The sequence below is a fragment of the Microtetraspora fusca genome, from assembly GCF_001570365.1.
Taxonomy (GTDB): domain Bacteria; phylum Actinomycetota; class Actinomycetes; order Streptosporangiales; family Streptosporangiaceae; genus Microtetraspora; species Microtetraspora fusca.
The window spans coordinates 397162-448590 of sequence record NZ_BBYK01000040.1 but is presented as its reverse complement, the minus strand read 5'-3'; the positions used below and the strand labels follow the sequence as shown (position 1 = coordinate 448590).

At 67.9% G+C, this 51429-nt stretch carries 43 protein-coding genes, 1 tRNA gene and 1 pseudogene (1 of these 45 only partly in view); 30 read left to right on the top strand and 15 right to left on the bottom strand.

What is annotated here, in order from left to right; translation table 11 throughout:
- Positions 1 to 488: 488 nt before the first annotated feature.
- The gene (locus AWQ68_RS42180) at positions 489 to 653 is read right to left on the bottom strand and encodes a hypothetical protein (protein WP_157544999.1); all 165 of its coding nucleotides are present in this window, start codon (positions 651 to 653) and stop codon (positions 489 to 491) included.
- A 633-nt stretch (positions 654 to 1286) separates the two neighbouring features.
- On the opposite strand from AWQ68_RS42180, the gene AWQ68_RS07360 reads away from it, so the two are divergent.
- The 4 genes from AWQ68_RS07360 (at position 1287) to AWQ68_RS07345 (ending at position 6505) form a co-directional block, all read left to right on the top strand.
- Entirely contained in the window at positions 1287 to 1967 is a 681-nt protein-coding gene (locus AWQ68_RS07360) for a hypothetical protein (RefSeq protein WP_066936572.1), read from the top strand.
- A gap of 193 nt (positions 1968 to 2160) precedes the next feature.
- Positions 2161 to 3399, top strand: coding sequence for an FAD-binding oxidoreductase (locus tag AWQ68_RS07355; protein ID WP_157544998.1), 1239 nt, complete (start codon positions 2161 to 2163; stop codon positions 3397 to 3399).
- A 143-nt stretch (positions 3400 to 3542) separates the two neighbouring features.
- A complete protein-coding gene (locus AWQ68_RS07350) occupies positions 3543 to 4712 on the top strand; it encodes a 3-oxoacyl-ACP synthase III family protein (protein WP_157544996.1) in 1170 nt (389 codons plus the stop codon).
- A gap of 26 nt (positions 4713 to 4738) precedes the next feature.
- Positions 4739 to 6505, top strand: a complete 1767-nt coding sequence (locus AWQ68_RS07345) for a thiamine pyrophosphate-binding protein (protein WP_218006796.1) — start codon at positions 4739 to 4741, stop codon at positions 6503 to 6505.
- A 39-nt stretch (positions 6506 to 6544) separates the two neighbouring features.
- Here the strand turns inward: AWQ68_RS07345 and AWQ68_RS07340 are convergent, their stop codons facing one another.
- Entirely contained in the window at positions 6545 to 9223 is a 2679-nt protein-coding gene (locus tag AWQ68_RS07340; protein WP_084463724.1) for an AAA family ATPase, read from the bottom strand.
- A gap of 5 nt (positions 9224 to 9228) precedes the next feature.
- Positions 9229 to 10608, bottom strand: coding sequence for an amidohydrolase family protein (locus AWQ68_RS07335; protein ID WP_066936560.1), 1380 nt, complete (start codon positions 10606 to 10608; stop codon positions 9229 to 9231).
- Between the two features lie 227 nt (positions 10609 to 10835).
- On the opposite strand from AWQ68_RS07335, the gene AWQ68_RS07330 reads away from it, so the two are divergent.
- The 9 genes from AWQ68_RS07330 to AWQ68_RS07295 all read left to right on the top strand — a co-directional run bounded on the left by AWQ68_RS07330 (position 10836) and on the right by AWQ68_RS07295 (position 23490).
- Positions 10836 to 11738, top strand: a complete 903-nt coding sequence (locus tag AWQ68_RS07330; RefSeq protein ID WP_066936557.1) for a LysR family transcriptional regulator — start codon at positions 10836 to 10838, stop codon at positions 11736 to 11738.
- 318 nt (positions 11739 to 12056) lie between these two features.
- Positions 12057 to 12641 (top strand): hypothetical protein, encoded by a 585-nt coding sequence (locus AWQ68_RS07325; protein ID WP_066936554.1) that lies wholly within the window; start codon positions 12057 to 12059, stop codon positions 12639 to 12641.
- A 293-nt stretch (positions 12642 to 12934) separates the two neighbouring features.
- Complete coding sequence (locus AWQ68_RS07320) at positions 12935 to 14674, top strand: cytochrome P450 (RefSeq protein WP_169808874.1); 1740 nt, start codon at positions 12935 to 12937, stop codon at positions 14672 to 14674.
- Entirely contained in the window at positions 14650 to 17226 is a 2577-nt protein-coding gene (lanKC, locus tag AWQ68_RS07315) for a class III lanthionine synthetase LanKC (protein ID WP_084463723.1), read from the top strand. Before AWQ68_RS07320 ends, lanKC begins: the two co-directional genes overlap by 25 nt.
- A gap of 579 nt (positions 17227 to 17805) precedes the next feature.
- Positions 17806 to 19098: a trypsin-like serine peptidase gene (locus AWQ68_RS40550; protein WP_245655784.1), complete on the top strand. Its 1293-nt coding sequence runs from the start codon at positions 17806 to 17808 to the stop codon at positions 19096 to 19098.
- 382 nt (positions 19099 to 19480) lie between these two features.
- A complete protein-coding gene (locus tag AWQ68_RS07305) occupies positions 19481 to 20110 on the top strand; it encodes a hypothetical protein (protein ID WP_169808873.1) in 630 nt (209 codons plus the stop codon).
- A 398-nt stretch (positions 20111 to 20508) separates the two neighbouring features.
- Entirely contained in the window at positions 20509 to 21813 is a 1305-nt protein-coding gene (locus AWQ68_RS07300) for an MFS transporter (RefSeq protein ID WP_157544992.1), read from the top strand.
- 180 nt (positions 21814 to 21993) lie between these two features.
- The gene (locus AWQ68_RS42175; protein ID WP_157544991.1) at positions 21994 to 22146 is read left to right on the top strand and encodes a hypothetical protein; all 153 of its coding nucleotides are present in this window, start codon (positions 21994 to 21996) and stop codon (positions 22144 to 22146) included.
- Positions 22147 to 22368: 222 nt separating this feature from the next.
- Complete coding sequence (locus AWQ68_RS07295) at positions 22369 to 23490, top strand: tetratricopeptide repeat protein (RefSeq protein ID WP_169808872.1); 1122 nt, start codon at positions 22369 to 22371, stop codon at positions 23488 to 23490.
- Here the strand turns inward: AWQ68_RS07295 and AWQ68_RS07290 are convergent.
- A complete protein-coding gene (locus AWQ68_RS07290) occupies positions 23409 to 26111 on the bottom strand; it encodes an ATP-binding protein (protein ID WP_169808871.1) in 2703 nt (900 codons plus the stop codon). The two genes, AWQ68_RS07295 and AWQ68_RS07290, sit on opposite strands and share 82 nt — an antisense overlap.
- Positions 26112 to 26604: 493 nt before the next feature.
- Between AWQ68_RS07290 and AWQ68_RS46090 the strand changes: the two genes are divergently transcribed.
- From AWQ68_RS46090 to AWQ68_RS44145, 4 genes are all read left to right on the top strand, one after another.
- Complete coding sequence (locus tag AWQ68_RS46090) at positions 26605 to 26811, top strand: transposase (RefSeq protein WP_218006801.1); 207 nt, start codon at positions 26605 to 26607, stop codon at positions 26809 to 26811.
- Complete coding sequence (locus tag AWQ68_RS44150) at positions 26727 to 26984, top strand: transposase (RefSeq protein ID WP_373281505.1); 258 nt, start codon at positions 26727 to 26729, stop codon at positions 26982 to 26984. Before AWQ68_RS46090 ends, AWQ68_RS44150 begins: the two co-directional genes overlap by 85 nt.
- Positions 26985 to 27703: 719 nt before the next feature.
- Positions 27704 to 28420, top strand: coding sequence for a hypothetical protein (locus AWQ68_RS07280; protein ID WP_218006794.1), 717 nt, complete (start codon positions 27704 to 27706; stop codon positions 28418 to 28420).
- A complete protein-coding gene (locus AWQ68_RS44145) occupies positions 28417 to 28752 on the top strand; it encodes an integrase core domain-containing protein (protein WP_218006793.1) in 336 nt (111 codons plus the stop codon). Before AWQ68_RS07280 ends, AWQ68_RS44145 begins: the two co-directional genes overlap by 4 nt.
- A 433-nt stretch (positions 28753 to 29185) precedes the next feature.
- On the opposite strand, the gene AWQ68_RS07275 is transcribed toward AWQ68_RS44145, so the two are convergent.
- Positions 29186 to 30235, bottom strand: a complete 1050-nt coding sequence (locus tag AWQ68_RS07275; RefSeq protein WP_218006792.1) for a serine hydrolase domain-containing protein — start codon at positions 30233 to 30235, stop codon at positions 29186 to 29188.
- A 325-nt stretch (positions 30236 to 30560) separates the two neighbouring features.
- On the opposite strand from AWQ68_RS07275, the gene AWQ68_RS42170 reads away from it, so the two are divergent.
- Positions 30561 to 30725, top strand: coding sequence for a hypothetical protein (locus AWQ68_RS42170; RefSeq protein WP_157544989.1), 165 nt, complete (start codon positions 30561 to 30563; stop codon positions 30723 to 30725).
- A gap of 49 nt (positions 30726 to 30774) precedes the next feature.
- Here AWQ68_RS42170 and AWQ68_RS42165 read toward each other — a convergent pair whose 3' ends face one another.
- The 3 genes from AWQ68_RS42165 to AWQ68_RS07265 form a co-directional block, all read right to left on the bottom strand.
- The gene (locus AWQ68_RS42165; protein ID WP_157544987.1) at positions 30775 to 30924 is read right to left on the bottom strand and encodes a hypothetical protein; all 150 of its coding nucleotides are present in this window, start codon (positions 30922 to 30924) and stop codon (positions 30775 to 30777) included.
- A gap of 345 nt (positions 30925 to 31269) precedes the next feature.
- Positions 31270 to 32427 (bottom strand): sensor histidine kinase, encoded by a 1158-nt coding sequence (locus AWQ68_RS07270; RefSeq protein WP_281217596.1) that lies wholly within the window; start codon positions 32425 to 32427, stop codon positions 31270 to 31272.
- Complete coding sequence (locus AWQ68_RS07265) at positions 32369 to 33064, bottom strand: response regulator transcription factor (protein ID WP_066936530.1); 696 nt, start codon at positions 33062 to 33064, stop codon at positions 32369 to 32371. The genes AWQ68_RS07270 and AWQ68_RS07265 overlap by 59 nt, the downstream gene beginning before the upstream one ends.
- 355 nt (positions 33065 to 33419) lie before the next feature.
- Between AWQ68_RS07265 and AWQ68_RS43460 the strand changes: the two genes are divergently transcribed.
- Positions 33420 to 33557, top strand: coding sequence for a site-specific integrase (locus tag AWQ68_RS43460; RefSeq protein WP_169808870.1), 138 nt, complete (start codon positions 33420 to 33422; stop codon positions 33555 to 33557).
- Here the strand turns inward: AWQ68_RS43460 and AWQ68_RS07260 are convergent.
- The 3 genes from AWQ68_RS07260 to AWQ68_RS07250 all read right to left on the bottom strand — a co-directional run bounded on the left by AWQ68_RS07260 (position 33544) and on the right by AWQ68_RS07250 (position 39216).
- Positions 33544 to 34302, bottom strand: a complete 759-nt coding sequence (locus tag AWQ68_RS07260) for an SDR family NAD(P)-dependent oxidoreductase (protein ID WP_066936527.1) — start codon at positions 34300 to 34302, stop codon at positions 33544 to 33546. The genes AWQ68_RS43460 and AWQ68_RS07260 overlap by 14 nt on opposite strands.
- 1238 nt (positions 34303 to 35540) lie before the next feature.
- Entirely contained in the window at positions 35541 to 36002 is a 462-nt protein-coding gene (locus tag AWQ68_RS07255; protein ID WP_066936524.1) for a hypothetical protein, read from the bottom strand.
- Positions 35989 to 39216 carry a LamG-like jellyroll fold domain-containing protein gene (locus AWQ68_RS07250; protein ID WP_066936521.1) on the bottom strand — a complete coding sequence of 1076 codons (3228 nt, stop codon included), beginning with the start codon at positions 39214 to 39216 and terminating at the stop codon, positions 35989 to 35991. Before AWQ68_RS07250 ends, AWQ68_RS07255 begins: the two co-directional genes overlap by 14 nt.
- A 9-nt stretch (positions 39217 to 39225) precedes the next feature.
- Between AWQ68_RS07250 and AWQ68_RS43455 the strand changes: the two genes are divergently transcribed.
- Positions 39226 to 39396: a hypothetical protein gene (locus tag AWQ68_RS43455; RefSeq protein WP_169808860.1), complete on the top strand. Its 171-nt coding sequence runs from the start codon at positions 39226 to 39228 to the stop codon at positions 39394 to 39396.
- A gap of 122 nt (positions 39397 to 39518) precedes the next feature.
- Here the strand turns inward: AWQ68_RS43455 and AWQ68_RS44730 are convergent, their stop codons facing one another.
- Both AWQ68_RS44730 and AWQ68_RS44725 read right to left on the bottom strand, forming a co-directional pair.
- The gene (locus AWQ68_RS44730; RefSeq protein ID WP_245655792.1) at positions 39519 to 39674 is read right to left on the bottom strand and encodes a hypothetical protein; all 156 of its coding nucleotides are present in this window, start codon (positions 39672 to 39674) and stop codon (positions 39519 to 39521) included.
- Positions 39675 to 39900: 226 nt separating this feature from the next.
- Positions 39901 to 40558, bottom strand: a pseudogene (locus tag AWQ68_RS44725) (IS701 family transposase); the annotation flags it as partial.
- On the opposite strand from AWQ68_RS44725, the gene AWQ68_RS44720 reads away from it, so the two are divergent.
- The 8 genes from AWQ68_RS44720 (at position 40451) to AWQ68_RS07215 (ending at position 48241) form a co-directional block, all read left to right on the top strand.
- Positions 40451 to 40741 (top strand): hypothetical protein, encoded by a 291-nt coding sequence (locus AWQ68_RS44720; RefSeq protein WP_245655783.1) that lies wholly within the window; start codon positions 40451 to 40453, stop codon positions 40739 to 40741. The pseudogene AWQ68_RS44725 and the gene AWQ68_RS44720 sit on opposite strands and share 108 nt — an antisense overlap.
- A gap of 183 nt (positions 40742 to 40924) precedes the next feature.
- Positions 40925 to 41065 carry a hypothetical protein gene (locus tag AWQ68_RS42155; RefSeq protein WP_157530432.1) on the top strand — a complete coding sequence of 47 codons (141 nt, stop codon included), beginning with the start codon at positions 40925 to 40927 and terminating at the stop codon, positions 41063 to 41065.
- Positions 41066 to 41261: 196 nt separating this feature from the next.
- Positions 41262 to 43178 carry a PatA/PatG family cyanobactin maturation protease gene (locus AWQ68_RS07240; protein ID WP_218006791.1) on the top strand — a complete coding sequence of 639 codons (1917 nt, stop codon included), beginning with the start codon at positions 41262 to 41264 and terminating at the stop codon, positions 43176 to 43178.
- 43 nt (positions 43179 to 43221) lie between these two features.
- On the top strand, positions 43222 to 43416 hold the full coding sequence (locus tag AWQ68_RS42150; RefSeq protein ID WP_066936515.1) for a hypothetical protein: 195 nt from the start codon (positions 43222 to 43224) through the stop codon (positions 43414 to 43416).
- A 52-nt stretch (positions 43417 to 43468) separates the two neighbouring features.
- A complete protein-coding gene (locus AWQ68_RS45640) occupies positions 43469 to 44905 on the top strand; it encodes a S8 family serine peptidase (RefSeq protein WP_169808869.1) in 1437 nt (478 codons plus the stop codon).
- Positions 44902 to 45927: a DUF6895 family protein gene (locus AWQ68_RS07225; RefSeq protein ID WP_066936509.1), complete on the top strand. Its 1026-nt coding sequence runs from the start codon at positions 44902 to 44904 to the stop codon at positions 45925 to 45927. Before AWQ68_RS45640 ends, AWQ68_RS07225 begins: the two co-directional genes overlap by 4 nt.
- Positions 45928 to 46396: 469 nt before the next feature.
- Positions 46397 to 47689 carry an IS256 family transposase gene (locus AWQ68_RS07220; RefSeq protein ID WP_066936506.1) on the top strand — a complete coding sequence of 431 codons (1293 nt, stop codon included), beginning with the start codon at positions 46397 to 46399 and terminating at the stop codon, positions 47687 to 47689.
- Between the two features lie 147 nt (positions 47690 to 47836).
- Entirely contained in the window at positions 47837 to 48241 is a 405-nt protein-coding gene (locus AWQ68_RS07215) for a DUF6221 family protein (RefSeq protein ID WP_066936503.1), read from the top strand.
- A 575-nt stretch (positions 48242 to 48816) separates the two neighbouring features.
- Here the strand turns inward: AWQ68_RS07215 and AWQ68_RS07210 are convergent.
- Positions 48817 to 48890 (bottom strand) — tRNA-Ile (locus AWQ68_RS07210).
- Between the two features lie 252 nt (positions 48891 to 49142).
- On the opposite strand from AWQ68_RS07210, the gene AWQ68_RS07205 reads away from it, so the two are divergent.
- Positions 49143 to 50255: a sugar ABC transporter substrate-binding protein gene (locus tag AWQ68_RS07205; RefSeq protein ID WP_245655781.1), complete on the top strand. Its 1113-nt coding sequence runs from the start codon at positions 49143 to 49145 to the stop codon at positions 50253 to 50255.
- 84 nt (positions 50256 to 50339) lie between these two features.
- Positions 50340 to 50537 carry a DUF2795 domain-containing protein gene (locus AWQ68_RS07200; RefSeq protein ID WP_066936497.1) on the top strand — a complete coding sequence of 66 codons (198 nt, stop codon included), beginning with the start codon at positions 50340 to 50342 and terminating at the stop codon, positions 50535 to 50537.
- 270 nt (positions 50538 to 50807) lie between these two features.
- Here AWQ68_RS07200 and AWQ68_RS07195 read toward each other — a convergent pair whose 3' ends face one another.
- On the bottom strand, positions 50808 to 51429 hold the final stretch of the coding sequence (locus AWQ68_RS07195; protein ID WP_066936494.1) for a DEAD/DEAH box helicase. The gene runs 2441 nt beyond the window's last position; only the last 622 of its 3063 coding nucleotides appear in the window; its start codon lies beyond the right edge, outside the window; its stop codon occupies positions 50808 to 50810.

Sequence of the window (51429 nt, the reverse complement as noted above, 5' to 3'; positions counted from 1 at the left end):
GCTCTCTCTCCTCCTCGGCTGCCTGTCACGTCAACCATGATCAGACGAGAAGCCGCAGGTGGCAGGGCATATTCACTGATCAAGCTGAGTAGGGCGGGTGGGACTTGAACCCACGACCCACGGATTATGAGTCGCCTTGATCGATGTCATCTGTGCCTCGCCGTGCCGATTTCTGACTTTTCGTCCGTCGTAGTCTCTCTATATGTGCCCGGCTGTGACGGCCCATTCCGCCCCGTGCCGTGTACACACGAGCAACCGTCGAGCAACCATCCCGGCGGCGACACGAACAACCGATGAGTAAGTGCCGAGTGACTATGTGTTCTTTACTGACCATGCTGTACCGCTCAGAGAGTGAAGGATCACCGGCGGTCGTGCCGTTCGAAGGGGAATCAAGCGCCAGGAGGTACCCGGCGGCGCTATCAACGAGTACCGTCGACCCGCATAAGCCAGGCGGAGAAGCTCAGGCCGTACATGCGAGTTTTGACGCACTACACGCTGTCGGCCTTGAAGCCGTTGCCCGTGCGGAAGATGGACGCCGCGCCTTCGTCGAGGCGGCGCAGCCCGCGCAGCGCGACTCCGGAATACAGATGCGCCCAGGCGATCTGCGCCGTCGCGTACCGGCGGAAACTCTTACCCCAGTTCCATGGACGCAACCCCTGCGCCACCGATGAGTCGGCAGACGACAATGCAATTGTGGCAAAGTCCTGCTGCTAGAAAGCAGAAGAGGCCCAGTGAGCAACCCCGAAGGCGACCGCCGGGCGCTCCTAGACTCTCTCACCGAGAACGAGCGCTCTTGATTTCGAACGGCGAACCAGAAGTGGAGTAGCAGCTACTCTAGAGTCGGCACCGGCGGTCGGAAATATCCTTTGAGTGTTCCTGCTGATTATCCGAAGGAAATTCATGGGCAGAAGCGGTGTCACGGCTGTGAATGAGTGACTCCCGGGCAACCCGACCGGGTGGACGTGGAGCCGCCGGCCGGCGGGAGTGACACCGAAGGCTGACGAAATGCAATCCGAAACATACGTCTCACTGAGTGAATTGCAGATCGAGCTCGCTGAGTGGCCAAGACGACCTGGCATTCATCGCGCTTTCTGAACCAGAAACCGTGTGATGACCGGGTGTTATCCAGCCACGCGCCCGTGTCTCGACGTCGCGAGCGGGCGTTGTGGTCGGATGCGGGGAACGACTGTGCCGCTTTGCCGAGAGACGCTGACCGGCACGAAAAATCAATTCGCGCCGCGCCACCTGTAGACCCCGTGCAGCATGAGCAGATGTAAGGAGCAGGCATGGAAATGGTGCTCAGGTACATGGAGGACCAGAGCGATCGGCTCACCGGCCACCCGTTCTTCGTCCGCATGAATAACGACGACCCTCTCCCCACGGTTCTTGGCGCGCTGTATGTCACGGCGTTCTACGTCATGGCTTTCCAGGACATCCTTAGAATCAACGCGAGCGGGGTGAACGACCCGGCTCTCCGCAAGATCGCACGGCACCATCTAGGCGAGGATTCCGGACATGACAAGTGGTTCCTCCACGATCTGCGCGCCATCCGAGGATCTATCCTCGACCTGGAGGAAGTTTTCGACGAAGGCCACCGAGCGACCCGGGAGATGGCCTACGCTCTGCTGACGGAGACCATGATCGAGCGCCCGGACATCGAAAGAATCGTGCTGATCCACACGCTGGAGGCGGCGGGACAGGCATTCTTCCCGCAGATCGTGGCCTATCTCGCCCGGAACGAGGCCGGTGCCGGGTTCAAATACTTCAGTCAGAGCCATCTAGACGTGGAGAAGAGCCACGAAATCGTCGAGCAGAAAATGCAGCGGATCTTGGCATCGATAGAGCTGAGTGCGGAAGCCCGCCAGAGATGTCTCTCGTTGGTGGACCGCTGCTTCGACGCGTTCGTGGCCTTGTTCGATGCCGTAGAACTCAGTGCCGCCCGAGAGACCCCTGCGGGCGCGCTTTAGCGCGTACTCCCACGGGAGCCAGCCTCGCCTGCGGCGGGTGGGGCAGGCGACCGATGAGGCCCGCTGCGCAGAGGGCCGGCGTCGACGAGAAGGGCGACGAACAGTGCACCGATCATGGACACCGGAACTTCTCACAGAACTGTCCCTGGCCGCCGATGTGGAGATTGTCCTCACTCCGGAGGACCTCGCGCGAGTGAGCGAGGATTTCGGCCACATGGCCGCGGGCGTCGCGGCCGGCGTGGTGCGGCCTCGTACGGTGACGCACGCGGCGCGGGTCGTGTCCTGGGCCGCGGAACACCGGCTCCCGCTCACGTTTCGTGGGTCGGGGTTCAGTCAGTCGGGCCAGTCGGTTCCGGTGAACACGCTGGTGGTCGAGACGAGTGAGCTGGCCGGGGCCGGGCCATACGATCCCGCGGGCGGCAGCGTGACCTGCGAGGCCGGCTTGACCTGGCGTCGTCTCCTGGAGGTGACGGAGCCGGACGGTCTCGCACCTCCCGTGCTGCCCTTCAACCTCGACATCAGCGTCGGCGGCGCCCTTTCGGCGGGCGGAATAGGAGCCGGCTCCCATAGGCATGGCTTGATCGCCGACAACGTCATGGAGATGGAGGTCGCCACGGGCAAAGGTGTGCTGCGCTGCCGCCCCGGCGAGAACGGCGACCTCTTCCAAGCGGCTCTCGGAGGGCTCGGACGCTTCGGCCTCGTCCTGCGGGTCGCTCTGAGGCTGACTCCCACGGGCGGGATGGTGCGAAGTCTTCGTGTCGTGCGCACATCATGCCGGGAATGGCTCACGGAGCTGACGGAACTCTCCTGCGATCCCGCGATCGCATTCCTGGAGGGAACGTCCGAGATGGCCGACGAATTCAGCATATGGATCGGTACCTCGGCGGACACCTCAGCTCCGGATTCCGGTCGACAGGTCGCCGAGATCGTGACGCGAACCTGGCACGACTTCACCCGTAGGTACGAATCCAGGTTCGCCGACATGCGATCCACCGGAGCATGGGAACAGTCGGCACACCCGTGGCTGGAAATGCTCCTGCCGCTTACTTCGGCCGGATTGAACGCCGTCGAGCGCGTGCTCGGCGACAGGCCTTCGGGGAGGGAGTGGAGCGCCAGATTCATTCTGATACGCCGTTCAGCGGTCCTGCCGACATTGATATTGCCGGAAGGGCGGGATCAGGTCGGATTGTTCGCGCTCCTGCCCAAGGCTGTGCACCATCACGACGACGAGACGTTCGCCTTCCTCCGCTCCGCGGCGTCGCTTCTCCTGCTCGCCGGAGGCAAACGCTATCTGTCGGGGTGGATGGGTGAGATGGCGGACGAGGATTGGCGCCTTCACTTCGGGCCGGACTACGGCCGTCACCTGCGGGCCAGGGCCGCGTTCGACCCGGCGGGCGTGTTCACTTCAGCGCTTTTTCACCGCCCACTTTGAGTTTCGGTGCGCCGTCCGTCCGGCGAGAGTCTCATGCGTTTCAAGCCGGCAACGCGAGCAGGAACACGCTTGGAGCGGTGTGTCATGCCTCGGAGGCATGACACATAACCGATCGCTGGAATCAGAGAATTCAGGAGGGTGGAGTGATCGGCAAGAGACAGCCAGCCGTCGCCGGTGCCGAGATCACAGCTCTGTCGATAGAATTCCCGCAGCAGATACGCGACAACAATTTCTGGATACGCAACCACCCCGATCTGGTCACCTCTGAGGAAGAGGGAGCATTTGTACGACTCCTCGCATCCACCGAGCACAGAGCCGCCGATGAGCTGTTCGACGCGGAGCGAAGCCCGTATTTGCAGGACGTGTTCCGCGGTGCGAGGGAAAGGCGGGTGCTGTCCGCCGGAGAGGGAACGCTCGATCTGGAGTTGAGGGCTCTGGAGAACCTGTTCCGAGCCCGGGGCGTCGCCCCCGCCGACGTCGACGCGGTCATAGTGGCCTCCTTCCTGCCCGACACGTTCGGGCCGCAGAACGCCGCCTACCTGACCCACCGCCTCGGCATGACGGTGCCGGCCTGGAACTTCGAGTCCGCCCAGAACTCCTCGCTCGTGGGGTTGCAGAACGCGGCGGCGCTCGTCCGGGCGGGCGAGTACGAACGCATCGCCGTCGTGGTCTCGAACGCGTTGACGAGGGTGATCGATCCAGCGGACACGCTCTCCTGGTTCCTGGGCGACGGCGCGGGAGCGTTCTTGGTGGAACCCTGTTCCGAGGGTTCGGGTGTGCTCGGCGCGAAACTGATCGGCACCCAGGAAACCTGCGGGGCCTACACCTTTCCCCTGGAGGTCGAGCCCGGCACGAAAACCGCCCGGGTTCGGCTGCGGGTGGGCGAGCTGACTCCGGGCATGGTCATGCGGGACGACGCCGGTCTTCAGGTGAGAACCTGTGTCCACGGGGCTCTGGAGAAGTCCGGTTATGCGATCGAGGACGTCGACTTCTTCGTGTTCACCACTCCTGTCGCGTGGATGGCGCCGTACTTCACGAAGACTCTCGGAGTCGGTCCGGACAAGACCATCAGCACGTATCCGTCGTATGCGAATGTGGGTGCCGCCCTCGTGCCGGCCAACCTGTTTCACGCGGCGGAGTCCGGCAGGATCAAGCCAGGCGACTTGGTCGTGTTGTTCGGCGTCGGCTCGATCTCCACAGCCGGCGCGCTCGTCATGAGATGGGGCGAGGTGGCCCTGGGACCGGTCCCCGAGCACGGCGTTCCGGTTCCCGAATCCGAGCAGATCGCCGGCGGCAAGGAGACGAACCGGTGATGTCCCACGACGTGAAGAGGCCCACGGTGCCAGACGAACCCCTGTTCATAGACCACCTGATGAACGTCCTCAAATCTCATGGGGTGCGGACGGTCTTCGGGCTGCCCGGCAGCGCGATCGGGCCGCTTCTGGGGCGGCTACTGGCGGAGACCGAGATCGACCTGGTCGTCTCACGGCACGAAGCCGGAGCCGTGGCCATGGCCGACGGATACGCGCGGGCCACCGGCAACCTGGGGGTCGCCATCGTCACCAGCGGCCCGGGCGCGCTCAACGCCTTACCCCATCTGGCCGTGGCGAATGCGGACAACTCCCCGGTCCTGCTCATCACCGGCGAGGCCGATCAGGCGCGTCATGGGCGCGGCGCGTTCCAGGAGAGCAGCAGGGACGGTGTGGACACCGTCGATGTCTTCCGGCCCTGCACGGCGTACAGCCGTTCGCTGTCGAGTCCCGACTCCGCCGCCGTCCTTCTCGCCAACGCGTTGCGGCACGCGCTTTCGACGCCGCGCGGTGCCGTGCATCTGAGCGTCCCGGTGGACCTGTACGGCAAGGCATGCCCGTCGCCGCCTGTGGCACCGGGTGTAGGTGCCATGTGGGGTGCTTCGGTGCCGGGTGAAGCGGTCGATCGAGTGCTGACGGCGCTTCTGACCGCGTCTCGTCCGTTGATCCTGCTCGGCAACGGCAGCCGCCCGGCGCTCGGCGAGACCACTTCGCTGGTGACCGACTTCGCCGCCTTCTGCGGCCGGCACGCGTTGCCCGTCGCCACGACAACCAAAGCCAAGGGGTTGTTCCCCGAGGATCGGGAGGAGGCGTTGGGCGTGGTCAGCATCGGAGGCTCGGCTCGCGCGCACGCCTACATCGACCGGCCCGTGGACATCGTGCTCGTGCTGGGCAGCAGTCTCGGCGAGTGGGCCAGCCGTAACTGGACACCCGCTCTGCAGGCGAGCCACGCGTTCTTCCACGTCGACGCCGACCCTACCCGGATCGGCCGGGCCTACTGGGCCAACCATGGCATCACGGCGGACATCACCCCGTTCCTGCACGCCCTCCTGCAGGCGGACGCCCGTCACCGTGAGCGCGGAGAGGACGGCTCGGCCGCCTCGCGGCGGGCGGTGTTGCGGGGTCTGCCTCCTGTCCACCCGTCGACCCCCACCACCTACCATGAGCTCACCCCGCTCAAGCCTCAGGTCGTCATGCATCATCTGAGGGAATGGCTCGCCCAGACCAACGAGCGGATCCTGCTGCTGGACGCGGGCAACGGCACCGGCTGGTTCACGCGGCAGGTCCCCATCAGCGCTCCCTCCCGCGCGCTGCTCCCGTGGGGCATGGGCAGCATGGGATGGGCGAACGCCGCGGTCGTCGGTGCGAAGGCCGCCCGCCCTGACGCCACCTGCGCCACCATCACGGGAGACGGCGGTTTCCTGATGAATGCCGTGGAGATCGCCACCGCCGCCCACCGCGGGATCGGCGCCATCTGGATCGTCCTCCAGGACGACTCCTACAACACCGTCCGCCAGGGCATGAACCACGCGTTCCCCGGCAGCCGTCGTATCACGGACGAGAGCTTCCGACTGGGCGATCCCGACCTCGCCACGCTCGCACGCAGCTTGGGTGCTCAGGCCCATTCGGTCAATCATTCCGGGCAGTTGCTCACCGCGCTGGGCCTCGCCGAGAAGCAGGCCCACGAAAATCGCCGCCCCCAGGTCGTCTGCGTGCGGGTCGATCCCGACGAGCCGGGACCGTTCGACGACCGCCACGACGCCGTCAGCGAATCCTTCCGTCAGGAGACCCGCTGAGCGGTGACCGGCGGGGAGGAAGCACGTCCGCTGGGGAGATCAGCCCGCTTCCGGCCTGACAACCCACTCTCGCCCCTTGTCCGGGCCGAGCGCCGCGGCCAGTTCGGTGCGCCTGGAGATGCCCAGCTTGGTGTAGGCCCGTTGAAGGTAGTTGTCGACGGTCCGCACGGAAAGGCGGAGCCTCGCCGCGATGTCGCGGCTGACCATGCCCTTGGCGGCCAGCGAGCAGACGTCTCTTTCGCGCGTGCTCAGCGGAACCGGGGCATGGAAGGCCAGCAGCGGGCGCGTCAGGGCCCCTTCGCACTTCCGTAGCAGAGCTCTGACACGGGCCGCCGCGGCCGCCCTCTTCCGTGCATCGATCAGCCATCGGTGGGCCTGCGCCGCCGCCTCGGCCGCGTACAGCAGTGCACCCAGCGACTCGAACGCCGCCGAGGCGCGCTCGAGGACGGCGGCATCCGAGTGCGCGGCCCCGATGGCGTAAAGCGAGCGGGCCGTCACCATCGCGCTTTCGCCGGCCACCTCCGCCTTCTTCAGCCGGTCCGCCACGAGCTCGGGCTCACCAAGGCGGGCGACGTCGTGGAGCAGATCGGCGCACAGCACGAGTTGGCCGCCGTTCTCGAGAGCGTCGGCCGCGGCCAGCAGCCGCTCGATCGCCCCGGCCGTGTCGCCGCTGACGGCCAGACTCCACGCGCGAGCCTGGGTGGGCAGGCCCTGAGTTTCGGACGCCGGCGGACCCATCTCGGCTACGGCCTCGCAACTCGCCCCCTCGTCACCCAGACAGGCGTGAGCCATGGCCAGGCCGGCGTGGGCGAGCTGGAGCCGTCCCGCCATCGACTGGGCGCGGGCGACGGCGGCGGTCTCGCGGAACCACCGGATGGCGGAGCGAGGGCGACCGGCGGCCAGGTGACAGCGGCCCAGCAGGTGGGTGAACGCCGTGTGAGCGGTGGTGACGCCCTGGATGATCGCCTGCTCCAACCCGCGCTCCGCCGTTGCGATGGCGTCCGTCAGTCGCCCGGCGGAGAACAGGGCCATGCCGCGGCCGTAGACGAGGAGGACCGGGGTGAGCGCGCTCCCGGTTGCGAGCGGCTCCGATTCGGAGGCGGCGTCCGACGCTGCGAGGGCGTCCCCGGCCCTGCCGAGCGCAGCGAACACAGCGACCCGCGCGAGCTCACCGGAGGGCCCCCGCAGGCCGTTCGGTCCACCCGGCGCCGAGGCCAGCAGCTCGTACGCCTCACGGGGCCGGTGGCACAGGGTCAGAGCGAGCGCGCGGGCCGCCACGAGGTCGTCGTCGTGCCGCCCGCCGGACGCGGCTCGGCAGCGGTCGAGCAGGGCCAGCGCATCCTCGGGCCGCGTCCGCGCCCAAAACAGGTTCAGCGTCCGGAGGACGACGGCCGCCCGCCGGTCGTCACCGGCTTTCAGGGCGTCGGCGCTCTCGAAGACTTCCTCCGACTCGGCGACCCTGCCGAGGTGGGCCAGTGCTTCGCCCAGCGACGTCGCCGCCCGCGCGTTGAGTGTCGCGTCGCCGCTAGTGGCCAGCGCGGCACGCGCCAGCCGTTCGACCTGTGGGAAGTCGCCGGCGCTCCGGCTCAGGCGCGCCGCGCTCAGCAATGGCGCGGGATCGGCTCTGCCGGATCCGTCCAGCTGCCAGACCGTCAGTCTCAGCGCGTCGTCGGCTCGTCGTGCGCCGACCCGCCGCAACTGATCGATCTGATCCCGGAGAATCCGGTCTACGGTGAGCCGGGAGAGTCGGCTGCGGATCGCCTCGGCGTACAGGGGGTGAGCCAGGCCGACCAGCTGCCGCCGCCCGTCGGCCCGCTTCTCGATGAGACCGGACCGCTCCAGCTGTTCGAGGGTTCCGGGGGGCGCGAGCGCGTTCAGCATGGAGGTCCCGAGGGGCTCGCAGACCGCCAGGTGTTCCATGACCGTCCGGGCCTTCGGCTCCAGCGTCGCCATACGCGCATCGACCAGTTCCTTGAGACGGCTGGTCGGCATCGGCGTCCCTTTCAGGCGCCAGATCCCATCCGCGACGACGAGGGATCGCTCCTCCAGCGCTCCCGACACGAGCTCCCGCAGGAACAGGATGTTGCCGCGGCTCGCCTGCCACAGGGCGGCGCTGGTGTCGGTGGTCACCGGCCCGCCCAGTGCCAGGGAAACCAAGGTCGAAACGCCGTCCCGGTCCAGACCGGACAGCTCCACTCGCAGCGTCCGGTCGCCGGACCAGATTCGACGGGCGTCGTCGGGCACGGGCTCGCCGTGGCGCATCGTGGCGGTCAGGAACACCTCGCCAGCCTCGGTGAGCCGGGTCAGCAAGGTCATCGACTGCGCGTCGAGCAGGTTCAGATCATCGATGAACAGCATCAGCCGTCGGCCGCAGGCCCTGTGGCGCAGCGCCTGACGGAACCATGAGTACCGTCCGGTCCCGTCCCTCAGGCGGGTGGCGGTGGCCGAGCTGCCCGCGCCCGACACCCCCGTGGTAGGTGGGGCCAGGAGGTGCGCCAACGCACCGAACGGCACGTCGGCCATCGTACGGCTGGCCGCGGCCCGGGTGACGGGCATGCCCTCGCGGGCGGCCCAGGCCATGCACTCGTCTGCCAGCCGTGTCTTCCCGACTCCGGCGGGCCCCGTGAGTATGAAGGCGTCCTGGTCTCGGCGGAACACCGACGCCCTGAACAACTCCAGTTCCCCGTCGCGCCCGACCATCGGCCATCGTTCGGTCATGCGTCTTACCAGGGCAGCGGCGCGGGCGGCTGCGGGATGAGGCCGCCGTGGGCTTCGATGGCGTCGAAGAGGTGGCCGTGCGATTCGTCCATGAGGGCCAGCCGCCGGGCGGGGTCGGCGAGGAGGCGGCCGTCCCGTTTGAGGATCCGTCCGGCGACCATGACCGTGTCGACGTTGCCCGCGTGCGCGTGCAGGACGATCGCGGCGACGGGGTCGTTGACCGGCAGCGTGTTCGGGGCGTCGCCGCGCACCACAATGAGGTCGGCCTCCTTGCCGGGGGTAAGCGTGCCGATCCGCGATCTCAGTCCGAGCGCCTCCGCGCCGTTGACGGTGGCTCCTTCCAGATGGGAGAGCGTGGACGGGCCGATGTCGTCCGGGCCGTGACGGCGGGCCAGCTCCGCGTCGTTGCGGAGCATCCGCTCTGTCTGCAGGGCGAGCCGGACCTGGGGGAACAGGTCCCCGGAGTTGTTGGAGATCACGTCGCAGCCGAAGGTGCACCTGCCGCCGACGGCCATGAAGCGTCCGTGCGCGGGGTGTCCCATGCCCATCTGCATCTCGGTCTCGGGGGTGGTGGAGACGGCTCCGCCGGTGTCGGCCACGCGGCGCAGTTCCTCGTCGGTCGTCTGGTTCATGTGCACCCACACCAGGTCGGGGCCCAGCAGCCCGGCCTCGTCGAGGAACGCCACCTCGCTCACGGGCTGGGGGAACATCACGGCGTTGGCGTGCAGGGTGATCCGCACGCCGAGTTCGCGGGAGACGGCCACCTCCTGGGTGACCCGTTCGATGCCAGCTACCAGTACGTCGGACAGGCTGATGCCCATCGTGACCAGTCCGCCGTCGGACGGCAGTTCCTTGGTCCGCAGCGTCCGGGCGTGCTCGATGCGCTGCTCCAGGGTGGCGAAGTGCGGGTGGGGCACGGGGACGTCGTTGAGCCCGAGGGCGAACATCGAGCGGATTCCCGAGTCCCGCGTGCCCGCGAGCGCGGCCTCGGCGTGCTCGGGGGTGTTGACGCAGTGGGAGAAGTCCAGCACGGTGGTCACGCCGGCGTCGATCGCCTCCAGCATGCCGAGGTAGTTGCCGGTGTACGTGTCCTGGGGGCGGTAGAAGACCGCTGCCTGGAAGCGGACACTGCGGATGTAGTCCTTCAGCGACCAGTCGTGGGTGACGCCGCGGAGCTGGGTCTGCCACACGTGCCGGTGGGTGTCCACCATCCCCGGCAGGACGATGCAGCGGCTCGCGTCCACCACGTCGGCGCCGTCGTCCGGAAGGCCGGGCGCCACGGCGGCGATCAGGCCGTCTTCGACCAGGACGTCGGCCAGACGGGGACGGGCGCCGGGTTCCATCGTCAGCACGGTGCCGCCACGGATCAGGATGCGATCGGGCATGGGACGCTCCAAAGTCGTACGAAGGTGTGTCTCAAGCACAGTCGACGGCTCAGCCGTCGTCCAAGACCTGCTGCTGCCCGATTGATAGCCGTACGGCGTCTATCCGGTCGTGATCTCGCGGGCTCTCCTGGCCGGTCGGAGGCGCCGGGAGCGCAGGTCGCCGCGGTATCAACCCTGCCGTCGCTCTGGGGATACTCCCTGCCTGGAAGAGGACCGATACTTTGCGTGTGGATCTCAACTTGCGGCTGGTGCGCTATTTCGTGGCGGTTACGGAGGAGATGCACTTCGGTCGTGCCGCTGCCCGGCTGTTCATCGCGCAGCCATCCCTGTCCGCCCAGATCCGTCGCCTGGAACAGGAGCTCGGCACCCCTCTGCTGGCGCGCAACACCCGGAAGGTCGAGCTCACCCCCGCTGGAGAGCGTTTTCTCGAGGCGGCCCGGAGGCTGCTCGCCGCGGCTCAGGAGGCCGTCGACGCGGCGACAGGGCACGAGCCCCTGCGAATCGCGAGCATCGTCGACGGCTTGGACACGGTGCCGTCGATCCTGCGGACGCTGGCCAGGCAGCAGCCGTCGATCGAGGTCGTCCACGGCATCGCGGGAATGATCCGCCAGATCGCCGAACTACGCGCCGGCAAGCTGGATCTGGCCGTCGGTCTTTTCGGAGAACAGGACGCCGAGTTGAGAGGGGAGATCATACGCCTGGATCCGGTGAGGCTCGTGCTGCGCGAGGACCATCCGCTGGCGGCGCAGGGGGAGATCCCCGTCAGCGGGCTGGGCCGATGCCGCTGGGTGTTCGGCAACGTGGACCACACCCCCGACTGGATCGACTTCGTCCTGGCGTTCCTCGCTGAATCTGGAGTCCGGCCCCGGCCGCCGTTTGCGGGCCAGACTCCGCTGTCGGCAATGCTGGAGCAGGTACGCGAGCGGGACGCCGTGGCCGCCTGGCCTGAATCCTGTCCGGCTCCTGGCCCGGGGCTCGTCGTACGGCCGCTCGTCGATCCGTCACCGGTCTATCCCTGGTCCATGGTGTGGCGACGCGACCGGATGAGCGACCGGGTCCGGGCGTTCCAGGCGGCCGCCCGTGCCACCGCGGCCGACCTGGGCTGGCTACGCGATCAGCACCGAGGCTGACCTCACGCCGGGGAGCGGCCCGCTGTGCGTTGCTCTCCACGGGATCACCGGGCGCATGCGGCGCGGCGACGCGAACGGGCGACGCCCACGGCCAGTTCCACCCGCCACAAGTTGACAAGAGAGCTTCGAGTCCACCTTCGCCATCGTGCGGCACCGCACCGAAGTCAGCGAAGGGGCTATTGAAGCAACAGCTACTCTAGGCCGTTTTCTCCCCGTGACCCACGCTGGTGCGTCAGTGAGCCTCACCGAGGCGGGAGAGCGACGTGGTCGACCAGAAGGCGCTTCCTGCCGGTCCACATTCGAGAACGGAGGACGTTCATGCCGAGATTCACGCCGTTTGTTCGGCTCGGGGTGGCGGCGCTGGCCGCACTGGGTCTAACGCTGTCCGCGACGCCCGCGAACGCGGCCGGGTCGCTGCGGTTGACGCAGATCAAGTGCAACGAAACCAGTGACACGTGGGATCCGGACAAGCCCTACTTCGTGGTCTTCGTAGCGAGTACCAGCAATCCGACCGACACGACGACCGTCCTGGTCGACCCGGGCCTCGATGTGTACTCCGGGAAGACCTACAACCTGTCCAAGACGATCACGTCGAGCAACGCCAGCACGGTGTTCACGGCCACGGTGATGGTCGAGCAGGACGAGGGCCGGGACATCGACTCCACCGACCTGGCGTACATCCGCACGGCCATGCACAACACCTACCAGCTGAACTACTGGACGTCGAACTGGGCCGCGATGCGCGACGAACTCCGCCGGCAGGTGGACGACGTGCTGGCCGGCGGGCCCGGGGGCGACGACATCCTGGGTGCGAACTACCGGAAATACGGCGTCGGCACGACGCCGAGCCCGATGGTGTTCCAGGAGGACGGCGGGGATTACAGCGTCCAGTTCTCCTGGTAGCGACCAGGGTCGCGGCTCCCGCCATGCCAAGGGGGAGCCGCGGGCTTCGGTCATCCCGCCTGCTGCGAGTCGCAGGCGGACCGAGCGGTGAAGTCGGGACGCGTCGGCCTCGTCGTAATGTGCCGCTCCGGCTTCGATGGCGGCCTCACGAAAGCCGGAGCCGTTCACACGCCGGCGCCTCGCCGTCGGCCCGTGGTCGTGGGTCCAGGAATGTCCCCACGGCTCGATGTAAGTCGACTGCAAGCGGATCGCAAGACGTCGTGATCGAATCGCCCCCGGGTCAAGGGGGGATGATGATTGCCGGCGATGCGATCGAGGCGCTGTCCGCCACGGCTATCGAGGATGAGAAGCTCAGCCGGGCCGTGGTGATTCTCAACCGGGGAGCCGGAAGCGGCCGTCTGGAGGATGAGCTCGCGGGCAGTGGGTGGCGGGTTCATCTCGCCGATGTGCCCGCGGGGGACCTGGCCGGATGCGTCGAGCGGGTCGGCGATGTGCTTGCGGCTCCCGACAGCCCGGACCGAGCCGTGCTCCTGGGGTACGGCGAAGTCGGACGAGCGGCTCTGGAGCTCGCGGACCGTCATCCCGAGCGGGTGGCCGCGGTGGTGGCCATGGACCCAGAGGGCGTCAGCGGCGCACAGGTGGTTTCCGTTGTGGATCCGTACGGGTCGGCGCTGACGTTTTCCGCTGCCGCGCCGAGCATGATGGTCGCGACGGTCGTCTCCTTCCTGAAGGAGCTGGCCAGGCGGATCGACCCGCGGATGGATCGGCACGCTCCTCCGCCGGCGCGCCTACGGACACTCACCCCGGTTCTTCTCAACGATTCCGGCGTACTCGGGCGGATGAGGGAGGCCGGTCCGGTCCACCGGATCGATGCGGCGGGCGTGGCCACGTCCTGGGTTCTCACCGGCCACAGGGCGGCCACCGCGACCCTCGCAGATCCGGGACTGGTCGCGGACGTCGCGATCACGCCGGGATTCCGGCTCCAGTCTCCGGCCTTCCCGCACAAGGGGGAGCGGGACCTCATCACGATCGACGGCGGCGAGCACGTACGGCTTCGCCGGATGGTCGGCCGGTACCTCACGCCGAAAAGGGTCGAGGTGCTACGACCGCGGATGCAGCGCGAGGCTGACGCGCTGCTGGACGCGCTCCCTCGGCATGAGGAGATCGATCTGATCGCGAGGTTCGCGCTTCCCCTGCCGGTAATCGTCCTGTGCGAGTTGCTCGGCGTTCCGCGGCGGGACCGCGGCTACATCCACGAGTGGCTCGTGGAGAGGATGCGGGCCGCGCCGCCCGGTGCGCATTCGGACATCGACGACTACCTGCGTGACCTGATCGAGCTCAGGAAGGCTCGCCCCAGCGACGACCTGCTCGGCTGGGTCGTCGAGGCCGCGGGAAAGCGGCTCGACGCGGAAGCTCTCGTCGCCGCCGCCCGGTTGCTGATGGTGGGTGGACACCGGGCGCCGACGACGCTGTTGGCGAATGGCGTCGCCGCGCTGCTGCGTGACCGGGACCAGTGGACACGGCTCGTGCAGGACCCCGGACTGCTCGTCCCGGCGGTCGAGGAGTTGCTGCGGTTCGTGACACCGTTCCCCGTCGGTCTCGCCCGTCACACGAGTGGCCGGATCGAGGTCGGAGGCAGGCGTATCCCGGAGGGCGACCTCGTCGCCGCCTCGCTCGTGGCGGCAAATCGGGATCCGTCGGTCTTCGCCGATCCGGACGTGCTCGACGTCGGCCGCGTGGTCAATCCCCACCTCTCCTTCGGGTACGGCCACCACTACTGCCTCGGAGCGGCGCTGGCCCGCGCCCAGGCGCAGATCGCCATTGGGACGCTCGCGACGCGCTTCCCGCGCATGGATTTCGCCCGCGGCTTCGCGAGCCTGCATTTCCGGCAGAGCCGGGTGCGGTATCTGCTCGGACTGCCGGTCGTGCTCGAGCCGGATGCGCGTCGCCGGCGGGACGCGTCACGTCAGGACCGCCTCCGCCTGGAAACGACTACTCAAGAGCCTCCATGGACGACTCCCTCACGCGGTTGATGGCCTTCTGCCAGGCAGACCCGGTGTTCTTCGAGACACCCTCGCATCTGAGGGACCTCGACAGCCGCTTCCCGGCGGCACGCAGGCGTCCGCCCGCAGGGTGGCGCCGGGAGGAGAAGGGCATCTGGATCGTCCTGCGTCCGCCCGCCGTCACACTTCCCGAGCAGGGCTGGAAGATCCACGTCTCGGCGGCCGACGCCGAGGCGCGGACCGTCTGCGACCTGGTCGTGGATTTCTCCGTCGCCCGGAACCTCGCGGTCAAGTTCATCAGGAGCAGAGCCGCGATGCGGCTGCTCAACGGCAAGTACGCCGATCGGGGGAGCAGCGGCAAGCTCCTGACGCTGTACCCGGTGGACGACAGCGAGCTGACGGATGTGCTGCCCGCCCTGGCCGAGGTCGTGCGCGGCCACACCGGCCCGTACGTCCTCAGCGATCTCAGGTACGAGGATTCGCCGGTCTACGTGCGCTACGGGGCGTTCCGGCCCATGACCTGCGTCACCTCTGAGGGCGAGGTGGTGTACGCCCTGCGGGAACCCGGCGGGCGACTGGTGCCGGACCATCGGTCCCCGGTGTTCACCGTGCCGGAATGGGTCCGCGTCCCGGAGGTGCTGCGCGAGTCGCTCGCCCGGCGCCAGTCGCGCGGCCCGGAGGAGTTCCCCTACCAGATCGAAAGGGCGCTGCATTTCTCCAACGGAGGCGGGGTCTACCTCGCCCGTGCCCTGTCCGCCGACGGGTACGTGGTGTTGTCCGAAGCACGGCCGCACGCGGGGGTGGATCGCCACGGGGTCGACGCGGTGACCAGGCTGGGCCGCGAGCGCGAGATCCTGGAGCGGCTGAGCGGCCTCGACTGCGTCCCCGAGGTGCTCGACTACCTGGTGATCTGGGAGCACCATTTCCTCGTCGAGGAGTACATCGAGGGCATCACCTTGATGGAGGAAGTCTTCTCCCGCTACCCGCTGGCCGGCCCCGACCAGACGGAGGCGGCGCTGGCGGAGTACACGCGGTGGGCGACCGAGGTCCTGGCCAAGGTCGACCACGCCCTCATGGCCGTCCACGCCAGGGGCGTGCGGTTCAACGATCTCCACCCCGGGAACGTCATCGTCCGCCCGGACGGACGCGTCGCTCTGATCGACTTCGAGATCGCCACCGACCTGGCGGACGTACGATCTCCTGGTCTCGGCGCCCCGGGTTTCTCCGCGCCGCCGCATCTGTCCGGACGAGCGGCCGACGACTACCTGATGAACTGCTTGCGCCAATGGATGTTCCTCCCCATCACCCCGCTGCAGGATCGGGATCCGGTCAAGCTGGCCAGTCTCACCGGCGTCGTCACCGAGCACTTCCCCGTGCCGCCGGCCTTCGGCCCGCGAATGATCCGCACGTTCACCGAGCACCGGGGACCCCTGGACACGGACCGGCCAGCGTCGATGTTCGCGGCCGAGAACCTCGAGTGGCCCGCGATCCGCGACTCGCTCGTGGCCGGCATCATGGCGAGCGCGACCCCTCACCGGGATGACCGGCTCTTCCCCGGGGATCCCCGGCAGTTCCTCACCGGCGGGTTCTCGGTGGCCAACGGCGCCGCGGGGGTGCTCTGGGCACTGCACCAGGTCGACGCCCCCGTGCCGGACGAGTACGTGGACTGGCTCGTCGCGTCCGCACGCCGGTTCCCCGCCCCGCGGCCCGGCCTGTTCGACGGGTTGCACGGTGTGGCGGTGACGTTGGAATCACTCGGCCGCCGCGATGACGCCCTCGACGCCCTGGACCGGGCACGCACATCGCGTGACGGTCTCGCGACTCCCGGTATCCACGGCGGGCTGGCGGGAGCGGGCCTCAACCTGCTGCACTTCGCGGAGGTCACGGGAGAGGAGGCTCTCCGGACCGAGGCCCTCGACATCGGCGAGCGGCTGGCCGGGGAACTCGAGGACGGCACATCGCGAGTGTTCGTCTCCGAGGGCAGGCCCGGCTTCCAATACGGCCTGACCGGGGTGGCGTTCTATTTCCTCCGCCTGCACGAGACCACCCACGAGAGCCGCTACCTCGATCTGGCCCGGCTGGCGCTGCGCCGCGAGATCGACCGGGGCGAAATGCTGCCCGATGGCACATTCCAGCTGCGGGAGGGAGGGCGCTACCTCGCCTATCTCGGCACCGGAAGCATCGGCCTGGCATTGGTCCTGTCTCGGTACCTGTCCCGGCGGGACGAACCCGGTTTCGCGAGCGTCATCGACGGAGCCCGGTGGGCATGCCGGGCTCCGTTCATCCGCCATCCATTCCTGTTCATGGGACGTGCAGGCACCATCGCCGCTCTTCACCTGCTGGGCCTGCCCGAGGACCTGCCCGTGACCCAGGACCACGTGCGCCGGCTCGCCTGGCACGCCCTGTCCTACCAGGGCCATCTGGCCTTCCCCGGCAACCAGTTGCTACGGCTGTCCATGGACATGGAGACAGGCGGGGCGGGAGTCCTCAGCGCCCTGAGCATCGCGTTCGGCCACACCACGTCGATCGCGCCTCTCCTCGATCTGCGGTCTCCCGCAGCCGACGTCGCGGGAAGGAGGTGAAGAACCGTGGCTTATGTGCTCCAGTTGCAGGGCCTCAACGTCTCCCAGGACACGAGCGGCTCCGCGTGCTACAGCCATGTCACGTCGTACGCGGGGACCTGCTGAGGTCCGATACATAAGTGGATCTTCGCAGCCGCGCGTGATGATCGCGGTGTGCGGCGTGCGGGTCCGCCGGAAGAGGGGTGGGCCGCGAGTTCGAGCTGTCGTGGATCCATGAGGCGGTGGCGACACGATCGTCGAACTCAGCCCGGACGTGATCCTGGCCCCCTGGTCCGGCATCACGAAGGAGCACGCGGTCTCGGCCGAGCCCTGCCCGAGGGGACCGGGGCATTACCTGATGCTTGTTTCGCCGGCGCGTGTCCGGTCACCGTCCGATGCTCGGATCGGCATCAATCGACTCCGCCAAAGTCGGATCGGCCTCCCAGAAGCGAAGGTCGCAGATGGAGCAGTCGTTGCTCTAGTCCCTTCTGTTCTTACCGATCACGCTGGTCTCGTCGCGGGAGCCCATGACGCGCCGCGATATCCCTTTCCTGACGTATGGGGCGTATGCGACGTTCCACGACAGACCAAGGAGTTCCCTTGAAGCGCACCACCGCCTTCGGTGGCATCGTCGCCACCGCCGGCATCCTGGCCGTGGGCCTCGCCGCCCCGGCTCAGGCCACCCCTCACGACGTCGCCAGCGACGCCCTGGCGACGAACGGCATCGCCGCGTGGGCCACGGTCGCGTACTGGTATAACAACCAATACGCGAACCTGATCAACGCGACGCCGTACAACGTCGAGACCAAGGTCGTGGCCAAGCTTGTCTCCAAGGGCGGCCCGGCCCCGGACAGCAAGCCCGGTGTCGTTCCCGCCATCGGCGACGAGAAGAAGACGGCCGCGAAGTCAAAGAACGTCAACCTGCCCAAGACCACGGGCAAGGTCTTCTTCACCGGCGCCGACGACAAGCCGCACTGGTGCACCGCCACCTCGGTGCAGGCGCAGTACCGCAACCTGGTGGCCACGGCCGGCCACTGTGTCTACGACACGGAGAGCAACGCGGCCACGCTGAACAACTGGGTCTTCGTACCGGGTTACTACCAGGGCAAGACCCCGTGGGGCATCTACGTCGGCAAGCAGGCCTTCACGCACTACGACTACGACGTGTACGAGGACGGCGACCGCGACTACGCGTTCGTCACCGTGTACAACGGCCTCGGCATCGGTCACGACGGCCTGTCCGACCCTTGGACGGCTCCCGGCGAATGGTACGAGGTCTCCAAGGAGACCTTCGAGAAGTTCCCCCGGGAGTACCAGGACGCGAAGCACTACTGCAGGCAGCTCCAGCGGGACGGCAAGTGGCACTACTTCGTCTGGAAGTTCGTCGACGTCGGCCGGCTTGGTGACAACGTGGGTGGCCAGGGTCTGGCCTACAACCAGAAGATCGGCAAGCCGGTCTTCGTGTTCGGCTACCCGAGCGGGTCGCACCCCGACGGCAACTACGCCTACACCGGCAAGACCCTCAAGTGGAGCTATGGCAAGACCTTCGCCGCGACCGCCTCGGCGATCAAGGCGGAGGAGCTCCAGGCTGTCAAGTCCTCCTTCACGGGCGAGGGAGCCCTCGGCTCGGCCTGGCTGCTCAAGTACAACAACGGCCGTCGTCTGGGCTACCTGAACGGCGTGACCATCGGCGTCTCCGACACCGACGGCAACAACCGCTACGACACCAGCGTCTCCCCGTACTTCGACGGCGAGACCTACGGCGTCTACAGCGCGGCCAAGAACCTCTGGTCCGGCTCCATCGCGATCCCGTTCGAGTCGCCCGCGATCCCGCACCCGAGTTCGACTCCGACCCCGTCCCCGACGCTTTCCCGTCCCCGCGTTTCTTCGTGAACAAGGCGCGTCTCTGAACTTTGTCCAGGTTTCTTCCGGATGAGCCGCTCTGACGGTTTATCTACGTAAGGGCCCAGCCTCCGGCCGGGCCTTTACGGTTTTCCGAGAAAGTTCCGGCACCGCTACTCGTTTGTTGACCCGTTCGGCGCCGACCTGCCCGAATCCGGTGCCGCAGATCTGCTCGACCTCGACGTCCATCATCCGCTGGGCCGTCTCCGCTGCAGATCCGCATCATCGTCCCTAAAGAGACCGGAAGCCGTCATATCCGTCGGACCTGTCCGATGCCGAGTGGGCGGTGCTGGACGCGATCGGGTATGTGGCCCGGTACGGGACCGAGTGGCGGGCCCTGCCGGTCGACCTCACTTGTGCGAAAGGAACGGGCATGTCGGAACCGAATTCGGCGATGGTCCAGATTTCGATCACTCGACCGCGACTGCTGGACTACTTGGAGTCGGAGGCGGTGGCAGCGTCTTCGTGGTCAGATTGGGACACGTTGTTCGATCGCTGCTGGTGGTCCAAGGGCCCCGCTGAGCGGAGCCGGCTTCTCGCCGGGGTGGATGGCCGGCTCGCAGATGCCTGCTACCGAACGCTCATGCGCTCCTTACTCACCATCCCCCTTGGTTGTCCTCGGTTTTCCTATAACGACGAGTCCGGCACGTTGCTCCTATCGAACCTTGGATTGGGGGAGGGTGTCGACGACTATGTCTTCTTCCTTGCAACTGTTCGTGCGCTGGCAAGTTACATGGAAGATGGCGACGAAGGGTTCGCAGTGATTCGCAACTATCTGTGGGGTGACAGATACACTCTGGCGTGCTTGTGCATCGCGCCCGGCATATCACGCTTTGTCGACCCACAGGACGACGAGTACAAGGTTCTCATTGAAAAGGCGGACGCGTTCTTCGATCTATGGTACGAGTTGCCCGGTCCGAACGACCCGGAGGATTGGGAGCCGTCAGCCAGCCAGCGCGCGCTTGACGCTGCTGTCTTCGAGAATCTGAACAATTTGCGTTGACGAGCAGAGCCGTGCCAACGGCAACCGTAGATAATGCACCCCAATCCGCCGCCGCGCTCTGTGGAACTGGATCTTCCGTACTCCTGTCCTTGGGCACGCCAGCCTGCACCTCCCCTGAGGACTTCCCGTGCTTTCCGTGGACGGCGGAGTCGGGGAGAGTAGTGATTGCTCTATGCCTCTTCGGCACGGCCGATGACACTGATCCAATCGAGCGTCCGGGACAGCCCCGGCTCCGCCACCGTCGACAACCGCGAATCGATCCGGCGCCGTCCCGGTCGCCTCGAGCGTGTGCCCTGATCCCGACGAAACGGAATGTCGGGCATGGCCACCGGTGTCCGCGCGGCTCCGGCGGCGGAGTCGGCGCGAACCGGCTCGGAACGGGAACGGGAGGTCGTCGGGTGCGAGTGGTGTCGCTGGGCCTGACGCGGGACGCGTGGGTGGTCATCAGTGCCGACATGTTGTCGGCGGTCGGCACCGGGATGACCCTGCCGTTCCTCGTCGTCTATCTGCACAGCGCGCGGGGTCTGAGTCTGTGGGCGGCAGGCGTCGCCGCCTCGACGGTCGCGGTGGGGAGCCTGGTGGGCAATCCGCTCGGTGGTTGGCTGAGCGACCGGATCGGCGCCCGCCCCGCGGTCGTCGCCGGGCTGGTGCTCGCGGCGGGCGGCGCACTCGCGCTGGTGGGGACGCATGCCGCGTGGCAGGCATACGGTTCCGCGGCATTGACCGGGCTGGGCGCGGCCGTCGTCTGGCCGGCCCAGGACGCGCTGCTGGCTCGCGTCGCGGAGCCTGAACATCGATCCTCTGCCTTCGCCGTGCGGTACGCGACGATGAACCTGGGGTTCGCGATCGGCGCGGTCGTCGCCTCGTCGCTCGTGAACAGCCGCGATCCATCGTCGTTCATACTGCTGTACGAACTGGACGCGGCGAGCTTCCTGCTGGCGATCCCCGTGCTGGCCGCCGTCCGGGGGAGCGTCGCCGCCCCGATTCCGCTGGCGGAAGGGGAGCGGGTGGGCGCGGCCGGCCGTGAGCCGGGCGGTTATCTCGCGGTCGTCCGTGATCCGGTGTTCCGCCGGTTGTGGCTGCTCACCGCGCTCCTGGTCACCGTGGGCTACGGTCAGTTCACGGCCGCCCTTCCCTCGTACGCGACCGGAGCGGCCGGGGTAGCGCCCGGAGTACTGAGCCTGGCCTACGCCGTCAACATGCTCGCAGTCGTCGGCTTCCAGATTGTCGCGGTGCGTCTCCTCCGCGGCCGGCGGCGGACCAGCGGGATCGCCGGTACGGCGGTCGCGTGGAGCCTGACCTGGATTCTGGTGCTGCTGGCCGGGCATTTCGGGCACGCGCTCGGCACGGCCCTCATCGTCCTCGCCACGGCGGCCTTCGGCGTGGGGGAGACGATGCTGTCGCCCACTTTGCCGGCGATCGTGAACGATCTGGCTCCGGAATGCCTGCGCGGCCGTTACAACGCGGGCTCGACCCTGGCCTACACGTGCGGTTTCCTGCTCGGTCCTGTCATCGCGGGCGCGGCTCTGCAGGGTGGCCACGGCGTCGGCCTGCTGGCTGGGCTGGCCGCCGCCTGCGGGCTCGCCGCCGTCGCCGCCGCCCGGCTCGCGCGCCGGCTGCCCGACCACGTCAACCTCGTTGACGCCGTTCCCCGCGTACGGGCCGGGGAGGCCGCGGCGGTCGAGCGGGACGCGGCGGCGTGAGTTACCTGTCCACCCTCGCGCCGAGCCAGCGGGCAGAGGTGATCGGCGCCGGCTGCCGCCCTCTCGAGGCGCCAAATGGAGTAACCGGTGCTCTAGCTCTCCGCGGCATGGTGCCTGTTCATTGGTGTCGATGTCCCAGCACGTCCGGCTGCCGGGCGTGCCCGCATGAAGGAGCGAAGCATGAGCATCGAGAGCAGGTCCGGCGCCGAAGTCATCCTGCCGGCGCTCGCGACCAACCACGTGGAGGTCGTCCTGCCGGCGATCGTCCCCAACCACACCGAGGTCGTCCTGCCGGCGCTGGCGACCAATCACGTGGAGATCGTCCTGAAGTAGGCCGCGGCCGTCTGAGGTAGCGGAGTTCGCGGCCGGCGTCGTGACCCCGCTGGGCATGGCGCCGACCGCGGCGGCGGGAACAGAGGGAGGGATCGGTCGGATGTCGCGAAGGCCGGCGATGTGGGGAGACGGTGCAAGGGCGGACCGTGACGCCACCACCGGGATGGAGCGGGTGCCATGACATCTGCAGCCTCGCCGATTCCAGAGGGAACGGCCGGCCACGTGAAGGGCTTGCCTTGCGACTTGTCGGCGCTCCTCGCCGAGTGCCTGGACCGGAGGGCGAGCGGAGATCATGCCTATGCCGTGCGCCTCGCGGACCTCGCGCGGGCGCGTGTGGGCGAGCGGGATCCCGGCCCGCTCGGTCGCGCGAACGTGCTCCTGATCCGCGGCCTGGTCGCCCAGGACGCGGGCGATCCGGAGGTCGCCGCCGGCCTGCTGCGCGCAGCCGCGGAGACGGCGGCGGTTGTTCCCGAGGAAAGCGGAGCACGGCTGCGCGTCCATGCCCTGACCGCGCTCGGAGCCCTGTCGCGTGCCGGCGGCGACTACTCCCTCGCCGAGGGTCGGTTGCGGGCGGCTCTGGCCCTGGCCGAGTCGGTGTTTGGACGCGACGGGATGGACGTCGCCGGACCTTGCAACGAGCTCGGGATGACCCTGCGGTACGCCGGCCGGTTCGACGAGGCTGCGGCGCTCTACGAGCGGGCCCGGGAGGTGCTGGAGCGGGTACTGGGCCCGGACCATCCGGAGATGGCCACCGTGCACCACAACCTCAGCGGCCTGGCGCACGCGCGGGGCGACCTCCCGGCGGCCGAGCCGGCCGCCCGGCGCGCGGTCGCCATCCGGGAACGCGCCCTGGGCGCCGACCATCCCGTCACCGCGGCCGACCGCGGCGCGCTCGCGGCGATCGTTCTCGCGCGAGGCCGCCATGAGGAGGCCGCCGAGCTGCTTCGCGCGGTCCTGGCGGTGTTCGAGCGGACGTACGGCCCCGAGCACTACGAGGTGGCGGTGGTCCTGCACAATCTCGGCACGGCGGAGTACGCGGCCGGGAGGGTCCGGAACGCGGCCGAGGCACTGACCAGGAGCCTGTCGATCAAGGAGCGGGTGCACGGGGCGGAGCATCCGGAGCTGGCGGGAACGCTCTGCAACCTCGCCCGCATATGCCACGAGGCCGGCGACGCGGGCGGTGCTACGGCGATGTACGGCCGTGCGGCACTGGTCCTAAGGCGGAGTGTGGCGGCCGACCATCCGACGCTGCTCCTGTGCGATCAGGCCCTGTCCGGCCTGATGTCGGCTCGCACTCCCGCGGTCTCCGAACCCGGGTCGAGTTCGAGCGCCTCGGTGAGCTGACCGCGGCGGGAGATGCCGAGCTTCGCGTAGGCCCGTTGCAGATAGTTGTCGACGGTCCGCACGGACAGAACCAGCCTGGCGGCGATCTCACGGCTGGACAGCCCCTGGGCGGCCAGCAGGCAGACGTCCCGCTCCCTGAGGCTCAGCGGAGCGGGCGTGTGCACGCCCAGCAGTGCCGGTGTGCGCGCGCTTTCGCACCTACGCAGCAGTCCGGTGATGCGCACCGCCCTCGCCGCCCGCTCGCGCGTGCCGGCGCTGTGGCGCTGAGCCTGTGCCGCCGCCTCCGCCGCGTACAGCCAGGCGCCGAGCGACCCGAACTCCGTGCACGCCCGATCGAGAACAACCGGGTCGAGGCGTGCCGAGCCGGCCGCGTACCAGGCGCGCGCGGTCACCATCGGGCTGTCGACCGCTCCGGCCAGCTCCGCCAACCGGTCGGCCACGCGCTCCGGCTCTCCCAGCCTGGCGACGTCGTGCAGGAGCGTCGAGTACAGCACCAGCTCCCCGCGTGCCTCCACGTCGGCGGACGCGGCGAGCAGCCGGTCGATCGCCTGCTTCCTCTCACCGTTGACGGCGAGGTGCCAGGCGTACGCCTGGGGCGGCAGGCCCTGCCTTTCCGCGGCCTCATCGAGGGGGCCCATGTCGAAGACGGCGTCGCGGCTCGCCTGCGCGTCGCCCAGGAAGGCGTGCGCCATCGCCAGTCCCGCGTACGCGAGCCGGAGCTGCTCTGTGAGGCCGTGCGTACGGGCGATGGCCGCAGTCTCGCGGAACCATCGGATGGCCGTGCGGGGGCGGCCGGCCGTCAGGTGGCAGCGTCCCAATAGGGTGCTGAAGGCCGCGTGCGTGGTAACGACGTTGTCCATGATCGCCTGCTCTAGCCCGCGCTCCGCCGTGGAGATCGCCTCCGTGAGCAGACCGGCCGAGTAGAGGGCCATGACCCGGGCGTATACGTGGAAGACCGGATGCACGCCCAGGTCGAGGCCGGCGTTCGGCGAACCGGTCTCGGGCGTTGCGTCCGAGGCGTCGACGGCCTCCCGGGTCCGGCCGAGCGCCGCGAGCACGGCGACCCGCGCGAGCGAGCCGATGCGACTTGGCGGCGCCGTGAAGCCGTCCCGCTCCGCCGCCAGAGCGTGATAGGCCTCGCGCGGCCGGTGGGACAGCGTCAGCACCAATGAGGAGACCGCGTCCAGCTCGTCGGCGAGCTGTCCCTCGAGGACATGACGGGCGCGGTCGATGACGGCCAGAGCCTGGTCCGGATGCTCCGAGCCCCATGTCAGATTCAGCGCTCGCAGCGGGGCGACCGGCTGACCGCCGCCGTCGGCGGCCCTTGCGCCGTCCGTGAGCGCGAAAACCTCCTCCGCCTCACCGATCCGACCGAGGTGGCCCAGCGCCTCGCCCAGCAGTGTGGCCGCCTCGACGGCCAGTTCCGGACCGGCCGTCGTCAGCGCGGCGCGGGCCAGCCGTTCGACCCGAGGGAAGTCGTTGGCGCTCCTGCTCAGCCGCGCCGCCCGTACGAGAAGGTCGGGATCAGCCTGGCCGCCGCCTTCGAGCTGCCAGATCGCCATCTTCACCGTGTCGTCCAGCCGACGCGCTCCCAGCTCAGACACCTGCGCGATCTGGGCGCCCAGTATGCGGTCGACCGTGAGCTGTGGAAGCCCGTCCCGGATCGCCTGGGCGTACAGGGGATGGGCAAGCGCCACCGGTCTGCGTCGCCCGTCTGCCCGGACCTGGACGAGGCCGGATCGTTCCAGACGTTCAAGCACCTCCACGGGCGCGAGCGCGGTCAAAGCGGAGGCGCCGGCGGGTCCGCAGACCGCCAGGTGTTCGAGCACGGCCTGTGCCGGAGGATCCAGCGTTCGGATCCGGTCCGCAACCAGCTCCTGAAGGCGGCTTGTCGGCAGAGGTTCGCACCCCAGTCGCCATACTCCCTCGTGCGAGCCAAGGGCACCGCTCTCCATCGCGCCGAGAACCAACTCCCGCAGGTACAGCACATTCCCACGACTGACGCTCCACAGCGCGGCGGCGGTGTCGGCGGTGACCGGGCTTCCCAGCGCGAGAGTCAGCAGAACCTTGGCGTCCCTGCCGGTCAGGCTGGACAACTCAACCCATACCGCGCGGTCGGCTGTCCACATCCGGTGCAACACATCGGGGAGCGGCTCGCTCGTGGGAAAGGTGGCCAGCAGGAAGATGTCACCGGCCTCCATGAGCTGCCCCAACAAGGCCAGTGACACCGCGTCGAGCAGGTTCAGATCGTCGACGAACAGTACCAGGCGCTGGTTGCCCCTCCTCGGGCCTAGCGCTTCCCGGGCCCTGGAGAATAGGCCGATCGCGTCCGACAGTATGGCGGTGTCGGTCACGGCGCCGGTTCTGATCCCAGCCGGCGGAAGGGCCAGCAGGTGCGCCAGTGCGCCCAGGGGCAGGCTCGCGGTCTCCCGGGTCGCGATCGCCCTGGCCACCGGCCTGCCGTCACCGGCGGCCCACAGCAGGCACTCGTCAGCCAGCCGCGTCCTGCCTACACCGGGAGCGCCGGTCACAAGGAAGGCTTGACAGCCGGGTTGTAGGAGAGCCTTCTTGAACTTGTCGATTTCCTTGTCCCGCCCCACCATGGGCCACGGGTCTTGCATGGGAGCCCCCGAAGAGATCACGCGGACGGTCGGGTCAACGGCCGCTACCGGTTTCTGCAGAACTTCGAGCCGTGATGCAGACGAAGCCTCATCGGTCGAGATTGTGGTGAAGGATGAACAAATCGACAAGCCGGATATCTGTACACATACGATGCCGTGCATGACTATAAGTCGTGATTGGTGTTGAAAGCGTTCCCTTTGGTCCGGGCGAGGCGCACCCGAATTCCCTTATAGGCTCATTCCTCTGCTTGATCATGAAACGCCCACTATGCCCACTATGCCCGCACTGCGGCACGTGACCGCCACGCCCCAATTGCGTGACCTGGCCTCCACGTATCTGGGCGCAGCCCCCGCGTAGCGCTACGCGACGGTCATGACCGAACAGCGCCCCTGCCCCAGCGACCTGTCCGACGCCCGCTGGAGGCTCGTCGAGCCCGTGCTGGCCGCCCGGCGCCCGAACGCAGAAGCAAAGGCCTGAGCCTCGGCGGCCCTCCTGTACACGACCTGCGTAGCATCCCTCAACGCCATCCTCTATGTCGACCGCACCGGGATCCCCTGGCGCTACCTGCCCCATGACTGCCCGCCGTGCGCCACGGCGTATGGCTACTTCGTCCACTGGCAGAACACCCAACTCGGTGGCATGCTGCGGCGATCAGTCCGCCGGTCGAGGGCCATAACCCCGAGCCGACCGCGTGCGTGATCGACTCCCAGAGCGTCAAGACCTCGGCCAACGTCCCCGCCACCACCCAGGGCATCGACGCGGGCAAGAAGATCCTCGGCCGCAAGCGCAGCATCGTCACCCACACCCTCGGACTGCTGCTCGCAGTACTGGTCACCGCCGCCAGCGTGTCCGACGGCACCGTCGTCCGGTAACTGCTGGCAACTGTCGCGGCCATCTACCCGACGATCAAATCCGGTGAGAGCTTGTCGTGCTGGCCTGCCAGCTGCCGATGTTGATGCAGTGCTCGCGTTCGACGGCCCAGCTCGCCGTTATGAGGCCCGAGCGCCTGCGGCTGCGCTTGTTCTCTGTCGGCGGACGCCTGGTCCGCGGCGGCAGACGTCTGTGCCTGCGCATCGCCGGACGCCGGCCCTGGGCGTTCCAGATCAGCACGGGCATCGTCCGGCTCCAAGCGTTTCAGGCACCGACCTGACCAGGGCAATCCCATCGACACGATCAGGAAAGGACATTCGCGGGCCCGTGGAACCCCGCCCACCCGGTGCGGCAGCCGGGCCGACAAGCTGCACGAGGGTCGCGAAAACGAGGCGCAGCCCACCATACGGAGATCACGGAAGATCGAGGCTACGGAAGGCGGCGAAGCGTGCTGTAGTTGAGTAGTGGATACTCTATTTTCCGACGGAATGCCGCTAATAGCGTGGCCGCCATGCTTCTATCAACCCTGGCATCGGGATTTCCTGGCCCGGTGCAACGCCGTTAGAACCCTCAAGAGACAAATACTTAGGGGGCGGCTAGGGGTGGAAGACAAATCCTCAGGGTCGCTGCTAAGAGATGGACCCTGTGGGTGCCCGAAACTCGGCCGTTGGTGCTGGCCTGGGGTTTGGGATTTCAGTTCTGGCGGGCATGATCGCTGTTCATGGCGCTGCGGCTGGTTTATCTGATCTTCGTCCGGCTCGCGGGTTGGCTGGTGCTGCTGGGTCGTTCGCAGCGGTCGAAGGACGCGGAGATTCTGGTCCTGCGCCATCAGCTCGCGGTGTTGCGGCGGCAGGTGGCAAGGCCTCGGCCGTCGTGGGCGGACCGAGCGGTGATCAGCGCGCTGGCGCGCCTGCTGTCTCCAACCGGTCGTCGGCAGGTGTTCGTGACGCCAGGTACGCTGCTGCGCTGGCACGCCGATCTGGCACGGCGGCGCTGGACATTCAAACGCCGTAGCCAGGGTCGGTCTCCCACCCGTGTCTCCATCCGGACCTTGGTACTTCGTCTGGCCCGGGAGAATCCGCTGTGGGGCTACCGGCGGATCGCCGGCTCTGGGCTGCCGGGTGGGAGCCTCCACAGTGTGGCTCATCTTGAAGAAGGCTGGCATCGACCCAGCGCCGCGACGTGCGGGACCTGGAGTGAGTTCCTGCGCGCTCAAGCTACGGGGATCTTGGCATGCGACTTCTTCCACTGCGACACCGTGCCGTTCAAACGCCTGTATTGCCTGGTCGTCATGGAGCTCAGCACCCGCCGCGTGCACATCCTCGGCGTCACCGAGCATCCGACCGGGTCGTGGGTTGCGCAGCAAGCCAGGAACTTGATGATCGAGCTGGGGACAGGGCGGAGGGGTTCAGGTTCCTCATTTGCGATCGGGATTTGAAGTTCACCGCGATGTTCGACGAAGTCTTCACGGCCGAGGGCATCCGCATCATCAAGACACCACCTCGCGCTCCGCGGGCCAACGCTTTCGCCGAACGCTGGATCGGTGGCGTGCGCCGAGAACTCCTCGATCGGATCCTCATCGTTGACGCCCGCCACTTACGACGCGTGCTGGCCATCTACGAGACCCACTTCAACGAGCATCGCCCACATCGCTCCCTGGGCCAGGCCGCTCCGCTACGAGCCCTTCCCGACCCGGTCGAGGACGACATCAAGGTCATCCGACGTGACCGCCTCGGCGGGCTGATCCACGAATACGCGCAGGTCGCATAAGGTGGCCGAGTTCTTGGCACCCACAGGGTCAGCAGGTCGACCACCACGATGACCGCGATCAAGCCGAGCGGAAACGCCAGCAGGGCGTCGCTGGCCTGCCACGAGCGATGCCGGTGCGGTAACAGCTGCCCCAGGCGCATGCTTCCTGCTTACACCCGGCCCTGCGGCCTGGTCCCGGTAGGTGGCCCGGGCGGCCACGTCGCCGCACCACAGGTCCGGCGCGACCGCAGTGAACTTCCGGCGCACCAGGTCGTGCGCGGCCGGCCATCTGGCCTACCGGGGGCAGCCGCCCCGCTTCTTGCGCGGCCGCCCCCACGGCCGTACTCGGTCTGCGGTTGACCAAACGGCGCGTGCTCGCCGAGTTGTCGCCCTTCGACTTCGTTGACGGCTCGTGGAGGAGATCCTTTCTCTCCGTGTCTGCCGCCGGACCGTTTCAGCCGCCACCCCCGTCGCCGGGCGAAGCCCCGGTGATGGCCTGCATCTCCCGCTCAGTGATCTCCTGCAGCGGCAGGCCGTCGCAGTTGCCGAGGACTACCCCGACCCAGCCGGTGTACGGATAGATGTTCCAGTTGGCGCTGACACCGGGGTTGCCACCGCCGCGCCCAAACACCCACTGGCCGTTGACGATATGGACCGGCATGTCATAGGCCCCGAACGACGAACCGCTGTGGGGGATCTTGGCCCCGGTGAGCAACTCGGCGTAGGGCCGGTCCAGCACCGTGCCGTCGCCCAGCGCGTGCGCGAACCGGACCAGATCCGGCGCGGTGGCGAAGCCACCGTCCCCGGGGGCATCGATGAAGCTGCGGCCCGGGTTCTTGCCTAGTACGCCCGGGTTCGGGCTGCCCTTGTCCAGATTGCGGACCGCGTCCACCTGGCTGCCGTCGGCCAGCGTCATGTACGGGTGCGCGATGTGCTCGTCGGTGAGCCACTGCGGCCTGGTGTAGAACGCCGAGCCGGTCATGCCGCAGCGCTTGAAGATGTTCTCCTGGACGTAGTCCCAGTACGTCGTGCCGGTCACGGCCTCCACGATCTGCGCGGGGATGGCGATATCGGCGCCGGAGTGGCCGGTGGGAGTGCCGGGCGGGGCCTCCACCTTCGACTGCCGGGCCCACTGCTCGTAATACTCGTGCGCCTCTTTCCGGCTCTGGAAGATGCGTTGCACGTCCTCATCCGGTGTGTTCAACCCGGAGGTGCCGGAGAGCAGGTGGTGGATGGTCACCTGCTCGGCGATGTCCTTGGCGTAGCCCTTCAGGTGGGTGCCCACCGTGTCCGACAGGCTCAGCTTGCCCTGCTGTGCCAGCTGCAAGATGGCCACCGCGCCGAACGGCTTGCCCGCCGAGCTGAGGCTGAACGCGATGCCTTCGTGATTGCGGATCCCCTTCTCCTTGTCGGCCATGCCGTAGCCGCGGGACAGCACCGTCCGGCCCTTGTGCGACAACAGCACCACGCCGGAGAACTTGCCCTCGGCGGCCAGCTTCGCCACGTACCGGTCGTAGGCTCCGCCGGGACGGGTGTCTGGTGGGATGTCGGGGTCGGTTGGGGCCCGACGGTGCAGTCCCGCAGCTACGACATCCCCGGATCGGGCGCCCACCAGCGGCGCGCCGACCGCCACCACGCCGGCGGCCGCCAACCCGCCCCACCCGAGCAGCCGCCGCCGACTGATAGCACGTACGGAATCCGAGTCCATGATCACGGTCCTTTCCTGATCGACAAATCGACCGTTGCAGGTCTACCGGCGACCGCTGTCGGCAGCCGATCACCCACCCATGTGGTCCCCGTGCCTCCACTGAAGACGGAAGACTGTTGCGGTGGCGTATGCGATTTTCGATACGCCCGCGATACACCGGATCCCCGGCATCAAGGAACTGGCGCAGGCCGGCAGTGCGATGGTCCTACCGCTGGTGATCGTGACAGCCCGGTTACTGCAGGTGCTGGACGACTCGTCGGTGAACATCCGGGTCCAGAACTGGTGAAGTCTCGTAACTGTCTGGCGTGTATTCCTTGGGTAGCGGGTGTATTCGCTCACCGTGTGTGGTCGACCGAGGCGTAGTGGCTCCAGGGGCCGGCAGCTTGAGCGGCGATGCCGGCGACGCTCTCGTTGTGGTAGCCGAGCATGCGGGCGACGACGGGTGCCGGGGCTTGCAGGACGAGTTCGCCGTCATGCCCGCCCACCTGCCCCCACCGTGAACGCCTAGGAACCGCGGCGGCGGGACGCGCATCCACCGGAAGGTCTAGACGGGTCCGCCTAAGTGGATGGCGGAGGGCCACAGAACAGTTGCCGCTGGAGTCCCTGAAGGAGTCGACGGGCCGTTCGGCCGCCTATTCCTGCGAACCCTGGCCATGGTCGCTTTGAGTTCGAGGCCAACCTGGGGCACCTGCGCATCGGCGAGGGCATGGCCCTGGCCAAGCGCCAGGGCAAGCTCAAGCAAGCAGCCCAAACTCCCCGAATCCGCGCAGCGGACGATCCGCCGCCGTTACGCCACCGGCGAAGTCTCCCTCGCGGAGCCGATCAGCGATCTAGTGGGCCCCGCTCGGGGACGATGCCTGCGGCGTGCCGGAAAGTCGAATCGTGACGAGGAGACCGCCGGTGGGGCGGGGTGCGAGGTCGAGGGTCCCGTCGTGTGCTCGGACGATGCTGTGCACGATGGCCAGCCCGAGGCCGACCCCGGCATGTTCGTCGGTGCGTGTGCGTTCTGTTCCGCGTTGGAAGGGTTCGGTGAGGGTCGGTAGGAGTTCCGCTGGGACCCGATGGCCCGTGTTCTCGACCCGCAGCACGCTCGCGTCGTGCTGCGATTCGGTGTGGACCGTTACGGTGCCGCCGGAGGGCAGGTTGTGGACGATGGCGTTCTGGACGAGGTTGGTCACCATCCGCAGGATGAGCGCCGCGGAGCCGAGGGTCTGTGCCTTCTCGCCGGTGACGTCGAGCGTGATCTGGCGCTTTTCGGCGAGGGGAAGCAGTGTTTCGGTGGCTTCTTCGGCGATGAGGGACAGGTCGACCACCTCGCAGGTGAAGCTCCTGCGGTCGGCGCGGCTGAGCAGCAGGAGGGCCTCGGTGAGGTCGATCGCCCGCGTGTTGGCAGTGTGGAGGCGTTCGATGAGTTCGCTCTGGTCCCGCGTGGGGCCGTTGCGGGCGAGATCGAGGAGTGTCTTCGAGATCGCCAGCGGGGTGCGCAGTTCGTGGGAGGCGTTCGCGGCGAACCTCTGCTGTTCGCCGACGTGGGATTCGAGTTGTTCGAGCATGGTGTCGAACACGTCGGCGAGTTCGCGGAATTCGTCTTTGGTGCCTTCCAAGTGGATCCGGTGGGACAGTGATCCGTTCGCGGCCATCCGTGCCGCGTCTGCGATCCGTGTGAGTGGTGCGAGCATCCGGCCGGCGAGGATCCATCCTCCCAGGAGGCCGAACATGAGAAGGAAGGCCAGTGCTGTGGCCGCGGCGGGGGCGAACATGCGCTTGAGGAGGTAGCGGTTAGGTGCGACCTGGAGAAGTCCCTTGGGACTGTCGGGTACGTAGCGCAGCAGGTACAGCCACACCACGGCCAGCAGGAGAGCGCTGGCGAGGAGGAGGAATCCGGCGTAGCTGATGGTGAGTTTCAGTCGGGCGCTGAGGCCTGGGCGTCTATTCATGAGCGCTGCCAGGGTGGGCGGGGTCGATGCCGGTGTCGATCCGGTAGCCAACGCCGGGCACCGTGGCGATGAGCCATGGTTCGCCGAGTCGTTTGCGCAGGGCGGAGACGGTGATGCGGACGGCGTTGGTGAAGGGGTCGGCGTTGGCGTCCCAGGCCCGCTCCAAGAGTTCTTCGGCGCTGACGACACCGCCTTCGGCGGCGACGAGGACTTCGAGCACGGCGAACTGCTTGCGGGTGAGCGCGACGTAGCGTCCGTCGCGGAAGACCTCCCGGCGGAAGGGATCCAGCCGCAGGCCCGCGATCTCGCTGACCGGGGGCCGGGCGTGCGCGCGTCTGCGGTCCAGCGCCCGCAGCCGCATGACGAGCTCTCGAAGCTCGAACGGTTTGGTGAGGTAGTCATCGGCGCCGAGCTCGAACCCCGAAGCCTTGTCGTCGATCCGGTCGGCAGCGGTGAGCATGAGGATCGGGATGCCGCCGCCGGAGGCGACGATTCGCCGGGCGATCTCGTCGCCGGAGGGGCCGGGGATGTCGCGGTCCAGGACCGCGAGGTCGTAGGAGTTGATGCCGAGCAGTTCCAGAGCGGTGTTGCCGTCGCCGGCGATGTCGGCGGCGATCGCTTCCAGCCGGAGACCGTCACGGACGGCTTCGGCCAGGTAGGGCTCGTCCTCGACGATCAACACGCGCATGCCCGAAGCCTAAGCCGCATGGCATATCGCCGACATATGCAACATGCCTTAACGGCCTGCAAGGCGCTCACCAGCTAGAACGCTTGACAACCCCAGCGCCCTCGACGTCGAAGACGTCCCGCTGTCGGCCCGCAAGGGCAAGGTGCTCGTCCGCGCCGGAAAGGGCGAGGACTCCCGCGAGATCCCGCTACTGACCCCACCGCCCGCCACACACTGAGCGCCTGGAAGAAAGACCGCACCAGCTCGCACGGCGCCGACACACCGGCGCTGTTCCTCAACCGCCGCGGCGGCCGGCTAACCGCCCGCGCCATCGACCAGCTCCTCGACGAACTCGCCTCCGACGCCGACCTGATCGATGAGGCGGGCAAGCCATTCGCCTCCGCGCACACCCTTCGGCACCAACCTGCTGCACTCCGGCGTCGACGTCGTCGTGGTCGCCCAGTTGATGGGCCACCGCCGCCTCGACACCACGCGCCTGGTCAGCGGGTTGTGAATCCACCGTCGATCGCGAGGGCTGCGCCGGTGATGAACGAGGCGTCGTCGCTCAGCAGGAACGCCACGAACGGGGCGATCTCCTCGGGCCGGGCGATGCGGTTCACCGGGTGCATTGCCGAGATCTGCGCGACAGCCTCGTCGCTGGTCAGCATCGAGGTGCGGGCCAGCGGCGTGTCGACGCCGCCGGTGGTGATGGCGTTGACACGCACGCCCTGTTCGGCCACTTCGAGCGCGGTGGCCCGGGTCAGGCCCACGACCGCGTGCTTGGCGGCGACGTATGGGGCGACGCCGGGCAGCGCGACGACCCCCATGTTGGAGGCATTGTTGACGATCGCCCCACGGGTCTTGAGCACCTCCGGTATCTGGTGCTTGAGGCAGTTGAAGACGCTGGTGACGTTCTGTGCGATCTCGGCGTTCCAGGCGGCGCCGTCGATACTGGACACCGGGCCGGAGGTGTTGACAGAGCCGGCGTTGTTGAACGCCCCGTCCAGGCTGCCGAATTCGGAGAGCGCTGCCGCGACCAGCGCGGCGGCGTCGGCCTCGACGGAGACATCGGCGGGAACGAAGAGCGCCCGGCCACCCGTGGCCCGGATGCTCTCGGCAGCCCCTTCACCGATGTCCTTGCGACGGGCGCCGATGACGACGGCGGCGCCTTCCGACGCGAGTCGCCGCGCGACGGCGAGGCCGATGCCGGAGGAGCCGCCGGTGACGACGAAGACCTTGGAGTCCAGACGGGAAGACATGGAGAGACCTTTCGGAGAGAGGTGGTACCAGTGGAGTCGGCTGGGCCCGGAGCACGACCACCTCCCTCAGACTGCAGTACCGACGGCAGCCGAGCCTGGCGGGTATCGGACCTCACGTTGCGCCCGGTCACCCTCGGAAGCAGTCTGGGCGCCAGGACGACGAGGCCACGATGAGGGGCTTGACACTGGTGAGCTCGCATGCTCAACCATCGCCGGTGCATTCGCCGACCAAAGAACAAACGTCACTCTCTGCAGCGAACGGGGGGCGGCAACCCGGGGAACTCGTGACAGTTGAATACGCGAGCCCACCAGTACGGGACCTCAACTAGCGGCGCGGACCACATGATCGTGCGTGTTTTCGGAAGTCCAGTGGCCTGCACGGATCGGCTCACCTCGGGGCTGGGGCCGCATTCGGGGGGAGGAGGCCTATTCCGCTGATCCGCGGGTCATCGCGGAGTGCGCTGCCGGAGGGCTCGCTGAAGAAGTGGTCCAACCAGCGGAGTATTCGTCCACTGGTGTGGCTCGCGGGTTCTTCGCCCAGGGGCGGCCGAGGGTGGCGGGAGCATTCTTGGTTGTTGGCAGGGCGGCGTCTGAAGCTCCGGGCCTGAGGGGTGTTCGGTTGCGGTCTTCTCTTGATCGTCTTTGAGGTCTGACCTGACGAAGGCCATCTAAACGATCTACCGCATGCCCGGACCGCGCCCAAGAGCAGCCAACGAGCAACCATCGGCCGTCTTCTACTCGTTCCAAGACCGCAGCGAATCGAGAAACCGCAGGTGGCAGGGCATATTCACTGATCAAACTGAGTAGGGCGGGTGGGACTTGAACCCACGACCCACGGATTATGAGTCGCCTTGATCAATGCCAACCTGTGCCTCGGCGTGCCGATTTTTATCCGTCCGTCCGCAGTTGTCCCCGCTGATGTGCCGTGCTGTGACGGACCGTCTCTCCCCGTGTCGCGTACACACGAGCAACCACCGAGCAACCATCCCGGCGATGAACCGAGCAACGATTGAGCAACCGGTGAGCGACGATGCGTCCTTTACCGCTAATGATGTACCACTCGCGGAAGCGCGAAATTCTCCGGAACCGATATCAAGGTCACCCATTGCGATCGCCTTGGTGAACTGATCCGCGATTATGCGCAGGTCGCGTAGGGGGCCGAATTTCTGGCATCCACAGGCGCCTGACACATGCCGAATGGCCGTGACCCGCGAAGGGGTCACGGCCATCGGTCTCGGTCAGCCGCTTCCGAACCCGGTCACGAGCCACCGGTCCTTCACGTACCGCACCCCGAAGCTCTGAGCGAAGTCACCGTCGGGGTATGACCCGCTATCGACCTCGCACAGCTCCATGGTGACATTCATCCTCCGGCACTTCTCCCCGGCCGGGCCGGGGCAGAGGTTCGATGTGTACGAGTCGCCGATCGTGATGTCGCTGGCCGAAATCCAGTTCCGGAACGCACTGATGGGATTGTTGAACTCGTTGTCGAAATCCGTTTCCGGCACCATGACGGCACGGATGGTCTCCGCGTCTTTGCCGAGCAGGGCATCGATGTAGGCGCGCACCACATCCTCCGGGCTGGCCGAGGCGGGCGGAATCGGCACCTCCCGTCTGACGACCTGCCCGCACCAGCAGCCGGCCAGCACCGGAATCAGCGCGAGCACCAGCAGCGCCCGGCGAATGCCGCTACCACGCAACACGGCCGAACACCAACCCGCTGAACTCCGTGACCTTGAACCGCTCGCCGAGATTCATGGAGGGACCGGAACCCGTGCCGCCATCTCCGCCGTGCTGCGCGAAGTACACCTGCTTGATGTTGATCGGGGAGCCTCCTGTCACGGCGGTGACGATCCCCATATGGGTGTACTCGCCAGTGTTTCTGTTCAGGAAGTAGATCGTGTCACCGAGCATGACGTTGGAAAGCCGCGATTCGGTTGGCGTGTACGTGGCGGAGACGATGGCCCGAGTTTGATCGGACTGCCCGAAGCGCTGCCGCATGAAGTGCTCGTAATTCTTGTTCGCCGCTGCGAACGTGAAGGAGTCATCCTTCCAGCCGCGTTCCCACCAGGAGCCTTCACCTCGCCGGTTGAGCCAGCCAAACCAGGCGGCGATGTGGATCTGGCGGAACTTGCCGCCCCGAGCCAGTGCCTTGGACACGAAGTTGGCGCAGTCGTTGGGATACTCCCAGCCCTTGTTGCTGGCCGGGCCGACGTTCAGCGAGGCCCAGAAGGCGGCCTTCTCCCGCCGGTTCAGCGTCGTCGCAGCCAAAGTCCGGGCGAGGGCCGGGGGATCCGCGGTGCTGTCGTCCACCGGCGGCAGCTCGGTGACCGGATCCGGCGCCACGCCACCGGCCCAGGCGTTGATCTGTGACGAGTTGCCCGCCAGCATGGCGTCTACAGCGGACGCGCTCTTCTCGCCGCTGAGCTTGAGCTGGCCGTTGCCGTTCGCGTCGGCGGCGAAGACGAAGTCCTCCGTGGTGGTCCACTCGTTCTCGACCGGATCGTCCTGGCCGTTGTACACGGTGGTCCCGGTCACGGCCGAGCGCACCACGACGGTGCCGTCGTCCAGCTTCGACACCAAGGTGTCGCCGAGCCGCACGCCGTCGGTGGCACGGTCCTCAACTCCAGTGGTGACCAGGTCCTGCTGCCGCGCGTACAGCATGGGCTCGATCGTGGCCGCTTGGTTAGCGTCCTCGACGGCCTCCCCGGTGTTCTCCGTCCGCTTGTCGAGCAGGCTCTGCCGAGCCTCGGCATACTCGCCGACCGCGTCCTGGTAGGCGGTCGGGCCGCCGGGAACGGCCTGCGGGACGGTGTCGGCCGACACCTTCCACGGGCCGACGCCGAACGGCGTGTGGGTGCGGACCTGGAATCGATAGGTGGCGCCGTTGGTGAGCCCGCCGACGATGACCGTGGCCTCGCTGACAGTCAAGGATCGGACGACCGTGTTCCCGGCGTCCAACACCTCCAGGTCGAAGTTCTGGATCTCGGTGTCCGCGCCGAGGTCGTCCGGGCGCGCCCACCGGAGCAGCGCTCCGCCGTCGCCCTGCCGGACGTCGATCCTGGGGATGATCCCGGGTGGCCCTGCCGGGCGGTAGATCACCCGCAGCGAGGTGGGGCGGCTCGCCCCGCTCCCGCCGAGCTCGACCGGCGGGACAGTCTCGTCGGAGAGCACTGCCACACCGGGGTCGATGAAGGTCTCGTCCGGCACCTCGTGCCGCCAGCCATTGGCGTTCGCGGTGACGTCGATCTCCGGGGTGCCAACCTGCACCTGCTGCTGCGACTGCTGGACCAGATCCGCCACCAGCACGGACCCGGTCGGGTTCTCCTCCAGTTCGTTCTTCTTGAAGTGCGCCGCGATCACCTGGCTGTTGGGGCATGGTCCGTCGCAGGTCGCGCCGCCGAGGTCCAGCACCGCGGAGGTGATCAAGGCTCCCGGCGGAAGGGAGCTCATGTCGGCCTTGATCAGCGACACCTTGCGGGTCGCTCCCGCGCCGCCCACCTGCGTGGTGGACGGAGTGAGCGGGCAGGGCGCGCCTCCACAGGCAGTCGCCGAGGCCGAGGCCGAGCGGATGGTCAGCGCGTTACCGGACAGGGTGACCTGCTGGGTCGGCGGTGACTCCGGCTCGGGGACCGGTGCGCCGAAGGGGACGGGCGCGGTCTTCGGTGTGCAGATCTCCGCCAGGCAGGCGTCCATCCGCCAGTAGTAAGAGCCGTCCTCGACGATCAAGCCGTCCGGCACACGCGCGGTCAGCCGCTCACCGCCGGAGACCTCGCCCTCCGCCAGAGGGACGGGTCCAAGCGGTGTGCCGTTCGCCTGGTACAGATAGAAACGGCCCTTGACCGGGCCGCCCGACGGGCGGGAGACGATGCCGGACAAGGTCGGGTTGAGAGGCTCCTCCGTGCCAGTGGCAAGGTCTGTCGGCAGATGCGGTGCGTCGGAGGTGATCCGGTAGAAGGGCGTCTCGTTGCAGATCCGCGGCGTGACCCCGGTCAGGCAGACCTTGATCTTGAACTTGAAGCTGTCCGGGCTGCCAAGCTTGAATTCGCTTCTGATCACCTGTCCCGACAGGGCACTGGAGATCGGCGGGAAGAGTTGCGCGGAGGTCATGGCCGCGACCTCGTTGGAGGAGGGACCGGCCTGGCCGGCGTTGTCGACGGCGACGACGCGGTAGTAGTACTGCCCCTGTGGCATGCCGCTGTTGCTGTAGGTCAGGGAACTGAGCGTGGCGATTCGCGTTGCGGCGGTCGGGGTGAAGTTCGCCGCCTTCGAGCGGTGCACCTCGTAGGTGACCACGCCGCGGTCATCGGCCGCCGCACCCCAGGACAGGTCGACGGTGTCGGGTCCGGCGACGGCGGTCAGGGTGCCAGGCGCGGTGGGCGGATTGTCCACAGGAGGCGGCGCGCCGACGGCCATGTTCATGTCGGCCTGGATCTGGGCCTGGGTGAGGGCGAGGTTGTAGACGCGAACCTCGTCGATCAGGCCTTTGAAGTATGTGCCCGCGACGGTGTCGGCTCCGATCCGCAGCGGTGAGGTGCTGGTGTCGTTGCTTCCGCTGACGGTGGTGGTGGCGGCCAGGGTGCCGTTGACGTAGGTCTTGACGGTCGTGCCGTCGTAGACGCCGGCGATGTGGCTCCATGATCCGGTGGGTAGGGCAGTGGTCCCCGTCGCGGAGTAAGCGGTGCCGCCGATCTTCGCCTGCGCGCTCGGCGCATAGACGTAGGTCGGCATGATCATGCACTCGAACACCGAGCCGAGGCAGGTTTTCACCGCCGCGTGCAGGCCATAGGCAGGTGAGGACGCTGCCTCCTTGATCAGCGTTGGCCGGGGCACACCCGAGGTCGTGGGATTGACCCAGGCTTCCATGGTCAGCTTTCCGGTGATTCGCAGGGAGGCCGCGTCAGGAACGGTGACCATGCTCGACGTGTGCAGCGCACCTTCGCCGACCGGGACCTGTCGAACGTGGACTACGTGTACCTGTGGGCCGACGGCATCCACGTCAAACGGGGCGGCGAAGATGTCGGGGTCTCCGAAGCTGGCCAGCGCCATGGTTTTTCCGGCTTCCTGGGACTGTTCGACCTGCGCCTGGAAGGCTGACATCTGACAAGCCCCTATCAGTGCTTTGTTAGGTGATCAGGGTGGTCGCTGTGAGCAGGTCGGGCAGCGGCCGGTCCAGGTGGCCAGGAGCACCTGGAGTTCCTTGAGGATCGTGTAGAGGGTCAGGCCGCAGCTTTTGGGTCGTGCAGGCGCAGTTCGGTGCAGAACAGATGCGCGGAGGTCACCAGGGTGACGTGGCGATGCCAGCCGATCCAGGAGCGGCCCTCGAAGTGGTCCAGGCCCAGGCCGGTCTTCAGTTCGCGGTAGTCGTGCTCGATCCGCCAGCGGATCTTGGCCAGGGCGACCAGCGCGGCCGGTGGAGTGCCGGCGGGCAGGACGGTCAGCCAGTACTTGTCGGCTCGGGCTCATCGTCGGGCCATTGCGCGATCAGGAGACTGATCGGCAGCGTGCCGTCGGCTGCGGGGCGCGGCCGACGCCCGGCGACGCGAACGGGCAGGATGACGAACTGGGAGGTCATGAGCCCTTTGGAGCCGGCCCGCCAGGTCACGGTTTGCGCCGCCTGATGTCCGGCGGCCAGCACGTGCTCGCGCAGGCTGATCGGCCGGGCCGGGTAGCGGTGTGGCCGGGGCGGGCGGCCGCGGCCCAAGTACGTGACCGGGTCGGGTTCGTCGGTGGCGTGGTGGGCGGTGACCGCTCCTTTCCTTTGACCTGCACCACGTGCAGGCCGCGCTCGGACAGGGCCGCGCGCAGGTGGGCGTTGTCGCCGTAGCCGGCATCGGCCACCACCAGCGGCGGCGCAAGACCCCACGCGGCCAGCTCATCGAGCATCTCCACCGCGAGCTGCCACTTGGGCCGGTGGTGTTCGCCATCGGGGATGGCGCGGCGCGCGCTGACCTGCTCGGCGGCCTCATCGTCAGCGGCCTGCGCGGGGTCCCAGGAGGCGGGCAGGAACAGGCGCCAGTTCAGCGGGCAGGAGGCGGCGTCGGTGACCGCGTGCACGCTGACGCCGACCTGGCAGTTGCCGACCTTGCCCAGGGTGCCGGAGTACTGCCGGGCCACGCCGGGTGAGGCGATTCCGTCCTTGGGGAAGCCGGTGTCGTCGATCACCCAGGCCGAGGAACTGCTGGAGTCCTTGGTGGTCGACACCCAGGCGCTCGGCCATCGGCTGCATCGACTTGCGGCGGCCGTCCAGCAGCAGGCCCCGCAGGTAGGTCAGCCCTTTGGCCCGCTGATCCCGGCGGGCCAAAGGAGCGAACATCTCCGCAGCGAAGGACTCCAGTTGCTGCCGGACATGGGCAAGGTGCTCGGGGGTCACGCCCGCATCGCACCACTACATCCCGAAACGGACCAGCCACAAAAGCCTGACCCAACAAAGCACTACTAGGAGGGCTGCGGCGGCGACCGCCCCGGCCACGTGCAGCGGCCGACCATCCTCTTGCTCCGCAAGTGATCATGCCGTGACTCGTCGTGGATCCGCGCCCTATGGTAGCAGAGAGTATCTATAAAGTAACCGTGAGTAGGGGAATGCTGGTGTGCGGCATCACTGCCCAGCAGAAAGGAAAGGTCAATGAACCTGCCCATCCAGTCCGCCCCTGTGGTGCGCACCATCAACGGTGCTCCCTCGACCGACCGTGACGGCGCGGAGCAGTCCCTCTGGCCGGTTGTGCCGATTCCGGGCGTTCCCTTCGCCGACGAGAACGACGAGTAACCAGCCGGTGAACCGGTGAACCGGTGAGTGCCCGGTGCCCTCTGCGTTCCAGACAAGGCGGCGTCGGGCGCTCATCGCAGTGGGTCAGCCATCCAAGCGCCAGCGGGGGAGTGACAGGAGCGACATGGGCGAGGTGCGGGACATCCCCGGACTGGCCGATCTGTGGAAGTTGACCACGGGCGACGACCGGATCACGGTGGCCGTCGTCGACGGGCTGGTCGACGAGACGCACCCGGCCTTTCCGGCTGGAAAGCCGAGCCAGGTGCGTGACGTCTGGCCCGCCGGTGCAGCAGGTGCCAAGGCGGCCCACGGCACTGCGGTGGCCAGCGTGCTGTTCGGCCGCCACGACGGCCCGGTGATGGGTGTGACACCGGCGTGCCGGGCGATCAGCGTGCCGGTGTTCGTCGAAAGGCGGCGCACCTCCCAACTGGAGCTGGCTCGCGCGATCGAGCTTGCGGCCGAGGCCGGCGCGCACATCATCAACGTCAGCGGCGGACAGCTGGCCGACGCCGGCGAGGCCGAGGACGTTCTGACGCGGGCGGTGCGCCGCTGCCGCGAGCAGGGCGTACTGATCGTGGCAGCCGCCGGCAACGACGGCTGCCTGTGCGATCACGTGCCGGCGACCCTGGAGGGGGTGCTGGCCGTGGGCGCGTGCGACGATGCCGGACGGCCGTTGCCGATCAGCAACTTCGGGCCCGGCAGCCGCCGACAGGGGCTGCTGGCCCCCGGCCAGGACATCCGGGTCGCCGTACCGGGCGGCGGGATCGCGACGATGACCGGCACCAGCCTGGCCACACCGATCGTGGCGGGGGTGGCGGCGTTGCTGACCTGTCTGCAGTTGCGCCAGGGCGGCAAACCGGACCCTCTCGCCGTCGGCGAGTTGCTGCGCGAAACCGCCGATCCCTGCGAGCCGGGCACCGGCCCGCTCGACAGCCTGGAGAGCGCGGCATGCCTGCGGCACTTGAACGGAACACTCAACATCACGAAAGCGGTGACTGCTGTGACCACCTCTTCCTCGACCTCTTCGGCCGCCACGCCGGCGGGCCCGGACTCCCCGGTGGACGCGGGCGAGCCGGCCGTGGCCCCCTCCTGCGGCGCCCTGCCGCCGACCGGTGCCCCGGCCGGGTGTGACTGCACCACTGGCGAGTCCTTCATCCCCACGACCGCCCCTTCGGCGCCGGTACCCGCTCCCGTCGTGACGCCGCCGCCGATCCCTGCCGGTGTGGTGCCCTCGGCAGATGAGCCCCAGCAGGCCCCGCCCGCGGCGCAGCGGCTGGTGTACGCGCTAGGAACGCTGGGCTATGACTTCGGCAGCGAGGCCCGCCGTGACTCCTTCAAGCAGCTCATGCCGACGGTGCAGGTGGACGGGCACAGCGTGCCGGCCAACCCCTACGATCCGCGGCAGATGGTGGCCTACCTGCGCGAGCACCCCTCCGAGGCGCGGCCGCTGATCTGGACGCTGAATCTGGACCTGACCCCGATCTACGCCATCGAGCCGGTCGGCGGGTACGGGCCCGATGTGTACGAGCGGCTGACCGACTTCCTGGAGCGCCAGCTCAAGGCCGAGGACGACGCCGAGTTCGTCGACCGGGTGTCCATCCCCGGCACGCTGCCCGGCCGTACCGCGAAGCTGTTCAACGGGCAGTACGTGCCGGTGGTCGAGGTGAACCTGACTCGCGGCCTGTACGGCTGGTCGGTCGCCTCGCTAGCCCAGGCTGTCATGGACTGCGGTGTGCCCGAGCACAACCAGCGCGGCCACGATCACGGCACCCCCCTCAGCGACGCGGTCGCCGACTTCCTCCAGCGCATCTACTACGACCTGCGCAACTTCGGCGCCACCAGCCGCGACCGCGCGCTGAACTACGCCGCCACCAACGCCGTCCAGGCCCGCGAAACCCTGGCCGAGGCTCTCGGCCACGGCATGGCCCTGCAGAACATCGACGTGGAGAAAAGCCCTTACGGCCGCCCTGACAGCGACTGCTGGGATGTGAAGCTGCGCTTCTTCGACCCTGACAACAGCAAGCGGGCCAAGCGCGTCTACCGCTTCACCATCGACGTCAAGGACGTCCTGCCGGTCAGCATCGGCCAGGTCCGCTCCTGGCCCGAAGCCTGACCGCCCACCTGTTCCACCTGCCCTCGAGAGAAGGAGTGTTTTGGTGAGCCGTCCCCCGCAGGCGCCCCCGGTGCGCCGACCCGAGCTGATCGACCCCTACACCACCCTCGGCCTGAACGCTGCGACTCGCGAGCAGCGAACCCGCATCCGCAACCTGCTCACCTTCAACGCCAACGTCAACGACCCCGCCGCCTTCAGCCGGCCGTCCTATGAGCAGGCCAAGCTGTCGGCCCTCTGAAGGTCGGTCGCCCCCTCTTTCTGGCAACCCCGACGACGACAGGAGCCCGCCGATGGCCGATGCCCGCACCGCCCCCGGCCCCGCGCCCGGGACCGCCGCCCCACCGACTGCGCAGCCGGATACCCCGCCCGACCGATCCGCGCCCCCGCCGCGCTATCCCGCGCAGGCTGTGGCCGGGATCGCCGAGCTGTGGCGGCACACCCAAGGCGGAGATCCGGGCATCACCATCGGCGTCGTCGACGGACCCCCACAGTTGTCCCACCCCAGCCTCACCGGCGCTGACCTACGCGTGCTTCCCACCTGGTGGTTGCCCCCCACCCAGACCGACCCGAAGATGGCCGAACACGGCACCTGGACCGCCAGCGTGCTACTCGGCCAGCCCGGCAGCATCCTGCCCGGCCTGGCCCCCCGCTGCCGCGCCCTATTCCTCTCCCCGCCAGTCGACGAGGAGAACCCGCCCGACCCGCTGTCGGGAGCGCGCGCCGTGGAGGAACTGGTGGAGGCCGGGGCCGACATCATCCAGTTCACCCTGGCCCTCCCCACCGCCTCCCACGACGCCGACGACATGCTCAAACGCGCCATCGCCCGCGCCATCGACGCCGGCGTGCTCATCACCGCGCCGGCCGGCAACGACTACGGCAACAACAGCATCGCTCCCGCCATCCTGCCCGGCGTGCTGGCCGTCGGCGCCCACCGGGCCGACGGCGCCATGTTCTACTTCAGCAACCACGGACCCGCCTACACCGGGCACGGCATCACCGCCCTGGGCGAGGCCGTCTACGGCGCCCACCCCGACGGTGACATCGAAGCGCAGAAAGGCACCTGCGTCGCCGTCGCCCTGGTCACCGGCGCCGCAGCCCTGCTGATCAGCCTGCAACGCCACCTCGGCCAGCCACCCGACGCGCTCGCGGTCCGGGATGCGCTGCTGGCCACCGCCCGCCCCTGCATGCCCGAACAGAGCCACGGTCAGACTGAACGTTGCCTGAACGGCTTCATCGACGTGCCCGCAGCCACTCGTCGCCTCCTTGCCGCCCCCTCGCCCGGCATAGGGCTTTCCTCCCCAGCCCAGCACGACCACTCGGCCCCGGCCCCTGCCAGCTCCGGCCGCGTCCACCAGCACGCCCCTGACGTCGCGGCGCACCCGCGCCAGCACGACACCCAGCACCTGGCCAACCTCGCCTGGCCCCAGCTGACAGCACACCTTGCCGACCTGGCCGACCAGGCCGAACCCGGCGCCCGTCCGGCCCTGCTCGCCCTGGTCCGACAGCGCGTCCTCGACGTCGCCCGGGGATTCGTCCGGGCGGTCATGCGACGCGACTACCGGCAGGCCGCCGGCGCCGCGCGCTGGCTCGCCCTGTCCGGGATGGCACCGCACACCCTTGGTCTGGAGACGGGCATCGACTTTTTGGCCCAGCGCACGCCTCACGATCCCCAGGCCGTGCACCATCTGCAGGCCGCCCGCGCGTTGCTGAACGGGAAGCGCTCATGACCGGCCCGATCTTCGACACCATCGCCGACGGGGCAGTGCGCTGGCTACATCAGCACCTCGACCGATTCCGGCTGAGCACCGAGCTGCGGGCATCCGACATCCTGCAGCCGCCGCTCCTCCCTGAGCGCTCCTGTACCGCCTGCCTTCGCCAGCGCGGCTGCCCGGACCATCCCCGGCACCGATACATAGACGCTCTCTGGTGGGGGCGCGCGCTGACGCCACTGACCGAACTCGCGCTGGCCGGCACCGCCGTCCTGCGGGCCAGCGATCCGCGCACAGACCGGCATCGACTCGCCCACGAGATGGTCGACATGATCTGGAAAGAGATCGATGCGGGAGAAGTCCTGTTCGCACTGTTAAAGGCCGAGCCGGGGGAGGGCAGCGTCCTTTCGCTCTATGCCTTCCTGCGGGAGAGGGGCAGGCGCCATGCGGGAATCGAGCACATCGCCGCCCAGCTCGTGACAACACGCAACTGGAGCGCCAAGGAGGTCGCCCCCTTCCATCTGCTGGCGCGGCTGACCTCCCAGCGCGCCCTCGGGCTCCCCGTCGAGCACGTGGACCTGGAGGAGGCCATCACGAGGACTTGGCTGGCGCGCACACCCGAACCATGGCTGTTGGATCACCACCACGCCTACGCACTCACGCACACCGTGTTCTACCTGACGGACTGGGGCCGAGCGCCCGCACATCTGCCCACCGCTCTAGCGGCTTACCTCAACGATTGGCTGCCATGCTGGTCACAAGTGTGGTGCGAGGAGGAGGACTGGGACCTGCTAGGCGAACTGCTGGCCGTAGACGCATGCCTCCCCCAGCCCACGCTGGACGAACGGCTGTGGAACCACCTAGCTCAGGCCCAGCTACCGGACGGCTCCATACCCGGTCCGCGGTTTCCTTCACGTGGCATAGATCAAGCTGACGGTGATGCCTACACCTACAACCGTCACTCCACCATCGTTGCCGCCGTGGCCGCCTCCTGGGCCTGCGCTCGAGCTGCCAACCGAGCCGCCACGACGATATCTTAATACTGTTTGTGATCTTGGTCGTCTGATCGGTCCTGCTCCGAAGAGGGCACACCCCCTGATGAGGTGCAGAAGATCGCGATGCTCGCATCCATCGAGACCACGATGCCCTACAACCGGCGTCGCACCTCCCTGAAGAACCACCGGCCGTACCAGCTGAAACAGTCTTACGCGGACGAGCATGACGGTAGTTAGGGGAGCCGTTCTCCCGCGCACCGCTCGGCGACAGCACTGCTTTTGCCCCCCGCGCCTGACGGTCAAGGTGCTGCTTCATGCCCTGCCGCGAACCGCATGAACGTCGCCGGGCCCGCTGCGGATCTCCGGCTTAGAGAGCCGCAGATCCGCCATGATCATGATGTGAGCAATGCTTGAGATCTGTGGATCGGCCGGGAAGGGGTGTACCTTCCCGGTGATCGTTTGAGGTCTCTCACGCATGGCCGACGCGCCAACGTCGCCTGGGAAGGCACACCCGATGCTCACCGTAGTCCCTGACCCCGCCGACGGCGACCGTCCTACCGCCGACGGCCCCATCTCCACCTCGCTCATCGACGAGATCGTCCGCGAAGGCGCCCGCCGGATGCTCGCCGAAGCCCTCAAAGCCGAGGTCGACGCCTACATCGCCGCCTTCGCCGACCAACGCGACGAGAACGGGCGCCGTTTGGTGGTGCGCAACGGCTACCACCAGCCACGGGAAGTGCTCACCGCAGCAGGCGCGATCGAGGTCCGAGCACCACGCATCAACGACAAACGCACCGATGAGCCCACCGGCGAACGTAAGCGATTCTCCTCAGCCATCTTGCCGCCCTGGGCACGCAAGACACCGAAGGTCACCGAGGTGCTGCCGCTGCTCTACCTACACGGCCTGTCCAGCGGGGACTTCGTACCGGCGCTCGGGCAGTTCCTCGGCTCCACAAGCGGACTGTCAGCGCCGGTGATCACACGGTTGACCGAGCAGTGGAAGGCCGAGCAGCGCGCCTTCGCCGCCCGCGACCTGTCGAACGTGGACTACGTCTACCTGTGGGCCGACGGCATCCATGTCAACGTCCGCCTGGAAGAGCAGCGGCTGTGGTGCCTGCTCGTGATGATCGGCGTCCGCGCCGACGGCCGCAAAGAGCTGATCGCGCTGGCCGATGGCTACCGGGAGTCGACCGAGTCGTGGGCCGATCTGCTGCGTGACTGCAAGCGTCGGGGAATGCGCGCTCCGGTCCTGGCGGTAGGGGATGGCGCGCTCGGGTTCTGGGCCGCACTGGGTGAGGTGTTCCCGCAGGCCAGGGCCCAGAGGTGTTGGTTTCACAAGATCGCCAACGTGCTGGGGGCGCTGCCGAAGTCGGCGCAGCCAGGGGCGAAGAAGGCCCTGGCCGAGATCTGGAACGCCGAGGACAAGGACCACGCCCTGGCGGCGGTGACGGCGTTCCAGGCAGCGTATGGCGCCAAGTACGGCAAGGCCGTGGCCAAGGTCGTCGACGACCTGGACGAGTTGCTGGCGTTCTACGACTTCCCCGCAGAGCACTGGGTGCATCTGCGCACGACCAACCCCATCGAGTCGACGTTCGCCACGGTCCGGCACCGCACCAAGGTCACCAAAGGCCCCGGATCTCGGGCGGCTGGGCTGGCCATGGCGTTCAAGCTGATCGAGTCGGCTCAGGCCCGCTGGCGTGCGGTCAACGCGCCCCACCTCGTCGCCCTGGTCCGCGCCGGGGCGACCTTCATCAACGGCAGGCTCGTCGAACGTCCCGACGATCAGCCCTCACCGGCAGCTGCTTAGAAATTCGTGATCCACAGGTCTTGACGATTGCTCGCCTCTGGCCCCGGGCCGAGAGACGTGTTTCGGGGATTGCCGCCACGCGCCGGGCCGGACGGGCTCATCATGGACACGTAACTCTCCCCGCGAGTGATGAGGTCCGAGTCCCCAATGGATGACCTGATCGCGTTCGTGCAGGCTCGCATCGACGAGTTCTGGCAGATCGCCGCCACGTGCGAGCCGGGCCGCTGGTTCCCGTCCCGTACGAGCGACGATCCGAAGTCCTTCTCCCGTCAGGGTGTGTACGGCCACCAATACGGGGAGGTGCCCGATTGTGCTCAGCCGAGGATCGCGGTCACCCTGGACGCTGCGTATGAGCGGCACATCGTCCACAACGACCCGGCCCACGTCCTGAGCGACCTGGTCGCCAAGCAGGACCGTTTGAAGTACTTGACGCATGTGGCCGGCGGGAGCTGGGTCGATGCGGGGGAGCACGCGCAGGCCGAGCATCTGCTACGTCTGGAGGCCGCCGCCTACGACTGGCACGAGGACTACCGCCCGGAATGGCGCCCCTGAAGCACTCTCCGAGACAGGAACGACGTCGTCCATGCGGTGCTCGGCTACCGCCCGGCATCCTGACATTGAAGCGGAGGCGGGCAGGTCCAGGCCGGCACGCAGGTACTGCAGAGGTGAAGCTCATCGGCCTCGGCGTGCGCGTCTGTTGCGCGTCGCCACGTCCATGGACCAGCGGAGCCTCCGGATGGAGGAGCCGCAGCAACCAGCAGATTATTCGTCCGCTGGTTGCCGAACCACGAGCCTCAACTGCCGGGATTTCGCCTATTTGTCGGGGTCGGCGCATTTGGAACGTCCGTGACCGCCGGAATGCCGTAACCGGGCAGAGGAGCCCTGTGGGGCGTTCGGTTATGGCCTTACCTTGATCGTCACATTGGTCTGACCTGAAGATCGATCTCTGGGTGATCTACCGTGTGCCCGGAACGTGCCCGGTGCCTGTGAAAGTCCGCTGGTTGAGCTTCCCGGCGACGTACACGCGAGCAAACAACGAGCAACCAACGGGGGCCTGCTTCTCTGGCCGAGATCAGACCACATCGAGAAACCGCAGGTGGCAGGGCATATTCACTGATCAAACTGAGTAGGGCGGGTGGGACTTGAACCCACGACCCACGGATTATGAGTCCGATGCTCTGACCGGCTGAGCTACCGCCCCGCAATGGTGGAGTCTCTCACAACTTAGTGCCTCAGCGGATCAGTCGATCACATCGAAATCGAGCCGGAGGCGGAGCGTGGCGCGCCTCGTTCCGGAACGGTGCGCCGGCTCTGATCACTCCTGTTCCTGTTCACGGCCTGTCCGGCGCCCGGTACGGCGGTCGCAAAGAACGGCTCCGCGCCGCCTGCGATCAGGCGTTATGTCCTTGATGTCCGGGTACGGCACGGCCGAACAGGCTGAAGGGGTTTCGCCGTGGGCAGAAATCTGGTTCGCCGGCTCATGCCGGGAGTCGTGGTCGTTCTCATGGGTTTGGAATCGTGCGCTACGACTTGGCAATCAGGAGGGGACCCCGCAAGCGTCGCCGTCGGCTCCCTGAGCGAGGGCTTCTCGATCGGCCTGCTGCTGCCCGACGCCAAGACGCCGCGCTACGAGAAGTTCGACCGGCCGTACATCGTCCAGCGTGTCGCCGAGCTGTGCCCGAAGTGCGAGGTGGTGTACAGCAACGCGGGCGGGCACCCGAAGCGGCAGCAGCGGCAGCTCGCGTCGATGCTGGCGGCGGGCGTGAAGGTCTTGATCCTCGACCCGGTGGAGCCCAAGGGCATCGCGGCCTGGGTCGCCCTGGCCAAGAACCAGGGGGCGCGGGTCCTCGCGTACGACCGGCTCGCGGGCGGTCCGGTGGACGCCTACACCTCCTTCGACAACATCCAGGCGGGCCGGATGCAGGGCCGTTCCCTCCTGGACGCGATCAGGATCGGCGGGGATGCCAGGCGCGGCGAGATCGTGATGATCAATGGCTCGCCCGCCGACCAGCACGCCGGCGACCTCAAGAAAGGGGCGCACCAGGTCCTGGACGGGCAGGTGACGATCGGCAGGGAGTACGACGCGCCCGGCTGGAGCCCCGACCGGGCAGGGGCGGCGGTGCACGGCGCGTTCACCGCGCTCGGCGCCGACCGGGTGATCGGCGTCTACGCGGCCAGCGACGCCATGGCGGGCGGCATCGCCTCCGCCCTGCGGAACGCGGGCGTCACACCCGGCACGCCGCTCACCGGCCGGGGCGCGGAGCTGGAGGCGGTACGGAGGATCCTGCTGGGCGCGCAGACGATGACGGTCTACCTGCCGATCAGATCGGTGGCGCGGAGCGCGGCCCGGATCGCCGTCGATCTCGGCGTGGGCAGGACGGTGTCCGGGACGGTCGCGCTCTCCAACGGGACGGTCGCGTCGATCCCCTCGATCATGATCGCGCCCGTCGTGGTCGACAGAGGCAACATCAAGGAGACCGTGATCAAGGACGGTTACTGGACGGCGGCCGAGATCTGCGCGCCCCAGCCGGTCCGTACGGCCTGCCGCGCCGAGGGGCTGATCTGAACGGGCCCGGAGGTTGAGGCGGGCCCACTCGGGTAGACGGTCCGCGTCCGGAGCCATCCGACGACCGGAACGGAGGAGGACGGCATGGGAAACAAGCCGAATCCGATCCAGCTGCAGAAGGACTTGAAGGGCGTGGACTATCCCGCGAGACAGGCCGACCTGCTCAAGGTCGCCCGCGACCACGGCGCGGGGCAGGAAGTGGTCAGTGCTCTGGAGAAGATCCCGGACCGGGAGTACGACGGCCCGAACGCGGTGAGCAAGGCGGTCGCCGACCTCGGCTGACCCCGGCTCCTTGACGCGATCGCCACGGGTAGGCCGGGCCCGCCGTCCTCGGTGAAGTCCCGCGCCCTGCCGATCGGAACGACGTCCTCCTTGGTGCGGCTACGGCCTCGCGCCGTCACGCATCAGGAGGACGTTTCGATGCGGCCACCTGACCGCGTCTCGGCGTGAGAGGAGCCGGGGCGGGTGTGGGCCACCATCGCCGCGTATCCGCGGCGCGCGGAGATCATTGGCTACGCGTGCCGGGCGACGCGTGAACCCGACCCGGAGAGCTCAGCCCGCCGTGACCTTGGCGAAGTGGAACACGTCCGACGGGAGCGGGTGCTCCAGGCGCCAGCGGAATCGCACCGGCCGGTCGCCTTCGCAGTCCTCGTAGGTCATCGGCCCGGCATACAGGTACGGCGGCGCGCCCAATCCCTCCTCCCGCTTGTGCTCCCTGATGAACAGGTGGACGTCGGACCGTCCGGACTGGTAGCGCAACGCCGTGGGGTTGGTGCGGCGCAACGTGGACTGGGACTCCCACTGGAAGAGGGAGGGGGTGATGGCCCGGTCGTGGTACATGGTCGTCGGTGAGAAGAGGCTCTCGGACTTGTCGATGGTGACGAAGAACAGGTCGGCGTTCGCCTCGGGCACCCATTTGACGCCTTCACGCATGTGCGCGGGTTTGTCCACACCGAAAGCGGCCAGGGCCTCGTTCTTGCTGTATGTGGCATGGATGTGCAGGGGGACGTCTCCGGGCAGCGGACGCGTCACACGCTGGCGGCGTTCCGCGAGCAGGTCGGACAGTTCCAGCAGCTCGCTCACCCGGTCCGCGTGGGCGAGTAGCTCCGCCAGCCGCTCCTCTGCGGTAGACGAGGGCGTGGTGCCGCCCCAGAGCGCGACGTCGAGCATCGCG

Excerpts from the sequence above, each read along its gene's own strand:
- AWQ68_RS07200 (WP_066936497.1), top strand. The coding sequence starts at position 50,340 with ATGGGAAACAAGCCGAATCCGATCCAGCTGCAGAAGGACTTGAAGGGC.
- AWQ68_RS07360 (WP_066936572.1), top strand. The coding sequence starts at position 1,287 with ATGGAAATGGTGCTCAGGTACATGGAGGACCAGAGCGATCGGCTCACC.
- AWQ68_RS42175 (WP_157544991.1), top strand. The coding sequence starts at position 21,994 with ATGAGCATCGAGAGCAGGTCCGGCGCCGAAGTCATCCTGCCGGCGCTC.
- AWQ68_RS07305 (WP_169808873.1), top strand. The coding sequence starts at position 19,481 with ATGTCGGAACCGAATTCGGCGATGGTCCAGATTTCGATCACTCGACCG.
- AWQ68_RS07340 (WP_084463724.1), bottom strand. The coding sequence starts at position 9,223 with ATGACCGAACGATGGCCGATGGTCGGGCGCGACGGGGAACTGGAGTTG.
- AWQ68_RS07220 (WP_066936506.1), top strand. The coding sequence starts at position 46,397 with ATGCTCACCGTAGTCCCTGACCCCGCCGACGGCGACCGTCCTACCGCC.
- AWQ68_RS07335 (WP_066936560.1), bottom strand. The coding sequence starts at position 10,608 with ATGCCCGATCGCATCCTGATCCGTGGCGGCACCGTGCTGACGATGGAA.
- AWQ68_RS07325 (WP_066936554.1), top strand. The coding sequence starts at position 12,057 with ATGCCGAGATTCACGCCGTTTGTTCGGCTCGGGGTGGCGGCGCTGGCC.
- AWQ68_RS07225 (WP_066936509.1), top strand. The coding sequence starts at position 44,902 with ATGACCGGCCCGATCTTCGACACCATCGCCGACGGGGCAGTGCGCTGG.
- AWQ68_RS07280 (WP_218006794.1), top strand. The coding sequence starts at position 27,704 with ATGGCGCTGCGGCTGGTTTATCTGATCTTCGTCCGGCTCGCGGGTTGG.
- AWQ68_RS07260 (WP_066936527.1), bottom strand. The coding sequence starts at position 34,302 with ATGTCTTCCCGTCTGGACTCCAAGGTCTTCGTCGTCACCGGCGGCTCC.
- lanKC (WP_084463723.1), top strand. The coding sequence starts at position 14,650 with ATGGACGACTCCCTCACGCGGTTGATGGCCTTCTGCCAGGCAGACCCG.
- AWQ68_RS42155 (WP_157530432.1), top strand. The coding sequence starts at position 40,925 with ATGAACCTGCCCATCCAGTCCGCCCCTGTGGTGCGCACCATCAACGGT.
- AWQ68_RS07290 (WP_169808871.1), bottom strand. The coding sequence starts at position 26,111 with ATGCAAGACCCGTGGCCCATGGTGGGGCGGGACAAGGAAATCGACAAG.
- AWQ68_RS07265 (WP_066936530.1), bottom strand. The coding sequence starts at position 33,064 with ATGCGCGTGTTGATCGTCGAGGACGAGCCCTACCTGGCCGAAGCCGTC.
- AWQ68_RS07250 (WP_066936521.1), bottom strand. The coding sequence starts at position 39,216 with ATGGTCACCGTTCCTGACGCGGCCTCCCTGCGAATCACCGGAAAGCTG.
- AWQ68_RS07320 (WP_169808874.1), top strand. The coding sequence starts at position 12,935 with ATGATTGCCGGCGATGCGATCGAGGCGCTGTCCGCCACGGCTATCGAG.
- AWQ68_RS43460 (WP_169808870.1), top strand. The coding sequence starts at position 33,420 with ATGAGGCGGGCAAGCCATTCGCCTCCGCGCACACCCTTCGGCACCAAC.
- AWQ68_RS45640 (WP_169808869.1), top strand. The coding sequence starts at position 43,469 with ATGGCCGATGCCCGCACCGCCCCCGGCCCCGCGCCCGGGACCGCCGCC.
- AWQ68_RS07215 (WP_066936503.1), top strand. The coding sequence starts at position 47,837 with ATGGATGACCTGATCGCGTTCGTGCAGGCTCGCATCGACGAGTTCTGG.